Origin of the sequence: Carboxylicivirga longa (assembly GCF_050589825.1) — a bacterium.
In the GTDB taxonomy this organism is placed as follows: Bacteria; Bacteroidota; Bacteroidia; order Bacteroidales; family Marinilabiliaceae; genus Carboxylicivirga; species Carboxylicivirga longa.
The window spans coordinates 1-56459 of the sequence record NZ_JBNGOZ010000011.1; the positions used below are offsets into that span (position 1 = coordinate 1).

Genomic DNA, 56459 nt, shown 5'->3' on the forward strand with positions numbered 1-56459 from the left:
TTTTGTTATACTTTTAAGATAGTAATAATTATCTAGATATCAAAGATATAAGTCAACTTATGAATATCCCTAAATAATAGGGATCTGCCGACTCTCAGTAACGGAGAGTATAGCGTCTTTTTACAGCCTTGCGCGATATGTTATGCGTGCTTTGATAGGGGTTACCCTCGATGAGTAACAAGCAATTGTATTCACTGTTTTTAATCTTGCGGCATTGAGCGAATAAGCGGTTTTTAATGATTGATAATGTAAAGTCATCTTTGGTTTTGCGTTGAATCAAAAGATGTTCACCGATCAGGTAGTCGCCCTTTGATAGCGTTTGTAATTTCAACAAACGCCCCGAGTTCTTTTAGTATTTCTAGTATGCCCGATGGAACTTCCCTGTGATCGTTAATAATATGCGGACTCGAGTGTTATGTCATTTAACGGCTTTTGAATAAGTTAACGAAATAGATAGAAAGAGTGAAGAGCGAGTAGAGCTTATTTTTGGCAAGACCGTATTAGACGTATATTAATTGGATCTTCAGTGAGAAAAAATTTTGATTGCTTAAAAGATTTCAGTGGTCGAACTTGAATTTTAACCTTATGCTTTCATGAATGGCATTGTTAATCAATAGATACTGAATAAAGAAACTTAATAATTGGAAGAGTATTTTATTCATTGATAACAGATTTTACAAACTGTGATTTGTTAGTTAGAGAATCAGTGGTAAATATTGGGGTTTTAAGCTGTTCTTGCTCTTTTTAAAGCAAAAAGGTACAGTAAAAGCTTTATTTCGCATTATCTTAACGAGATGATCTTAGATAGCTTCATTATGAAAAATGGTAAATGGACAATTGATTGTATTAAGGAGGAAGCATTAAAGTATACTTCTAGAAAAGAATTTGCAATAAGTTCTTGTGGAGCCTATAATGCAGCTAGACGACTTGGAATTATAGATCAAGTTTGCTGTCATATGGACGAAAAGATTAAAAAAAGGGGGTATTGGACCAAAGAGCGCATTTTGAAAGTAGCCTTAAAGTACTCTTCAAAAAAAACGTTTGAAAAAGAGTCAAGTGGAGCTTATAATGCAGCAAGAAGATATGGAATATTACAAGAGGTAACTGATCATATGCATAAGAAAAGAATGCCAAATAACTATTGGACTCCTCAGCGAATACAAGAGGAAGCTAGAAGATATACCTGTAAAAAAGATTTTAGGGAAAAATCACCTAAAGCCTCACGTTATGCAAATGAGTTAGGTATTATGGATACAGTTTCTACTCATTTTATTGAAAGCAGGAAACCTAATGGGTATTGGACTCCTCAGCGAATACAAGAGGAAGCAAAAAATCATGAAACTCGATCCGAATTTGAAAAGGCACCCAATGGGGCATATGCTAAAGCAAGACAACTTGGAATTATAGATCAAGTTTGTAGTCATATGTTCATATCAAAAAACCTATCTAAGAGATGTATTTATGTGTGTATATTTCCAGATAAACATGCCTATATTGGTTTGACATGGAGCTTAAAGAGTAGGAATAAATTCAGACAAAGACAAGAAAGGGATGCCGTTACTATGTATCACGTTAAATCTGGCCTCGACTACCAAACACATCAACTTACAGATTTTGTTGATGTTAAGCAAGCTAAGAAGATAGAACAGTATTATATAGATCTATACGAATCTTATGGATGGAAAATGTTGAATCGAGCAAAGGCTGGTGCTCTTGGTTCATATCCTGCTAAATGGACTAAGCGAAATATACAATTAGAAGCATTAAAGTTTTCATCTAGAAGAAAATTTTTTCAAAACAGTAAGTCTGCATATAATCGAGCTTGTGAACTCGGTATTTTAGATGAAGTTTGTTCGCACATGAAAACCTTACGAAAACCAAATGGATATTGGTCTCTTGAGAAATTAAAATATATTGCTTTAAGGTTCAACTCGCGAACAGAGTTTTTAAAAACTGAAGCTTGTGCATATACCGCTGCACGAACACTGGGTGTTTTGGAAGAAATTACACGCCATATGGAATACATAAATAAACCTTTAGGCTATTGGTCTAAGATTACTATCAATGAAGTAGCAAAAAAATATTCTACAAGAACAATGTTTGCTAAAAATGCCAATGATGCGTATTGTGCTGCGAGAAGACAAGGGATTCTGGAAGAGGTATGTCAACATATGGATTATGTAATTAAGCCAAGAGGTTATTGGACTAAAGATAAAGTTATTGACGAAGCACTAAAATATAGAACACAAAAGGAATTTAGAGATAATAATAGAGGGGCTCATGAAGCAGCATATAGATTGGGTATTTTTGAGGAAGCAACTAAACATTTGAAAAAAAGAAAACCTTCTGGATATTGGAATAAACAGAACATTAAAAAGGAAGCAATGAAGTACCATTCTAAGCGAGAGTTTCAAACATCCAATAAAAGTGCTTATAATGCTGCAGTTCGACAATCGTTTCTTAATGAGTTGTATATACTTCTGGGGTGGTAATATTCTCACATTATCTTGTGCTTTTTGATCGGGCTATTAGCTTGTATGTAAGCAAATTAACATCCGTTTAGAAGCGATAAATTTCTTTGCGAAAGAAGTAGGATATTGCTTAAATCTAAAGTGTTTTGTCAGTCAGTTGGTAAGTAGAGTGCATCTTAAAATTGATCAAGAAAATTATGCTATAAACTTTAAGTGTGTCATTTTTTTGATGTTGTTATTTTGTGTTGAAGCATTGGCAGAGTCATCTGTTGATATTATTCCCGACCCGTTTCCTTGAAGGAGCAGCCCTGCACTTTAGAGATTACTTCAAACACAAGTATTCATTTTGATTCCCATGAGGATGAAGTAAAAGAAGCAGCTGACTTTTTTACTCCATTCATCCGTGTCGTTTCTGGTTAGGAATTGCATTTTAATGAATCAGGTGAGTCATATATCAGTCTTGAACTAGAAAAATCGAGCCTGATTGGTGACGGATTGTCTGTTATAAGTTAAGCCCGAATATGCAGTAATAACTGCTAATTCGAGAGCAGAATTGCTGTATGGTATTCAGTCGCTTCTGCGCTGCAGCCGGCTGCACGTACTAATGCTAAACTAGTTGCGACGAGTGCATTAGCGTGGTTGCCGTATCTTCCCTGTCGTGCGTAAAAATAATAGGAATGTGCCACGCTGTACAAACCGCCAGTAAGGCACCTTTAATGGCGGATCGTTTTATATTATGAGCTGTTTGATAGGGGTTGCCTTCGATGATCAGCAGCGGGTGATATTGGCTTTGTGCTATTTTGAGGCACTGGGTAAACAAGCGACCCCCAATTATTGAAACAACAAAATCATTCTTAGTTTTTCGCTCCACAAGAAAGTGTTTTGCGACCAGGTAATCGCCTTTGCGAAGACTTTTAATTTCTACAGTAGCTCCTGCCTCCTTCAATAAATCGGGTACGCCTGAGGGTAGCTCGCGATGATCAATGATAATTAGCGGTTCATTTGTCGGATTCATAATATCTGCAATAAGCGCGTTTTGAGTTGGTTTGTTCAAGTTAGGCATTTTTATTTGCTCATGTTTTCTCTTAAAAATGACATATATGTGTCATTGCCTTGGTAGGTACTCCGCATATATCTTTGTAAAAAAAGCTTAAGAGGTACCCAATAGCTTAATTGAAAGTAAGGTGTTTAATTTAAATAGGATGATCATGAAAACGATATGTGGATTTGCAGCAATGATAATGATGGTTTGGACAGTAAATAGCCAGAATTCTCCTGTGCCAGTTTTTAAAGGAAACCATGCTGGACAAAGTATTTACGCGTTTATTAACGACTATATTGCGGCCAACGAGTTGTATTTCGATGAGGTAAGTGTGGTTGGTGTTTCCTTTGTTGTAGGAAATCAGGGGCAGGTGAAGTCGATTAAGTTATTGGATGAGGTGGATAAAGAAAAAGAACGCTTAGTGAAGCGTCTTATCTCGGCTACGTCCGGTTATTGGGAACAAGCTTATGGCCCTGATGGAAGAACCGATTTTACCTTCGATATGTCCCTTCGTATCATGCCTCCCGAAAATAATATGCAGTATGCAATCTATCAATTTAAAAGGGGCATTCGATTTTTGAATAACAAAGAGTTTGATAAGGCTAAAAAGTGCTTTGATCGAAGCGAGAGCATCCTGGCTGACCATCCCGGTGTTAACTATGTTCAAATTATTACTGATTACCAGAATGGGCATCAGGATAAGGCCTTGGCCCGATACGTGAAGCTTCAAAAACAGGATCGCTTCCTGGTGAGTTCATTGCAGGGTATGGGTGAACAATATGCTGATTTGACAGAGTAGATGTTTTGTTTTTTAAACAAATATCAGGGTAATCGCGTTAGTTTAGGGCTGACAGAAAATGCATTTAACAGCTTCATCCTTTCCTTGTTACGCGATACTCATTGTTTAAAGAGAGGAGGGGTGCCGATAGGCGGGGAGGTTTAATAATGTTAAGATGTGTTTGCTATTAGTATGAGCTTAATGAGAGGATATTTTATAAATCAATACAACCCTATGAAACGAGTCATGAGTGAACCTTGCTTTCACGGAAGGGTGTTCATTCCTGGCGAGTTCCATGTGACCAATGAAAACAAAAATCAAACACATGAAAAAAATCGTTTTAGCAGCCATGATTCTTCTGGCTACAATAGCCACCCATGCCCAATCGGAAGGGATGATTGGCGAAATCCGGATGTTTGCTGGTAATTTTGCCCCGCGTGGCTGGGCTTTGTGTGATGGTCAGTTATTATCCATTGCTCAAAATTCAGCCTTGTTTTCAATTTTAGGAACAACCTATGGCGGTGATGGACGCACCACCTTTGCCTTACCCGATTTAAGAGGACGCGTTCCTGTTCATGCCGGCAGTGGCCCGGGTTTATCGCCTTATGCCTTAGGGCAAAAAGGAGGTGCCGAAACAACCACCCTAAGTGTAGGTAACCTGCCTGCACACAGCCACAATGCAAGTGTTGTCAATAAGGTTAACAATGATGAAGCTACTTCGGATGATCCCAGTGGTAAGTATCCGGCCGTATCGGGTGAAAACATGTACCATGAGCTGAGCAATGCCGAGAGTGCAGTATCGACGGTGATGGTAGAAAACACCGGCGAAGGGCAGGCTTTTGATCAGCGTCAGCCTTATGCCACTATTAATTACATTATCTGTCTTCAGGGGATTTATCCATCGCGTAACTAGAAAAGATGCATCGATCTATTTTAATATTATTAGTGGGGATGCTGGTTTTTAATCTCAAAGCTCAGCACACCTTGAAAAAGGGCGACATCGCTTTTGTCGCGATCAATAGTGATGAATCCGATGATGTGTTCTCATTTCTTCTGCTGGCGGATGTAATGGCCGGAACAGAAATCCATTTCACAGATAATGGATGGACGGCAGCCGGAAGTTTTAATACTATTTATCCTGAAAGCCATTTCACCTGGCAGGCAACAGCTGATCTTAAGGCCGGTACCCTTGTGCATGTTACTACCTATAATGGCAATGCTGTGGCTACGGCTTCGCAAGGGAGTGTTACCGGTGAAAAGATGACGGTATCGGTGGCAGGTGATCAAATACTGGCGTATCAGGGCGACAAGCTGAACCCTGTTTTTATAGCTGCCATTAGTTTTAATCAGAATAAACCAACTGAACCGGCGTCAAATTTTGACGGTGATTCTTTTAGTAACTCAACAACTGCTCTACCAACAGGTTTAGATATAGGACAATCAGCAGTTCATGTTTACCATCCTGATAATTTTTCAGAGCAGGATAATGCCCGTTTTAATTGCAGTGTTACGGCCGGTACTAAAGCTGAATTATTGCAGGCGCTATGTGATAAAAATAATTGGACAACAGACAATGAAACGCCTTTTCAGGTGGATCCGTTCCCATGTAATTTTGAGGTTAGCCTTCCCACAGCTATTGGATCAGAAGAAGTGGATGGCGATGATTTTCGCATTTTTGTAAAAGAGCGTCATGTGGTTATTAGCCTGGCTAATTCTGAAGCTTCAGAGTTGAAACTTTTCAATGCCGGTGGGGTAATGGTCAAAAGTTTAAGAAAACCACAGGGAGTAAGAGAAGCGGAAATGGCAACCGATAACTTACCAAAGGGCTTATATATCTTAACACTAAGCATTGATCAGCAGATGGTAAGCCGAAAAGTGATTCTTTAAAATAGCTGAAAAATAATGGTAAGAGAAAGCGGTTACATCACTATTTGATGTAGCCGCTTTTTTCACTTATTTTGTTCCTGTTGCCCCGATGGTCTATGAGCCTAAACTTCAAAACTATGAATAAAAGCATCGAACAATTATCGCTTCAGAATTTATATAACCGTAAACGGACCGACCGAGACATTTTTCAGGAACTCATGTCGTTTAAGGTACGCGAGGTCTTGCTTATTGCTAATCATTACGATGCCTATAGTATTGTGCGCGAAGGACGTTTTTTCGATAAGATATTTGGTGAGTATCTGCAGCTGAATCTGTTTACCGCCCCACGTATAACCAGTGTGGCCACCTGCAGCGAGGCCGAAGAGCTGATGCAGGAACGCGATTTTGAGATGATCATCCTTATGGCAGGGCTCGATAAGCAATTGCCCCAACAAATGAGTGCCCGCCTTAAGCAAATCAACCCTGAAGTACCCATCTTATTGATGGTGAATAATAATGCCGATCTGAAGTTTTTCGACGAAGCCAGTGATAACCACGAGTATATCGAGCGTGTCTTTGTATGGAATGGCGATTCGCGCGTGTTTTTGGCCATGATAAAGTATGTGGAGGACAAAATGAATGTGCAGAACGATGTGGAGGTGGGCGATGTGCGCGTTATCCTGCTGGTGGAAGACTCGCAAAAGTACTATACACGTTACCTACCCTTGCTCTATTCCATAATTATGCGGCAAACACAAGCCATACTGGAAGAAGAATCCAGCGATCAGCTGCATAAGATTATGAAGATGCGCGTGCGACCCAAAATTTTGTTGGTGAGCACCTATGAGGAAGCCGTTGAGGTGGTGGATAAATATCTGGATAATCTGATTTGTGTTATTTCCGATGTGAAATATGCGCGCGGTGGTAAGGAGGATGAGGATGCCGGTGTTGAGCTAATTAAGTATGTAAAGTCAAAGACCATTATACCCACGCTTTTACAGTCGTCTGATCCGGCCAATGCAGCGCGCGCTGAGGTTGTCAACTCTGATTTTATCGATAAGAATTCCGATAGCCTGAGTCTCGATATCTATAATTTCATTCATCGCAAGCTGGGCTTTGGCGATTTCGTATTTAAGAACACTCGGGGTGCCAAAGTGGCGGTGGCTCGTAATATGAAGGAGTTTGTGGCTTGCATCGAAGAGGTAACGCCCGAATCATTGCTGTATCATGCCCGCCGAAACGGTATCTCTACCTGGTTGATGGCGCGCGGAGAAATCACCATTGCCAAGCGCCTGCGTCCCTATCGCATCGAAGATTTTGAGAGTTCCACCAAATTGCGACAAGCTATTTTGGATGTGTTTGAAGATGTGCGTCTGAAACGTTTGCGTGGTAAAGTGGTGATGTTTGACAAAGCCATGGTAAAGAGCTGTCGTTACATCGTCCGCATTGGCGAGGGATCCTTCGGGGGTAAAGGGCGGGGTGTAGCCTTTCTGAGTAATTTTATTGAGAACATCAATTTCGATCAAATCATCGATGACATCAACATACGCATACCGGCAACCACCATTATTGGTGCCGGAGAGTTCACCCACTTTATCGAGAAGAATAACCTTTATAACCTGGCTTTTGTAGAAAAGAATTATGACGAGATTAAACAGCTGTTTCTGAAGGCTGAGCTGAGCGATGAGGTAAATGAAAAGCTGATGCAGTATGTTGAGGTGATGGATCAGCCACTTGCTATCCGTTCGTCGGGTCTGTTTGAAGACAGTTTGTTACAGCCCTTTGCCGGTGTGTATGCCACCTATATGGTACCCAATAACCATCCGGATATTCAGGAGCGCTTTCGTCAATTGTGTACGGCTGTTAAGCTGGTATATGCCTCCATGTTCAGCGATCCGGCCAAGGCCTATTTCGATGCCGTTAACTATAAGATTGAAGAAGAAAAAATGGCCGTCATCATACAAGAGGTGGTAGGCGGTAAAGTGGGCGATCGCTTTTATCCCAACATAAGTGGTGTGGCACAGTCCTACAATTACTACCCTTTCTCTTACATGAAGCCTGAAGATGGCTTTGCTGTGCTGGCAGTGGGACTGGGTAAGTATGTGGTGGGGGGCGAAAAGGCCTATCGTTTCTGCCCCAAGCATCCGAAACTGGAGCTTAACTCGCTGCAGGATCAAATAAAAGATTCGCAGGCTTATTTCTACGCGCTTGATCTGGAGAAAGATGATTTTTGCCTTGAAAAGGGAGGGGAGGATGCCGCCATTGTTAAGCTCAATATCAAGGAAGCGGAGGAGGATGGGAATCTGAAACATTGTGCATCGGTGTATGATTATAACTACGATCGCCTCACTAACGACTTTACCAAGCGGGGGCCTCGTGTGGTTAATTTTGCCAATATTCTTAAGTATGATTGCATGCCGTTGTCCTCGACCCTGAATATGCTTCTGCGCTTTTTTAAAGAAGCCATGGGGGCACCTGTGGAAATTGAGTTCGCAGTGGATTTGGAGCCGGGAAGAAGAGGTTTGCCCACCCTTTATCTTCTTCAGATTAAACCTCTCATCAGGGTAGAAAACAATGTTAGTATCGACTTTGATAGTGTTGATCGCGACAAGGTGGTGTTGCAATCTGTCAAAGGAATGGGCAACGGACGCCTGCATCATATAAAAGATGTGGTGTATATGAATATTGATGTGTTCGACCGCACGCAAACGGCCGAGATGGGCGCCGAGATGGCCAAAATAAACAAGTACTTTGAGGAGCAGGATAAGGAGTATATTCTGATTGGTCCGGGTCGATGGGGTACGCGCGACCGCTTTACCGGTATTCCGGTTTTCTGGTCGCAAATATCGCATGCTCGTGTGATTGTGGAGATGGGCTTGCCCAATTTCCCACTCGACGCCTCTCTGGGCTCTCATTTCTTTCACAATGTTACCTCCATGAATGTGGGCTATTTCAGCGTGCACCACAACAGTGACGAGCAGTTTGTAAATATGGAGGAGCTAAAAAAGCAGAAGCTGATAAGGGAGACACAATACTTCCGGCATGTTGAGTTTCAGCAGCCCCTCACAATACTCATGGATGGTAAGCAACAAAAGGCCGCCATTGTGAGCAACGACGAATAATTGACAGGCGTCCCCTAAAGGATAAGTCTAACCTTCTAGCCTAAGGGCTATTTATAAAAACGGACGAAAGCATCTGAAACTATTGAAAAACTAAATTTCAATTTATATCTTGATGGTTATCATGTAATTAAATAGTGATGTAAATTGAAGTTTTATGAAAGATACAGGAGATTTTGTTTATCCCCCACAGGATGTGGTCGACCAGGCTATTGTTCAGTCTTACGACGATTTGTACAAAGCATCTATTGATAATCCCGAACAGTTTTGGGCCAGAGAGGCCGGGCGGCTGGAGTGGTATAAACCCTGGGACAAGGTGCTGGATGATGCTAATCACCCCTTCTACAAGTGGTTTGTGGGTGGGAAGACGAATATTATTCACAATGCCATTGACCGGCATTTAAAAACCGCTACCCGCAATAAGTTGGCGCTGATTTGGGAGGGTGAGCCCGGTGATGTTAAGACCTACTCTTACCACGCCCTTAACCGTGAAGTAGCTGAGTTCGCCAATATATTAAAGGCCATGGGCGTCCACAAGGGCGATATTGTTACCATTTACATGCCTCAAATACCGGAGCAGATATTTGCCATGCTGGCCTGTGCCAAGATAGGGGCAGCACACAGCGTCGTTTATGGCGGCTTTAGTCATGAATCATTGGCCGATCGTATCAATGCAGCCAATAGCCGGGTGGTTATTACGGCCGATGGGGGTTTCAGACGGGGTAAGGCCACGCGCCTGAAAGACATTGTTAACAAAGCTATGGAACTATCGCCCACCATGGAGGTGTGCATCACCGTAAAGCGAACGGGCGAGGAGGTTTATATGGAGAATGACCGTGATTATTGGTACCACGATTTAAAGGCATTGCCCATCGCCAGCCATAAATGCGAAACAGCTCCCATGGATGCCGAAGATATGCTGTTCCTGCTTTACACATCGGGATCAACGGGTAAACCCAAAGGGCTTGTTCACACCCATGGTGGTTATAGTGTTTATACCTCGGCCACCCATCGTATGGTGTTTGATATCAAACCCGAAGACCGCTGGTGGTGCGCTGCTGACCCCGGATGGATCACCGGGCATAGCTACATGGTTTACGGTCCCCTGATTAATGGTTCCACTATTTTCATGTACGAAGGAGCGCCCAATCATCCCTATCCTGATCGCTGGTGGCGCATGATTGATAAATATGGCATCACTGTGTTATATACCTCACCAACTGCCATACGTGGTTTAATGCGTTATGGCGAATCATGGGTGAACCGACATGATATTAGTTCCCTGCGTTTACTGGGTTCCGTTGGCGAACCCATTAATCCGGAGGCCTGGCGTTGGTATCACGAGGTGGTGGGTAACAATAAATGTCCCATTATGGATACCTGGTGGCAAACCGAAACCGGTGGTTTTGTCATTACCCCTTTACCCATTACCCCGCTTAAGCCGGGTTCGGCCACCAAGCCATTCTTTGGGCATCAGGTGGCGGTGGTGGACGAAGCGGGCGATGAAGTAGCCCCTAACGAAGTGGGGGCTCTGGTGATAAAAACACCCTGGCCGGGTATGGCACGCACTATTATGGGTGACGATGCCCGTTATGAGGAAACCTACTGGGCGAAATTTAAAGAACAAAAATATTATCATGCTGGCGATTCAGCCCGTAAAGATGAGGATGGATACTTTTGGATTATTGGTCGCAGCGATGACGTGATTAAGGTGAGTGGTTATCGTTTGGGAACCGCCGAGATTGAAAGTGCAGCGGTGAGCCATCAGGCAGTGGCTGAGGCGGCTGCCATTTCTTTGCCCCATGAGTTGAAGGGCAGTGGTATTCATCTGTATGTGATTTTGAAGGAGGGAGTAGGTGCAACGCGCGAGTTGGCTAAAGATGTGTTAGAGCATGTGGCCAAGGTAATGGGCCCCATCGCCCGACCCGAAGAGGTGGTTTTTGTCGATAGCCTGCCCAAGACCAGAAGTGGTAAAATAATGCGACGCGTGTTAAAGGCCCGCGCACTGGGCGAGGATGAAGGAGATTTGAGTACCCTGGATGATTAAGCCAAAACAAAAGGCAAGCCGAAGAAGCTTGCCTTTGTTTTTACTATTGGCTAAAAGCGCGTGGCTGTCAGCTTTATTATCCTTGATAAGTTGAGAAACCGTTTGTCGCCATTTTACGATCCACCTTCTTAACCAGGCCTTGTAATACTTTACCAGGACCTACTTCGGTAAATGAAGTCACACCATCGGCAATCATATTTTGTACAGTCTGAGTCCAGCGTACCGGAGCCGTCAGCTGGGCCACCAGATTTTCTTTGATGGTGGCCGGGTCGGTCACTGCCTGGGCATTCACATTCTGATAAACAGGGCACACGGGAGCACTGAACTCAGTGGCTTCGATGGCTGCTGCCAACTCGGCACGTGCAGGCTCCATCAGAGGAGAGTGGAAAGCACCGCCCACAGGTAATTTAATGGCACGCTTGGCACCTTTCTCCGTGAGGGCTTCGCAGGCCTTGTCAATACCGGCAATGGATCCGGAAATAACCAATTGGCCGGGGCAGTTGTAGTTGGCTGCCACCACCACTTCTTCAATGCTGTTGCACACTTCTTCCACCACTGCATCTTCAAGACCAACGATAGCCGCCATCGTTGAAGGCTCAATTTCGCAGGCTTTCTGCATGGCTTGGGCACGCTGTGATACCAGCTTCAGACCGTCTTCAAAATTCATGGCACCGGCAGCTACTAAGGCAGAAAACTCACCCAAGGAATGACCGGCAGTCATTTCTGGTTTGAAATCATCGCCCAATGTTTTGGCCAGAATAACCGAGTGTAAGAAGATGGCAGGCTGTGTTACTTTAGTTTGTTTCAGGTCTTCGTCGGTACCTTCAAACATAAGGTCGGTAATGCGAAATCCTAAAATTTCATTTGCCTTTTCAAATAGTTCCTTTGCCAGCGGTGAGTTTTCGTATAAGTCTTTACCCATCCCAACGTATTGGGCTCCCTGGCCCGGAAATACAAATGCTTTCATATCTGTTTTTTTAAGAAGGCAGGTCACAAATGTTGTTAAGAACGTTAATTGTTTGTTGTTTATGTGACCTGCGTAATAATTTAAAATTTTAATGATTCCCCTCCCGGTATTAGGTGCCTTTTGTTGCAAACAACAAAGGCTCACGGTTGACGAGAGCCATTAATTTGTTAAATTTATCAGGGCAAAGATAAAGCATAAATTACCGATACTCCTAATTTTGACCTTGCTTTTAGGTATTCGACTATTCGTTGGCTAAGTTCCAAAGTGTCAGAAAGCTTGTTTTTACAATGGCTTCAAATTTTTGCCAGTCAATGCGCTCAACGTGGTCACTGGGTTGATGGTAAGATTCGTGCCCTCCGGTGTGAAACCACATGATGGGAATGCCTTCTTTGGCAAAAGGAGCGTTGTCGCTTCCGCTGGTGGGATTATCCCATGCACTGTAATTTATTTTCAGCCCTAAGTCGTAGTCTTTATTATAATGTTTGCAAAGTGTCTCGGCCTGTTGCCAAGTCTTCGTGTAAAGCAAGGATACTGATGAATCGGGTTTCTCATAATCATAACTACGACCAATCATGTCGTAATTGTGGTAGTATTTTACCTTAGCCATGTGCGGGTAGGTGTTAACAAAGTAGCGCGATCCCAATAGGCCTCGCTCTTCTGCAGTCCAGTTGGCAAAGATGACGGTTCGTTTGGGCTGAACGCCTGTTGCCATAAATGCCCGGGCAATGGCTACTACACCAATAGCACCCGAGCCATTATCGTCGGCTCCGTTCCATATATAACCGTTGTAGTGTCCCAGGTGGTCGTAATGGGCGCCTACCACTATCACCTCCTCAGGCTTCTCAGATCCTTTGATCATGGCCAGTACGTTGCGGCATTTTTTTGCCTCAACATTGGCTGTTGTGTTCAGTTTTGCCATGCCAAAGGACAAAGTGGGCGCCTGCTTTGTAGATAAGTTTTGTAATTCGTTATGGTAGTGAGTCAGGGCATCATCAAAATTTGGAATAAGCTGCTGCATAATGCGTTTTGATACCTTGTAAACAACGGGGCTCTTTTGGGTTTCATTAGGAAGATAGAGGTTTTTTTGGTAAATGCCCGATGAACGTTTGCTCAGTGTTTTCTCCGCGGCTGCTTCAATAAAAGGTTCTTTAGCGGTGATTATTCCTGCATCAGAAGCCTGAGGATCGTATTCGAGGACGGCAATCACACCGGCGCTTTCAAGGGTGGTGTGCTTAACTTGTTGCCATTCTTGTGCGTTTTTTGTATTTAGAAGTTTATCCAAAGCGCTTCCTTCCTTGACTTCCGGGAGGCCGGCCAATCGAATTAATATTTTATTCCTGCTTTTTTTGGTATTAATTTCTTTCAGTGATGCAGAATGAATTCCATACCCGCCCCAAATTAATTCGGCTTCCTGGGTGTGAGACTGTGCTACTCTTTCTGCCACAAGATCAGTCGCGGAGGTATAAGTAATGCTTTGGATGCCGTTGGTAAGAGTGATAGAGGCCGCTTTGGGAGGGTGGGCAATAAGTAGGGGAACTTCCTGAAAATACTGTGTATTGTCAAAAGGAGACAGCCCGTATGTTTGATACAGGGAGGCAAGGTAATCGGCCGCCATATAGGCTCCTTCTGTTGTGGCTTCGCGTCCTTGAAACCAGTCAGAGGACAGAAAGGAGAGCTGTGCCTCTAGTGTATTACGGTTGATGGTTTTTAAGGCTTTATCAAGATCGTCTTGTGCGCTTATGCTCTGTGTAAATGTGAGGGTGATGAGCACGGATGCTATAAATGTTTTAATCATGGTTGCATTGTTTTTTTATACTTGCGAAATTACAGCATTCAAATAAATTGTCAGGTACCTTCTTGTTGTTAATGGCGGAATCATGTTCAAGTCCTTGGATGTACCTACTAACAAATTGTTTACTAGTGAGAAAAAAAGAGTAAAATATGAAAAAAATAAATATTGCATTGCTCTTTTTCCATTGAAAATTAGTACTTTTGCAGCGCTTTTTTGTCTAAAGTTGTCAAAAAGGCTGAATATCAGTGGGGTTTTGTAGGGAATTAGTGTATCTTTGCACCCCGTTTAGAGTAAAAATTGTTTAATACAATATATTTAAATTTTATGCCAACAATTCATCAGTTAGTTAAAAAAGGACGAAACAAGCAGGTGGAGACAAGTAAATCACCAGCTTTGAACGCATGTCCTCAAAGACGAGGCGTGTGTGTGAGGGTGTATACTACTACACCAAAGAAGCCTAACTCAGCCATGAGAAAGGTAGCGAGGGTGCGTTTGACCAACGGAAAAGAGGTGAATGCCTACATTCCGGGTGAAGGACACAATTTGCAGGAGCACTCCATTGTATTAGTACGCGGTGGTCGTGTGAAAGACCTTCCGGGTGTGCGTTATCACTTAGTGCGTGGCGCATTGGATGCATCAGGAGTTGACGGACGTACGCAGCGTCGTTCGAAGTATGGTACTAAGCGACCAAAAGCTGCTAAGAAGTAATTAAAGACATTGTGAAGTGCGTTGTTTACTTGGTTAGTTAACTGGATGAGTAAATACCTGAGTATTGAAGCCCGCGAATTGACAGCCAAGAGATAACAAAGTAAACAAAAGAGAGATGAGAAAAAGTAAACCAAAAAAGAGGATCCTTCTACCGGATCCAAAGTTCAACGATCAAACGGTAACACAGTTTGTGAATAACATGATGTTGGACGGTAAAAAGTCAATCGCTTTCAAAATCTTTTACGATGCTATGGATCGTGTAGCTGAAAAAGCTGAGAAAGAAGGAAAGCCAGTATTGGAGTTTTTCAAAAAAGCACTTGAGAATATTACTCCTTCGGTGGAGGTAAAAAGCCGTCGTGTTGGTGGTGCAACTTTTCAGGTTCCAACTGAAATTCGTCCTGCCCGAAAAGTATCTATCGGCATGAAGCACTTGATTTTGTACGCTCGTAAGCGTAGCGGAAAATCAATGGCAGAAAAATTGTCTGCTGAAATTGTTGCTGCATATAATTTAGAAGGTGCTGCCTTCAAGAAGAAAGAAGACATGCATAAGATGGCGGAAGCCAACCGTGCTTTTGCTCACTTCAGATTTTAATCAAAATATTTAAGAAATTATTGTCATGGGAAAGGCAGATCTTAATAAAACCAGAAACATCGGTATCATGGCGCACATCGATGCCGGTAAAACAACGACTACTGAGCGTATCTTGTTTTACACCGGTATCACGCACAAAATTGGTGAGACGCACGATGGTTCTGCTACAATGGACTGGATGGAGCAAGAGCAGGAGCGTGGTATTACTATTACCTCAGCCGCTGTTACTACCAACTGGATCTACGAAGGTGTAGAAAACAAAATTAACATCATTGACACCCCCGGTCACGTTGACTTTACTGTTGAGGTAGAGCGTTCATTGCGTATTCTGGATGGTGCCGTTGCACTGTTTTGTGCGGTAGGTGGTGTTGAGCCCCAGTCAGAAACTGTTTGGCGTCAGGCCAACAAATATAATGTACCCCGTATCGGTTTCGTGAATAAAATGGACCGTTCAGGTGCCAACTTCTTCGAGGTGGTGCGTCAGGTGCGCGAAATGTTGGGTGCTAACCCGGTGCCAATGGTTATTCCTATTGGTGCTGAAGAAAGTTTCGAAGGGGTTGTAGACCTGATCGAAAACAAAGCCATCATCTGGACCGAAGATGATAAGCTGGGTTCTACTTTCGAATATATTGATATACCTGAGAACCTGAAAGACGAGGCCGAAGAGTGGCGTGGTAAGTTGGTGGAGGCTGTTGCTGAGCACGACGATGCCCTTATGGAGCGTTTCTTCGAGGACCCGGATTCAATTACGCGTGAAGAGCTGTTAGCTGTTATTCGTAAGGCTACCATCGCTCAGACTATTACGCCTATGTTCTGCGGTTCATCATTTAAGAACAAAGGAGTACAGCGTTTGTTGGACGCCGTAATTCAGTTCCTGCCATCGCCAAGTGATATTGGTACTATCGAGGGAATTAACCCAAAGACAGATGAGCCGGTTGTTTACAAGATGGATGAGGACGAGCCTTTATCAGCACTTGCCTTTAAAATCGCAACCGATCCTTTCGTAGGTCGTCTGTGTTTTATGCGTGTGTATTCAGGTAAGATTGATGCCGGTTCGTATGTGCTAAATACACGTACCAACAAAAAAGAGCGTATCTCACGTTTGTATCAGATGAAATCCAACAAGCAGTTGCCCCGCGAGGTGATTGGTGCTGGTGATATCTGTGCTGGTGTTGGTTTCAAAGATATTCGTACGGGTGATACATTGTGTGATGAGAAGCACCCAATCGTATTGGAGTCAATGGAATTCCCTGAGCCTGTAATCGGTGTTGCCGTTGAGCCATTGTCGCAAAAAGACATGGATAAATTAGGTACTGCACTGGGTAAATTGGCCGAAGAGGATCCAACTTTTAAAGTAGCTACTAACGAAGAAACAGGTCAGACTGTAATTTCTGGTATGGGTGAGCTTCACCTGGAAGTACTGATTGATCGTTTGAAGCGTGAGTTTAAAGTAGAGTGTAACCAGGGTCAGCCTCAGGTAACCTACAAAGAAACCATTACGCAAGAAGTTGAGCTGCGCGAAGTATTTAAGAAGCAGTCCGGTGGTCGCGGTAAGTTTGCCGATATTCAGTTCCGTATGGGTCCTGCTGAAGAAGGTAAAACAGGTCTTCAGTTCGAAAGTACTATCAAGGGTGGTAACATTCCAAAAGAATTCATCCCATCTATCGAGAAGGGTTTCAAAGAGGCCATGTTGAATGGTGTACTTTGTGGTAGCGAAGTAGAAGCCTTGAAAGTAGAAGTATTTGATGGTTCATTCCACGCTGTCGATTCAGACCAGTTGTCATTTGAGATTTGTGCCCGTCAGGGATTCAAATCAGCCTCTGCACAAGCTAAGCCTCAGTTATTGGAGCCTATCATGCGTGTAGAAGTGGTTACTCCTGAAGAGTACATGGGTGATATCATCGGTGACTTCAACAAGCGTCGTGGCCAGGTAGAAGGTATGGAATCAAAAGCTGGTGCCCGCGTGGTGAAGGCCAAGGTGCCATTGGCTGAGATGTTCGGTTATGTAACCTCGTTACGTACTATTTCATCGGGTCGCGCTACTTCATCAATGGAGTTCTTAGAGTACGCTGCAGTACCGCGTCAGATCGCCATTGAAGTAGTAAAAGAAGCAAAAGGAAAAGTAGAATTATTATAAGAATTAGTGTTCTCCACTATGAGTCAGAAAATCAGAATAAAACTTAAATCTTACGATCACAACTTGGTTGACAAATCAGCTGAGAAGATTGTAAAGACAGTTAAGAGCACTGGTGCAGTAGTTAGCGGTCCTATACCGCTTCCTACTCACAAGCGTATCTTCACTGTGTTGCGCTCCACATTTGTGAACAAGAAATCACGTGAGCAGTTTCAATTATCATCGTACAAGCGATTGATCGATATCTATAGCTCAACAGCTAAAACGATCGATGCTTTGATGAAGCTTGAATTGCCAAGTGGTGTAGAAGTAGAAATTAAAGTGTGATAATCTTAAATGTTTAAACAATGCCAGGACTAATTGGAAAAAAAATCGGAATGACATCCGTTTTCAGTGCCGATGGAAAAAATGTTCCATGCACTGTTATCGAAGCAGGCCCTTGCGTAGTGACACAGGTTAAAACTGTGGAAACTGATGGCTACGAGGCTGTACAGTTGGCGTTTGACGACAAGAAAGAGAAAAGCACAACGCAACCTGAGGCAGGCCACTTTAAAAAGGCCGGTGCCACACCAAAGCGTAAAGTTGTCGAGTTCCACGAATTCGAAAACGAATTGAAGCTAGGTGAAGAGGTTGATGTTAAGCTTTTCGAAGAAAACTCTTTTGTTGATATTACAGGTATCTCAAAAGGTAAAGGTTTTCAAGGTGTCGTAAAGCGTTACAACTTTAGAGGTGTGGGTGACGCTACCCACGGTCAGCATAACCGCTTACGCGCTCCTGGATCTATTGGTGCTGCATCCTACCCTGCAAGGGTTTTTAAAGGTATGCGCATGGCAGGTCGTACAGGTGGCGATAGGGTGAAAGTTGAAAACCTTAAAGTGATTAAAGTAATTCCTGAGAACAACCTTATTTTGGTTAAAGGTTCTGTTCCGGGAGCAAAAGGCTCATATCTAATTATTGAAAAGTAATGGAACTGAACGTATTAACAATTGAAGGAAAAGAAACCGGCAGAAAGGTAAATCTACCTGAAGCGGTGTTCGGAATTGAGCCCAGCGACCATGCCATTTACTTGGATGTAAAACAATACTTGGCCAATAATCGTCAAGGGACTCATAAGTCGAAAGAACGTGCTGAAATTACGGGTTCAACTCGTAAAATCAAAAAGCAAAAAGGTACTGGTACAGCTCGTGCCGGTAGCATCAAGTCTCCTGTGTTCGTTGGTGGTGGCCGTGCATTCGGTCCTCGTCCACGTAACTACCGTTTTAAGTTGAATAAAAAACTTAAGCAGTTAGCGCGTAAATCTGCATTAGCTTACAAGGCGCAGCAGCAAACGATTACAATTTTGGAAGATTTCAACTTTGAAGCCCCCAAAACAAAAGAGTATGCCGCTATGATTGCCAATCTGAAAATGAACGGTCAGCGTTCATTGTTAGTATTGAAAGAAGCTAATGATAACATCTACCGTTCAGCCCGCAACATTCAGCGTGCAGAGGTAGTAACATTATCTGATCTGAATACTTACGACATCATGAAGGCCAAAAACCTGGTGTTGGTTGAAAGTTCAGTAGAAGAATTCGGAAAACTGTTTAACGCATAAGGAGGCTCGTCATGAAAGTTATTATTAAACCGATTGTAACCGAAAAGATGACAGAACTGGGTGAGAAGTTGAACCGCTTCGCATTCGTCGTTGATAAGGGCGCTAATAAGCTTCAGATCAAAGACGCAGTGGAAGCGTTGTATAACGTAAGCGTAGAGTCTGTCAATACAATGGTATACGCGGGTAAGCAAAAGTCGCGTTACACAAAGAGTGGAGTTATTGTTGGTAGAACAAATTCCTTCAAAAAGGCGGTTGTTACGCTGGCAGAAGGTGATACTATTGATTTTTATAGCAATATCTGATAAAAATGGCAGTAAGAAAACTAAAGCCCACAACACCGGGGCAGAGACACAAAATTATTGGTGCGTTTGATACGATTACATCAGCGACACCAGAAAAGTCACTATTGAGGCCATTAAAGAAGTCCGGAGGTAGAAATAACTCTGGTAAAATGACCGTTAGAAATATCGGTGGTGGTCACAAGAGGAGATACAGGGTAATCGATTTTAAGCGTAATAAAGACGGTGTTAACGCAACAGTTGAGTCAATTCAGTACGATCCAAACCGGAGTGCTCGTATTGCTTTGCTAGCTTACGCTGATGGAGAAAAAAGGTACATTCTTGCACCTAATGGGTTGCAGGTAGGTCAGGCGATTGCATCAGGACCAGGGGTTGCTCCTGAGATTGGTAATAGCTTGCCTTTGAGCGAGATTCCTTTAGGTTCCATTATTCACAACATCGAATTGCGTCCGGGCCAGGGAGGTACAATGGCACGTAGTGCCGGTACGTTCGCACAATTGGCTGCTCGTGAAGGAAAATACGCGGTTGTTAAGTTGCCTTCAGGCGAAACAAGAATGGTATTGGTTACTTGTCGTGCTACCTTAGGGGCCGTAGGTAACTCAGACCACGCTCTTGAGCGTTCAGGAAAAGCTGGACGTAGCCGCTGGTTAGGTCGTCGTCCACGCGTACGTGGTGTGGCCATGAACCCAGTTGATCACCCAATGGGTGGTGGTGAAGGTCGTTCATCAGGAGGACACCCAAGATCTCGTACAGGGGTATTGGCGAAAGGTTATAAGACCCGTCATCCGAAGAAGGCTTCTAATCAATACATCATTGAAAGAAGAAAAAAATAACCGGTTAATTTAAACGAATTATGAGCAGATCATTAAAAAAAGGCCCATTTATCGACTTTAAACTGGAAAAGAAAGTTCTGGCACAGAACGAGTCAGGTAAGAAATCAGTGATAAAAACTTGGGCACGTGCGTCTATGATTTCTCCGGAATTTGTAGGACACACCATTGCTGTACACAACGGCAATAAGTTTATCCCGGTTTATGTTACTGAAAATATGGTAGGACACAAATTAGGCGAATTTGCCCCTACGCGTACTTATCGCGGTCATGGTGGTAACAAGAAAAGGTAATTTGCCTGCCAATATTTAAATTCTTTAAACAGTAAAAAATGGGTGCAAGAAAAAGAATAAGAGCTGAAAAAATAAAGGAAGCCAAGAAGACTGATTGCTTCGCAAAGCTTCGTAATGTACCGACTTCACCGCGGAAGATGCGCCTTGTTGCCGACATGATCCGAGGTAAAGAGGTGAACCTGGCTCTGGATATGCTGAAATTCTCATCGAAAGAAGCTTCCAGACGGGTTGAGAAACTGTTGCTTTCTGCTATCGCTAATTGGAAAGAAAAGAACGAAGGTGTTCGCATCGAAGACGCTAACCTTTATGTGAGTGAGATCGCGGTTGATTCCGGCCGTATCCTGAAACGCTTACGTCCGGCCCCACAGGGTCGTGCGCACCGTATCAGAAAGCGTTCTAACCACGTAACGTTGCGCGTTGCAAGCAAAGTAGTATCAAGTGAAACACAAGAAAACTAATAGCTAGATGGGACAAAAAGTTAATCCAATTAGTAACAGGTTAGGAATCATCAAAGGATGGGATTCTAACTGGTATGGAGGAAAGAACTATGGCGATAAGCTATTAGAAGACTCCAAAATCAGAAAGTACCTCAATGCACGTTTAGCTAAAGCCAGTATTTCTCGTATCATTATCGAGCGTACTTTGAAACTGGTAACCATTACCGTTTTCACTGCACGTCCCGGTATCATCATTGGTAAGGGAGGTTCTGAAGTAGATAAACTCAAAGAGGAGCTGAAGAAAATTACCGACAAAGAGGTGCAAATTAACATCTTTGAGGTAAAACGACCAGAGTTGGACGCTATTATCGTAGCGAAAAACATCGCTCGTCAGGTGGAAGGACGTATCGCATATCGTCGCGCCATTAAAATGGCTATCGCTTCTACCATGCGTATGGGTGCTGAAGGTATTAAAATTCAGATTTCCGGACGTTTGAACGGCGCAGAGATGGCCCGTAGCGAAATGTATAAAGAAGGCCGTACGCCTCTGCATACATTGCGTGCCAATATCGACTACGCACAAGAGGAGGCCCTTACAAAAATGGGTCTGATCGGTATCAAAGTTTGGATCTGTAAAGGTGAAATTTACGGCAAGCCCGATTTGTCACCTGCTTTCAACACCAAAGAAAAAGGTGGTGGAAACCGCGGAGGCGGTAGAGGTCCGAGAAGAAGAAATAATAAGAAGTAATTCTCCTTTCACACTAATTGATTAGGAACGATGTTACAACCAAAGAAAGTAAAATTTAGAAGAAGGCAGAAAGGCCGGATGAAGGGCGAAGCTCAACGTGGGCAAGAACTAGCATTCGGATCTTTCGGAATCAAAGCCTTACAGAGTAAATGGATTACAGGTCGTCAGATTGAAGCTGCCCGTGTTGCGGTGACCCGTTACATGCAGCGTCAGGGACAGATCTGGATTAGAATATTTCCAGACAAACCGATTACTAAGAAGCCAGCCGAAGTACGTATGGGTAAAGGTAAAGGTAGTCCGGAAGGATTTGTGGCCCCTGTTACTCCAGGACGCATCATTTTAGAATGCGAAGGAGTACCTTACGAAGTAGCCAAAGAAGCACTGCGCCTTGCCGCTCAGAAGCTTCCGGTAACTACGAAATTCGTTGTGAGAAGAGACTATGTTGAATCAACAAATGCTTAAGGACATGAAAGTAGAAGAAATCAAAGAATTAAGTGTTAGCGAAATCGCAGAGCGTATTGAAAACGAAACAGCTGCCCTGCAGCAGTTAGAGTTGAACCATGCGACATCGCCATTGGAAAACCCAATGCAGATAAGACATACTCGAAGAAACATTGCGCGCTTGAAGACCCTTTTGAGTCAAAAGCAACAAACTGAAAAATAATTTAGGAGATGGATAGAAATCTTAGAAAAGAGCGTACAGGTGTTGTGGCCAGTAACAAGATGGATAAGTCTATCGTTGTTGCGGTAGAGGTTCGCGAAAAGCACCCCATCTACGGTAAGTTCGTGAAAAAGACCAAAAAGTTTCACGCGCACGATGAAGACAACACATGCAATATTGGGGATACCGTGAAAATCATGGAAACACGCCCCTTGAGCAAGACGAAACGTTGGAGATTAGTTGAAATTCTAGAAAGAGCTAAGTAATCATGATACAACAAGAATCTAGACTTGCAGTTGCTGATAACAGTGGAGCCAAAGAAGTATTATGTATTCGTGTTCTGGGTGGAACGCGGAAACGTTATGCTGGAGTAGGCGATCGTATCGTGGTAACTGTAAAAAGCGCAACGCCGAGCGGGGAACTGAAAAAGGGAACCGTTACCAAGGCCGTAGTAGTGCGCACTAAAAAAGAAGTTAGACGTCAAGATGGTTCCTACATCCGCTTTGATGAAAATGCTTGCGTTCTGTTGAACCAGGCCGGAGAAATGAGAGGAACACGTATTTTTGGCCCCGTAGCACGTGAGGTGCGTGAAGGGTATATGAAGATCGTATCCTTGGCGCCTGAAGTACTTTAATCATCAAAGAGATTAGAACAATGGGTAAATTGCATATTAAAAAAGGCGACATCGTAATTGTAAATGCCGGTGTCAACAAAGGCCAGGAAGGCAAGGTACTGGAAGTATTCCCTGCTAAACAACGTGCCATTGTTGAAGGTGTTAACATGGTGAGCAAGCACACTAAGCCTAATGCTGAAAGTCCGCAAGGAGGTATAGTTAAGAAAGAAGCTCCTATTCACATTTCAAATCTGAATGTGAAAGATCCTTCAACCGGCAAGGCCACACGTATTGGTCGTAAGTTGAATGACGATGGTAAACTGGTTCGAATTGCAAAAAAATCAGGGGAGGAGATCAAGTAATGAGTTATACACCGAGTTTAAGAACACAGTATAAGGAAGAGATTGTACCGAGCCTGATGAAAGAATTTGGGTTCACCTCAATCATGCAGGTTCCTAAGTTAGAGAAGATCGTTATCAATCAGGGTCTGGGTTCGGCTACTGCCGACAAGAAAATGATCGAAAACGCACTAAAGGAACTGACGACGATCACCGGCCAAAAGGCTGTGGCTACTCTTTCGAAGAAAGATATTTCAAACTTTAAGCTTCGTAAGAAAATGCCTATCGGGGTACGTGTAACACTGCGTCGCGAGAACATGTATGAATTTTTGGAGCGTTTGATTCGTGTGGCTTTGCCCCGTATCCGCGACTTCAAAGGTATCAACAGCAAGCTCGACGGCCGTGGAAACTATACCTTAGGTATTGAAGAACAAATCATTTTTCCCGAAATAAATATCGACAATGTGTCTAAGATATTGGGTATGAATATTACCTTTGTGACCTCGGGAAAAACCGATGAGGAGGCTTTTGCGCTGTTAAAAGCGTTTGGCTTACCATTTAAAAACGTGAAAAAGAACTAGTTATATGGCAAAGGAATCAATGAAAGCCCGCGAGGTAAAAAGGGCTAAGCTGGTTGCCAAATACGCTGAAAAACGTGCCAGACTAAAAGAAGAAGGTGATTATGTAGCTTTACAAAAGTTGCCTAAGAACGCTTCACCAGTACGCATGCACAACCGTTGCAAGATAACCGGACGTCCGAAAGGTTATATGCGACAGTTTGGCCTTTCAAGGATTCAGTTCCGCGAAATGGCATCGGCTGGTTTAATACCTGGTGTTAAAAAAGCAAGTTGGTAAGAGTGTTAAATATTGTCCCGGTATTCTAGTAATGCCGGGATCAATTTAATCTTTATAAAATGACAGATCCAATAGCAGATTTCCTGACACGAATCAGGAACGCCATTATGGCGGGTCATAGGGTTGTTGAGGTTCCGGCTTCCAACCTTAAGAGAGAGATGACCAAAATTCTTTTCGAGAAAGGGTACATCTTGAATTACAAATTCATCGATGATGACAAGCAAGGCATCGTGAAGATCGCACTGAAGTACGATCCGCAAACGAAAACGCCCGCCATCAAAGCACTGAAGCGTGTTAGTACACCTGGTTTACGATCGTATGCCGGGTATCGTAGCTTACCACGTGTGCTGAACGGCCTGGGTGTAGCTATCGTGTCAACATCGCGCGGTGTAATGACAGATAAAGAAGCCCGAGTACAGAAGATTGGTGGTGAAGTATTGTGTTACGTTTATTAAAAAGGAAGAATTATGTCAAGAATTGGAAAAGCACCGATTAGCATACCTTCAGGAGTGAACGTAACGGTAAAAGACAATACCGTGACAGTGAAAGGCCCAAAAGGCGAATTGTCGCAAGCGATTCACCCTGAGATGGAAGTGAAAGTAGAGGATGGAGTACTTACTGTAATTCGTCCTAACGAAGAAAAAGAAATTCGTGCCCAACACGGATTGTACCGCTCGTTGATCAACAACATGGTGGTAGGAGTTTCAGAAGGTTACAAGCAACAACTCGAGTTGGTAGGTGTGGGTTACCGTGCCACTAACCAGGGTCAGTTACTGGAGTTAGCATTGGGATATTCACACCCTGTGCACTTTATGTTACCGACTGAAATAAAAGTGGAAGCTGTTACTGACAGAAAAAGCAATCCTATTATTACACTTGAATCAGCAGATAAGCAATTGCTTGGCCAGGTTTGTGCCAAGATTAGGTCGCTACGCAAGCCTGAGCCTTACAAAGGAAAAGGTATTCGCTTTAAGGGTGAAGAAGTTCGTCGTAAGGCCGGTAAATCTGCTAAAGTTTAATCTGAATTAAATTAGGAATTATGGCTTTTTCGAAAATAGAGAGAAGACGGAAAATTAAGATGCGCGTTCGCAAGAATATCAGCGGAACCGCAGAACGTCCAAGAATGTCAGTGTTTAGAAGCAACAAGCAAATTTCTGTGCAGCTAATCGATGATTTGACCGGTAAAACACTGGCCGCTTCATCATCTTTAATCAAAGATATTGCTGAGCAGAAAGGTACCAAGTCAGAAGTGGCTGCACTGGTAGGTAAGAACATTGCCGAAGCAGCACAGAAAGCAGGTATCAGCACAGTTGTGTTCGATAGAAATGGATACCTTTATCATGGTAGAGTTAAACAATTAGCCGACGCTGCACGTGAAGCAGGGCTTAAATTCTAACAAACAATGGCTGGAAATAACAAAAGAATCAGAAACAATAACGATCTGGAATTAAAAGATCGTTTGGTTGCTATCAACAGGGTAACTAAAGTAACCAAGGGTGGTAGAACCTTTAGTTTTTCTGCCATTGTAGTGGTTGGAAACGAGAACGGCGTTGTTGGCTGGGGCCTTGGTAAAGCAGGCGAAGTAACAACAGCGATTGCCAAAGGTGTTGAAGCTGCCAAAAAGAATCTAGTTAAAGTACCTGTTATCAACGGTACTATTCCTCATGAGCAATATGCACGTTATGGCGGTGCCAGCGTGTTTATGAAGCCTGCCTCACACGGTACCGGAGTGGTAGCGGGTGGTGCGATGCGTGCCGTAATGGATAGTGTTGGTGTGACCGACGTTTTGGCGAAGTCAAAAGGTTCATCAAACCCACACAACCTTGTGAAGGCAACCATCACAGCGCTTACTGAATTGCGTGATGCAGCAACTATTGCTGCACAGCGAGGCGTTACAATGGATAAAGTTTTTAACGGATAAATAAGGACAACATGGCTAAGATAAAAGTAACTCAGGTTAAGAGTAAAATCGGGGCCACTGCAAGGCAAAAAAACACCTTGGCTGCCCTTGGGCTGAAGAAGCTTCAGCAAACCGTTGAACATGAAGCCACACCTCAAATTGAAGGAATGGTTCAAAAAGTACTGCACCTGGTGTCAGTAGAAAGATAATTTGGTCGAACGAATTAGAGGAAATTAATATGAATTTAAATAACTTAAGACCTGCAAAAGGTTCGGTAAAGACCTCAAAACGTATCGGTCGTGGACAAGGATCCGGTCGCGGTGGAACTGCTACTCGCGGACATAAAGGAGCTAAGTCACGTTCGGGTTACTCACGTAAATTCGGTTTTGAGGGCGGACAGATGCCTTTGCAGCGACGTGTTCCTAAATTCGGATTCAAAAACATTAACCGCGTTGAGTACAAGGCTGTAAACATTGAAATGTTGCAGGCTATCGTCGACAAAAATGAGGTGACTGTTATTGATCCTGAAGTTTTAAGACAAGCCGGTTTAGTTAGCAAGAATGACTTGGTAAAGATTTTAGGTAATGGTGAGCTGAAAGCCAAATTGGAAGTAAAAGCCCACGCATTTTCTGCATCTGCCACTAAAGCTATTGAAGCTGCTGAAGGAACCGTAGTAAAACTGTAATTGAATGAAACTATTCGAAACCATCCGCAACATCTGGAAAATTGAGGATCTGAAATCCAGAATTACAACAACCCTGGGCCTGTTATTGATTTATCGATTGGGCTCTTTTGTCGTACTCCCTGGTATTGATCCTACGCAACTAAGCGCGCTTAAAAGTCAAACAAGGGACGGGGTATTGGGCCTGCTCGATATGTTCTCAGGAGGAGCGTTTTCTAACGCATCCATCTTTGCATTGGGTATTATGCCTTACATCTCTGCCTCCATCGTTATTCAATTGATGGGCATTGCCGTACCTTATTTTCAACGTCTTCAAAGGGAAGGTGAAAGTGGACGTAGAAAAATCAATCAGATAACTCGTTATCTGACCGTATTGATTTTGGTGGTACAAGCGCCGGGTTACTTAACAAACCTATTTAATCAGTTGCCAGACGCGGCTTTTGTAGCTACTGGTTGGTCGTTTACTGTTACTAGCACAATCATTCTTACCGCAGGAACAATGTTCGTAATGTGGTTGGGTGAGCGTATTACCGATAAAGGTATTGGTAACGGTATTTCGCTAATCATCATGATTGGTATTATAGCTCGCTTACCGCAATCGTTGTTTGCCGAGTTTATATCACGCATGGAAGCTGCTAGTGGAAGCGGTGGTTTGGTAATGTTGCTAATTGAGTTTGTTGTGTTGTTCTTCGTATTTGCCGGAACAATCGCTTTGGTACAGGGTACCCGTCGTATTCCTGTGCAGTATGCCAAGCGAATTGTGGGTAACAAGCAATACGGAGGTGTTCGCCAATACATTCCCTTAAAAGTGAATGCAGCGGGTGTGATGCCAATCATTTTTGCCCAGGCTATTATGTTCATACCTGTAACATTTGCAGGTTTTGTCGATAGCGAAACGGCAACAGGATTTGCTAGCATATTTGCTAACTTTACGGGTGTATGGTACAATGTTATTTTCGCCTTGATGATTATCGCTTTCACCTATTTTTATACTGCTATTACCATTAATCCAACGCAAATGGCGGAGGATATGAAGCGTAATGGTGGATTTATTCCGGGTGTTAAGCCGGGCAAGAAAACGGTAGAATTCTTAGACTCTGTGATGTCGAAAATTACTCTGCCGGGTTCTGTATTTCTTGCATTGGTTGCTATTTTGCCTGCCTTTGCAATGATGGCCGGTGTTGACCAGGGATTTGCTCAGTTCTATGGAGGTACTTCGTTACTGATTTTGGTAGGTGTGGTACTCGATACGCTGCAGCAAGTTGAAAGTCACTTGTTGATGCGTCATTACGATGGATTAACAAAGTCCGGGCGCATAATGGGCAGATCCGGAGGTGGAGCTGCGATATATTAATTGAGGAACGATCATAAGTATGATTTATTTAAAGACTGACGAAGAGATTGAGTTGATGCGTATTAGTAACCTTTTGGTTGCAAAAACGCTGGGTGAAGTTGCGAAGGCTATTAAGCCCGGAGTTTCTACGTTAGAGCTGGACAAAATAGCGGAGGCCTTCATTAGAGATAATGGAGGTACTCCTGCCTTTTTAAACTATCAGGGCTTCCCGAATAGTTTATGCACCTCTGTTAATGAGCAGGTGGTTCATGGAATCCCTAACGATACGCCTTTGCAGGAAGGCGATGTAGTATCGGTAGATTGTGGTGTTTTATTAAACGATTTCTATGGTGACTCGGCCTACACTTTCCCGATTGGTGAAGTAGCCCCCGAGGTAAAGGCCTTGTTGGAGGCCACCAAGGCATCGTTGTACAAAGGCATTGAACAAGCCATCGATAATAATCGTTTGGGTGATGTAGGGCATGCCATTCAGAGCTACACCGAAGAGCGTGGCTACTCAGTAGTGCGCGAAATGGTGGGACATGGAATCGGTAGAAACCTACATGAGGCACCCGAAGTGGCCAATTACGGACGCCGCGGGAATGGTACCAAATTAAAGTCGGGCATGGTAATTGCCATCGAGCCAATGATCAATCTTGGCAAACGGCAAATCGTGCAGGAAGACGATGGCTGGACCATCAGAACCATCGACAAAAAGGTATCGGCTCATTATGAACACACTGTAGCAGTAAGAAAAGGCGAAGCTGATATACTTTCTAGTTTTAAATTTGTAGAAGAAGTGTTACATTTGCAGTCTGAAAAATAAAAAGTTACAAGAATTATGGCGAAACAAGCCTCGATAGAACAAGACGGAACAATCATTGAAGCCTTATCCAATGCCATGTTTAGAGTGGAATTGGAAAACGGACACATCATTACTGCACATATCTCGGGTAAGATGCGTATGCACTATATCAAGATTTTACCGGGAGATAGGGTGAAGGTAGAGATGTCGCCGTATGATTTGACAAAGGGAAGAATTTCCTATAGATACAAATAATAAAGTGACCGATCATGAAGGTTAGAGCATCTGTAAAGAAAAGAAGTGCCGAATGCAAAATCGTAAAACGCAAAGGGCGCTTGTACGTGATTAATAAAAAGAATCCAAAGTTTAAACAACGTCAAGGATAAATTATAAGATTATGGCAAGGATTGCTGGAGTTGATATACCCTCGAACAAACGAGGAGAAATCGCTTTAACTTATATCTTCGGAATAGGTAGAAGCAGAGCACAAGAGATTCTTCAGAATGTTGGCGTTGACGCTAATATCAAAGTATCAGACTGGACCGACGAGCAGATTAAAGCGGTACGTGATAATATTTCTGACAATTTTAAGATTGAAGGAGAGTTACGTTCTGAAGTTCAATTGAACATCAAACGCTTGATGGACATCGGTTGTTACCGTGGTATTCGTCACCGTATTGGTTTACCCCTACGCGGACAGTGCACCAAGAACAACGCTCGTACACGTAAAGGTAAGAAGAAGACTGTTGCAAATAAAAAGAAAGCCACTAAATAATAAGTAAGATATGGCAAAGAAGTCAGGATCTCAAAAAAAGAGAGTTGTTAAGGTGGAGGCTGTTGGACAGGCTAATATCCATTCGTCTTTCAATAACATTATCGTATCGTTGGCCAATCAGAATGGCCAGGTGATTTCTTGGTCTAGTGCAGGTAAAATGGGTTTCCGTGGTTCTAAAAAGAACACGCCTTACGCTGCGCAGATGGCTGCTACTGATTGTTCAAAAGTAGCCTTCGATCTAGGACTGAGAAAGGTAAAAGTGTATGTGAAAGGACCGGGTAATGGTCGTGAGTCGGCTATTCGATCAATCCACGCTGCGGGTATTGAGGTAACTGAAATTGTTGACGTTACACCACTACCACACAATGGTTGTCGTCCTCCAAAAAGAAGACGAGTTTAATTACTCGACTAGTTATTAACCATAGATTTTTGATGGCAAATTTTGAATACGAATTGGTTATATGATTATTTCTCCTCTCTATAATCTAGCGGCTGCCATATTCAATATTTAAAATCAAAAATTTAAAGTCAAAAATTTAGAAGAATGGCTAGATATATTGGTCCAAAAACACGAATCGCCCGTAAATTCGGTGAGGCGATTTATGGTCCGGATAAGAATTTCGAAAGAAGAAATTTCCCTCCCGGACAACATGGTAATAACCGCAGACGTAAGACTAGTGAATACGGTTTGCAGTTAAAAGAAAAGCAAAAAGCTAAGTACACTTACGGAGTGTTGGAAAAGCAGTTCCGTAACCTGTTTAAGAAAGCTTCACGAAGCAAAGGTATTACAGGTGAGGTGTTACTTGGTCTTCTGGAATCTCGTTTGGATAACGTTGTTTATCGTATGGGAATTGCTCCAACAAGAGCAGCTGCAAGACAGCTTGTATCGCACCGTCACATTACAGTGGATGGGCAAATCGTAAACATTGCTTCCTATCAGGTGAAAGCCGATCAGGTAGTAGCTGTTCGCGAAAAGTCAAAATCGCTTGAAGTTATTTCAACTGCATTGGCTAATACAGGTGTGCATAAATATTCCTGGATAGAATGGGACCAAGATTCATTTGCAGGTAAATTCTTAAATGTACCTGAAAGAAGTGATATTCCTGAAAATATTAAAGAGCAGTTGATAGTTGAATTGTATTCTAAATAATTAATTCTTATGGCAATATTAGCATTCCAAAAACCAGATAAAGTAATTATGCTGGAGGCCGACGAAAAATTCGGCAAATTTGAATTTCGTCCGCTTGAACCAGGGTATGGTATTACCGTTGGAAATGCCTTAAGAAGAATATTGTTGTCCTCGTTAGAGGGATACGCAATTACCACTGTCAAGATCGAAGGTGTAGATCATGAATTCACCAGCATCCCTGGTGTGCTTAATGATGTCACCGAAATCGTTCTTAATCTTAAGCAGGTACGCTTCAAAAACCTGGTAGAAGACACTGATCAGGAAACTGTGACGGTTAGTATATCGGGTAAAGAAGAATTTACAGCCGGCGATTTGAACCAGTTTATGACCGGTTTTGAGGTGCTAAACCCTGAATTGGTTATTGCTAAGATGAACGCGGAAGTAAATCTGCAAATGGTGTTGACCATTGAGAAAGGAAGAGGTTATGTTCCTTCCGAGGAAAATAAACCAGCTGAGGCAGAATTTGGGTTAATTGCTATCGATTCAATCTTTACACCTATTCGCAACGTTAAGTATGCGATCGAAAACTATCGTGTTGAGCAAAAAACCGACTACGAAAAGTTAGTATTAGAAATTGAATCGGATGGTTCAATCCATCCTAAAGATGCATTGAAAGAAGCTGCTAAAATATTGATTTATCACTTTATGCTGTTCTCTGATGAGAAGATTACACTCGACTCAGATGAGAAGTTCGGTAATGAAGAATTTGATGAAGAAGTATTGCATATGCGTCAGCTTCTGAAGACAAAGCTGGTTGACATGGACTTATCAGTACGTGCGCTTAACTGTTTGAAAGCTGCCGATGTGGAAACATTGGGTGAGCTGGTTACTTTTAATCGTAACGATCTGTTGAAGTTCCGTAACTTCGGTAAGAAGTCACTGACTGAGCTGGATGATCTCCTGCTTAACATGGGACTTACTTTCGGAATGGATACCGCAAAGTATAAATTAGACAAGGAATAATAGCGATGAGACATAGAAAGAAATTTAATCATTTAGGTCGTAAGAGCGCCCATCGCAAAGCGATGTTGGCGAACATGGCTTCCTCATTGATTCTTCACAAACGAATCAAGACAACGGTGGCCAAGGCCAAAGCGCTGCGTATGTACGTTGAGCCGCTTATCACAAAAACTAAAGGTCTGGATACTGTGGAGGCTAAAATGCACGCTCACAGAACCGTATTTTCAGTTCTTAAAGATAAGTACGCCGTTAAGGAGTTGTTCGAAGAGGTAGCCGGAAAGGTTGCTGACCGTCCGGGAGGATACACACGTATTTTGAAGTTAGGTAACCGTATTGGTGATAACGCTGAGATGTGTTTGATCGAATTGGTGGACTATAACGAAAATATGCTGGAAACCAAGAAGTCCTCTTCAGCTGGTAAAAGAACACGACGCGGACGTAGAAAATCAACTGCTGAAAAGGCCGTTGCAGAAACACCTGCTCAGGAGCAGGCTTCTGAAACTACGGATGCTGACTCAAAAGAATAAATCATGGATAAAAAAGGAAAGACTTTCGTTTTTCCTTTTTTTTCTTGAAATTGCTTTGAAAGGGGATAATGAGTTAGGTGCATTATCCTTTTTTTTTGATTAATAATCAATACAATAAACAAATATTATTATGGGACAAATTGCAAACATTCATGCTCGTGAGATCCTTGATTCGCGCGGCAATCCAACCGTTGAAGTTGAAGTAACATTAGAATGCGGCGTGATCGGTCGTGCTGCTGTACCATCAGGTGCTTCTACCGGCGAGCACGAAGCTTTGGAATTACGCGATGGCGACAAAGGACGTTACTTAGGTAAAGGTGTATTGGGCGCTGTTAAAAACGTTAACGAGGTGATTGCTCCCGAACTAATCGGAATGAGCGTTCTTGAGCAAGTTGCGATCGATAATAAAATGTTGGAATTGGACGGTACTAAAACAAAAAGCAAGTTAGGTGCCAATGCCATACTTGGTGTTTCATTGGCTACTGCAAAAGCTGCTGCTGAGTATCTTGATATGCCATTGTATCGTTACATCGGAGGAACGAATGCTGTAACACTTCCTGTTCCTATGATGAACATTATCAACGGTGGATCTCACTCTGATGCTACTATCGCTTTTCAGGAGTTTATGATTCGTCCTGTTGGTGCTAAGTCTTTCCGCGAAGGTCTGCGTATGGGTGCTGAGGTATTCCATGCTCTTGCTAAAGTGCTGAAAGGTAAAAAACTATCGACTGCAGTAGGTGATGAAGGTGGTTTTGCTCCTATGTTAGGGGGTACTGAAGAGGCTATCGACTGCATCTTAACCGCTATCCAAAACGCTGGTTATAAGCCTGGCCGTAAGGAAGAAGGTGGTGATGTGTCTATCGCTATGGACTGTGCTTCTTCTGAGTTCTTCAAAGATGGCGTGTATGACTATAGCATCTTCGAGCCAAACGGCGTGAAGCGTAACTCACAAGAGCAAGCTGCTTACCTGGCTGAATTGGTTGCTAAATACCCAATTGACTCTATCGAAGACGGTATGGATGAGAACGACTGGGACGGATGGGTTGCCTTAAATACTGCCATTGGCGATAAGTGTCAGTTGGTAGGTGACGACTTATTTGTTACTAACGTTGATTACCTGAAGAAAGGTATTGAGCTGGGTGCTGCCAACTCTATCCTGATTAAAGTAAACCAGATTGGTACATTAACCGAAACATTAAACGCCATTGAAATGGCTCACCGTGCAGGTTATACTTCTGTTACTTCTCACCGTTCAGGTGAAACTGAAGATGCTACTATTGCTGATATTGCTGTAGCTACCAACTCAGGTCAGATTAAGACGGGTTCGTTGAGCCGTTCTGACCGTATGGCTAAGTACAACCAGTTGCTTCGCATTGAGGAGGAATTGGGTGAGCGCGCCGTTTATGGTTATGCTAAAGTTCAGAAGAAATAAGCTCTTCTGCTTGTAATGATATAAAAGGCTGGCCGCATAGGTCAGCCTTTTTTGGCTTGATACCCCGGCGAAAACAATTCGGCATTTTGTGTGTTTTAAAATTGCCTTATCCGCAGCGCAAGGCATTGTATTAATTCAATCAGCTAACTCACTATGGATTATATTAAAGAACGCATTATTGAGATTGGCCGGCCCAAAGCCGAGATGGTTAGAGATCTCATTAAAAAGCATGGCGATGAAGTTATTCAGGAAGTTACTCTGGGGCAGGTCCTATCTGGCATGAAAGGGGTGGTCTCTCTGTTAACCTGTACCTCAAAGTTAGATCCCGAAGAAGGCATTCGTTTCCGGGGTTATACCATTCCGCAGTTGCAGCAACTATTGCCTAAAATGAACCCTAAAGGGGAGCCACTCCCCGAAGGATTGTTTTACCTTATGCTGACCGGTGAATTGCCCACCAAGGATGATGTGAACCATATTAGTGAGCAGTGGGCGCAAAGGGCACAAGGCATCCCTCCTCATGTGTTTGATGTGATCAATGCCTTACCTAAGGATGCGCACCCCATGATTCAGTTTAATAACGCTATTCTGGCCATGTCAACGGAGTCGCAGTTTCGCAAAGCTTACCTTACGGGTATGGATAAAAAAGACTATTGGGGGCCGACCTATGAAGGTGTTATGGATCTTATTTCGCGACTGCCCGTGATAGCTGCCTACATCTATCGCAGAGTGTTTCATAATGAGGAATATATTGATATCGATCCTAACCACGACTGGGCGGCTAACCTTGCTCATATGATGGGACACGACACCACAGAGGTACATCGCCTGATGCGCCTTTACATGGTAATACATGCCGATCATGAAGGAGGTAATGTATCGGCCCATGCCACTCATCTTGTGGGTTCGGCATTATCCAACCCCTATTATAGTTTCTCGGCGGGCATGAATGGACTCGCAGGACCTTTGCATGGCATGGCTAACCAAAATGTGATGCATTGGATTCATAAGATGCTGCGCGAGATAGGAGATGAAAATCCCAGTGAGTCGCAGATACGTGATTATGCCGAGATGACTTTAAAAAATGGGCAGGTGATTCCCGGATATGGTCATGCTGTATTGCGAAAAACAGATCCGCGTTTTACCGTACAGCTTGAGTTTGCCAAGAAATATGCGCCCGATGCACACCTTATTCAGCTCGTAGATAGAATATATAAAGTAGTGCCCGATGTATTGGCCAAGACGGGTAAGGTAAAGAATCCGTGGCCTAATGTGGATGCCATCAGCGGCTCTTTACTGACTTCGTTTGGCATTACCGAATATCCTATCTATACCGTTCTTTTTGGTGTATCACGTGCCTTGGGGGTACTCACGCAATTGATATGGGATCGACTATACGGATTACCCATTGAACGGCCAAAATCCGAAAATCTCCAATGGTTTATTGATCGGGTTAACTATAAATAGTAAAGAAGGGAGGCAGCGCCTCTCTTTTTTGTAAGCAATAAGTGAGTTTCAAATGAAAATTCGAACTTAGCGTAATTCTTCATCAGTATTTAGGGAGTATACTTACGTTTCTTTCCAGCAATACAATTGTTATAAGATCGTATGTTTTTATTACTTTTATCAGCAATGAGTGCATTAATAGAAAGGGTATTCCGCAGGGTTGCTATCAATGGAGCTGCACTGCGTTTTTGTTTTGCTATTGTTCTGATAGTGAGTGGGAGTGGTGCTGCTTGGTCACAGCGTGGGCACCTTTCGGTGGAGCAGTTTACCATTAGCGAAGGGCTTTCAAATAGTCATATCACTGCGCTTTTTCAGGATAGCCGTGGTTATTTATGGGTGGGAACGACTGATGGCTTAAACCGTTACGATGGTTATAATTTTGTCGTTTTCAGGCATCATCCTCTTGAGGATAGCACCCTGATAGGTAATTATGTACAGACTATTGCCGAAACGCCCGATGGTAATATATGGGTGGGCACGCGCAACAACGGTATTGCTATCTGGAAAAGGCAGAGTGGCAAGTTTATTAATCTGGGTAAAGGATCGGAGCTTTTTAAATCCTTGCATGAGTATGGGGTTTATGGTATGCACTGCGAAGGGGAAAATATTTGGGTGAAGACGCGCAATGCCATCGCAAAAGTTAACTACCGGACCCATGCATTTACTAATTATGATCATTATTCCTCGGTGCTGAAGAGAGGAAATAGTGCGCGTTACCCGGTAATAGGTGACGAGGCCAGAGTGTGGTTTGGCTCAAAAGATGGTATTCAGTATATCGAGGCTGGCCATAAGGCCATTCAGCGAGTGGAGGCCGCTGATAAGCACGAGCAAAATGAAGTTAGCAGCTTGCTTGGGCTCCGCGATAGTATATTACTGGCTGGCTCTTCGAAGGGGCTCACTAAGTATAATATTGTTGATGGCACCATGACAAACCTTCATAAAGCCGATAGCCCCTATTCTGCAGATGGTATTTATTCAATGGTGTGTGTTAAAGGCGGTGATGTGTGGCTGGCAACAGCGCAGGGGCTTATGTATATGCACGCTCCCTATGAGCATTATGCAGTCTTCCCGATTCCTAACCATCTTCGAAAATCATTTACGCATATAAGCACTATCATGGAAGATGCCAGTGGCTTATTATGGGTGGGTACTCAGCAGAATGGCTTGTTTAAAATAGATCGTAAGCCCACCAAATTCTCAACTATCGGATTACACGATGATGTGGAGTATCCCATGGATTGCTACGATTTTACAGCGGTGTTTGTCGATGAGCACAGCAACCTGTGGCTCGGTAGTGCACAGCAGGGGTTGTACTGGATTAACAGGGCTAACAGGCAGTTCAGGCAATATACAATTTACCCACCTTTTGTGTCACGGAACGATCCCTCAGTAAATACCATTTACAAAGACTCAAAGGATAAAATATGGCTGGGCACTGAAGAAGGAATTTTTATTTTGCACAAGGGAAGTAAACGCGTGCAGGAGTTTGATTATGGCAATAATAGCGATTTCCGTTATTTATTGAAAAGTAATACTATCAACGATATTATAGAAGATCGCCTGGGGGATATGTGGTTTGCCACACAGTTTGGTTTGTATCGTTATGATGGACAGAAAATGATGAGTTATTGGGCCGACGATGATGACGAATATGGCCTGTGCGATGATGAGATTAATGTGCTTTTCCAAGATGTTGATGGTTTGTTATGGATTGGCACCAATAATGGGGTGAACACTTATAATGTCGTGTCAAAAACTTTTCAGCGTATTCAAAATCAAAAAGGAGAACCCCGAGTGTTGAGCAATAATATCATTTCAGCTTTCGCTGAGGATCATGATAAGATTGTCATCGGCACGCATTCGGGTCTTTCCTATTTCGATAAAAATCGCCATTCCAGTGGCTTTTGGGAGTATGATGATTTGGTGAATGCCAAAATATATGGGCTTGAGATAGATGCCTATAACCGAATTTGGATAAGCACCGGCAATGGTATCTCTTCGATTATTCCGGGGACGCCGCCTTTCAAATATAATCGTAACGATGGTGTGCCTGACTATAATTTTAATGTTGGTGCATCCTTTCGTCATGGAAATAGTGAGTTGCTCTTTGGCGGCGATAAAGGGCTTACCATCATCAACACCGAAGAGGTGCCCATCAATAATAATAAGCCCAAGATGGTTATTAATGGTGTAAAGGTATTTCATAAGGGCAAAGTGGTAAATCAATTTCAAGGTGAGCATGCCGGCATTGATGTATTGTATCGTCGTAATACCATGGTGCAGGTGTCGTTTGCCGCTCTTGAATATACCTATCCTAAGGCCAATACCTATCGGGTTAAGTTAGAGGGGCATGATGAGGATTGGCGCGATGTTACGCTTCAGAATTTTGTTAACTTCTCAAATTTGTCACCCGGCAGCTACACCCTTAAAGTCATAGGCTCTAACAATGATGGTGTGCCCTGCGATAAGCCTGCTGAGCTTCTCATTTCTGTTAATCCGCCCTTATGGATGTCGGGCTATGCCTATGCCTTTTATATTATTTTTGGCATTCTGCTGATTCAGACTTTGATCAACTACCGTATTCGCAACTACCGCAAAGCCTATCAGGCACTTAACGAGAAGGCCGGTGATAAGCAAAAAATTGAAGAGCAGAAGGAGCGGCTGTCGCGCATTCATCAGAGCCTGACTGATAGTATCAGCTATGCCAAGCGCATACAGGAGGCCATGATACCCTCGGAGGATATGGTGAAAGAGATTATCCCTGACTCCTTTATTTATTTTCGACCTAAAGACATTGTTAGTGGTGACTTTTATTGGGTATACCGGCGTGAGCAGAAAGTATTTTTAGCCGCTGTTGATTGCACCGGGCATGGCGTACCGGGTGCTTTTATGTCGATCATTGGCTACGACCTGTTGAAGAAAATTGTGGAAATACAGGAAGTATCGTGTACGGCACGTATCCTTAATCGCCTGAGTGAGGAGGTGGCTCAAACCTTTAAAGCCAATAGTAAGGAAATTGGGATGTCATCAAGGCGTGTTGACGATGGCATGGACATTGCCCTGGTGATGATTGATGAGGAGCAGCAGGTATTACATTTTGCCGGAGCAATGAATCCCCTTTATATTGTGCGCGATAATGAGATTATGACCTTTAAGGGCGATCGCTTTGCCATTGGGTATCGCGACGAGGAAAAGCAACTTTCCTACTCAAGACATGAGATAAAAGTATATCCTGGTGATGTTATTTATCTTTTCTCCGATGGTTTTGCCGATCAGTTTGGCGGCCCCGAAGGTAAAAAATTTAAGTATCGCCGTTTCCGCCATCTGCTGTTGAATATTCATAAGCTGCCCATTGACGATCAAAAGGCCATACTGCACCAAAAAATGGAGGATTGGATGGGAACTGAGTACGAACAGGTGGATGATATCCTTTTAATGGGATTCAGGCTGTAACGGGATAAGATGATGAATTGGGGGATCGGTAAATTGGTAGGCTGAAGAACTGGTGAATTGAAGAATCGCTGTTTGAAGAGCCAATCATTGGCTAAATTTCAAACTCCAAAGACATAAATAAAATCAAAAGCCCGACAATTGCCGGGCTTCTTAATTTCTATTTTCTCACTTCTATAAGCGAATAAATGCGCGTTCTATTGTTTATTAAACATTGAAGCGGAAGTGCATAATATCACCATCCTGCACTACATATTCTTTTCCTTCAACACTCATCTTACCGGCCTCTTTACAAGCCTGCTCTGAGCCCAGTTCGATAAAAGTTTCGTATTTGATTACTTCGGCGCGGATAAATCCTTTTTCAAAGTCGGAGTGTATAACACCGGCGGCCTGCGGTGCCACGTAACCCTTGTGGAAAGTCCAGGCGCGCACCTCTTTTACACCGGCAGTAAAATAAGTTTGCAAATTAAGCAGCTGATAGGCCGAGCGGATAAGCTTTGCTACGCCGGATTCTTTCAGTCCCAGGTCTTCCAGAAATTCCTGACGCTCCTCAAAAGTCTCTAGTTCGGCAATCTCCGACTCTGTTTTGGCAGCAATCAGTAATATTTCGGCATGCTCATCTTTCACGGCTTCACGTACCGCATCTACGTGTTTGTTACCGTCAATAACCGAGTCTTCGTCCACATTACACACATACATTACCGGTTTGTTAGTAAGTAGGTATAAATCTTTGGTTACTTTCTCTTCGTGCTCTGTAAGTTCTACCGTACGGGCCGATTTGCCATTTTCAAAGGCTTCCTTGTAACGATACAGTACCTCTACAAGCTTCTTGGCATCCACATCCTTCGATGATTTAGCCGCTTTTTCAGTTTTTTGTAGTCGCGCTTCAACGGTTTCTAAATCCTTGAATTGAAGCTCCAGGTCGATGATTTCCTTATCGCGAACAGGATCGATGCTCCCATCCACATGGGTTACATTATCATCATCGAAGCAGCGCAATACATGAATGATGGCATCGGTTTCTCTGATATTCGCCAGAAATTTGTTGCCCAGTCCTTCGCCCTTACTGGCGCCTTTTACCAAGCCGGCAATGTCCACAATTTCAACGGTGGTGGGTACCACACGCTGTGGTTTAATCAGTTCCTCCAGTTTTACCAAACGATCGTCGGGTACGGTGATAACCCCCACGTTGGGCTCGATGGTACAAAATGGGAAATTGGCCGATTGCGCTTTGGCATTCGACAAACAATTGAATAGGGTTGATTTTCCAACGTTGGGCAGCCCAACGATTCCGCACTGTAATGCCATTATACTATATCTTAGTTATTTACTTTTTTATTTGAAGCTGCAAAAGTAGTGGTTTTTTACCTAAAAGTATCAAGAAGTGAGTATCAAGTATTAAGATGATTAGCATGCTGTAAAAAAAGGGATCGCATCCTCATTCCCTTAAGGGTTTTAAAGATGCGATCCTTTTAAACAAAGCCCATGCGTTCAATTCTTAGTAGACCTCTCTGCCTATCGGCACCCTGCTAAAATTCAGGAGGGTAAGGGGTTGTGATCATCACCTCCATTTAAAGGAGGAGTACCCCCTAGTGGAGAGGATAATGATGTTGTCAAATGCGATTATCGTGTTGTTTAAGCAGGGGTATCCGCAAAATTTTAATCGCCAAACTCACCAAATTTACCGTGTTGCAAGAAGTGAACACTCTTCTCGATCTCTTTGTACATGATCTTATCTTCTTTTACAAAGCCCACGTATTGGCGGTATTGAGCCAGAAAATCTTCCAGGAAGGGGGAGGTTTTGGCCGGCCTGCGGAAGTCTATGGCCTGCGATGCGTTAAAGAGCTCAATGGCCAGCACACGCTCCACATTTTGGGCTATTTTAAGTGCTTTAGTGGCGGCATTTCCGCCCATGCTAACATGGTCTTCCTGCTCGTTCGACGAAGGAATGCTATCAACCGATGAAGGGGTAGCCATCTGTTTGTTAAGGCTCACAATGGAAGCGGCTGAATATTGGGGTATCATAAAACCGCTGTTGAGGCCGGGGTTGGCCACGAGGAACTCGGGGAGACCCCGCTCGCCTGCAATGAGTCGGTAGGTGCGTCGCTCTGAGATACTGCCTATCTCACTCATGGCAATTGACAGAAAGTCGAGTGCCAGTGCCAGGGGTTCACCGTGGAAATTACCGCCTGAAACGATCATGTCATCCTCGGGAAATACCATGGGATTATCGGTTACTGAATTAATTTCGGTTAGCACCACATTGGCAACATAGTTAATAGCATCCTTGATGGCTCCATGCACCTGGGGCACGCAGCGGAAGGAGTAGGGATCTTGCACGTGTTTTTTCTCGCGGTTCATCAGTTCACTGCCTTCCAGTATGGCTTTGATATTGCGGGCAGTCTCAATCTGACCGGGATGCGGACGCACAGCATGCAGCTGCGGAAAGAAAGGCTCTATGCGGCCATCGAAAGCATCCAGAGAAGCAGCGGCAATGATATCTGCATACTTCGACAGGCGGAAGGCTTTTAGCAAAGTGTAAACAGCATGGGAGCTCATGAATTGTGTGCCATTCAAAAGGGCCAGTCCCTCTTTAGCACCCAGTTTAATGGGTTCCCAGTTGTTTTCGGCCAATACATCGGCTGCCTTGCGCAGTTCTCCTTTGTAATGCACTTCACCTTCACCAATGAGGGGTAAGAATAAGTGCGCTAAAGGTGCCAGGTCGCCCGATGCACCCAGTGAGCCTTGCTCAAATACGATGGGGTACACCCCGTTGTTAAAGAAATCGCACAGGCGTTGAACCGTCTGTACCTGCACACCTGAGTTACCAATGCTTAAGGCATGTATCTTCAGCATCAGCATGAGTTTCACTACATCGCGTGGCACTTCACGACCAATGCCACAAGCGTGACTCTTCACCAGGTTCTCCTGCAGTTTGCTTAGATCGGCAGACGAAATGGAGATATTGCATAAGGAGCCAAAACCTGTGTTGATACCGTAAACGGGGCCGTCATGCTGGGCTATTTTATTATCGAGATACTGCTTGCAATGCTTAATACGGGCGATTGATTCTTCCGACAGTTTTAGTTGATACCCCTCAGTAAGAATGGTTTCAATGATTTCAAAAGAGAGGGGAGCGGGGGAGATTTCAAATATTTTTTTCATGGATTTTAAAAATAGTGCAAAGTGCTTAGCGCGCGGTGCATATTTAAACTGGATTATTCTGGATGGCGAGGATTTTAACTGTGCCATTATTTCAATTAGCTGCAGATTACAGTTCGCTAGTTATCAGGTCTGAGTCAGCATTAGATTCGTATGGAGCTATATCACCTATTAACAATGCGATATTGTATTATTGCAAAGGTATCAGCTACACTCAGGGGCAGCGGATATCGCCACCAAAGGAGATAAAAATGTGGGTTCTATTTTTTAGAATTCTACCCATAAAAAAGCGGGGTAAGCAATAAGATGCCTACCCCGCAAACATATATAATTTCTTATTTATATACTGATGACTTTAATCAATTCTGGAACGCTTACTTTGCTTTGCTCGCCACTTTCCATATTCTTAAGCGTTACTACCTTTGCTTGTCTTTCTTCCTCGCCTGCCAGCAATACATAAGGTATTCCTTTTTTGTTGGCATAGTTCATTTGCTTCTTCATCTTAACGGCATCGGGGAAGAGCTCGGCATTAATGCCCGCTTTGCGTACCTCATTAAGAACACCCAATGCATAAAGTTCATCCTCGCCACCAAAATTAACAAACATAGCGCGTGTCTTTGCACCATCGGCTTCCGGAAATAGTTCGAGCTGGTTCATCACATCATAGATGCGGTCGGCACCAAAAGAAATACCTACACCTGATACATCTTTCAGTCCGAATATGCCTGTTAGGTCATCGTAGCGTCCACCTCCGGTGATGCTGCCTATGGCCACATCTTTGGCTTTTACCTCGAATATGGCTCCGGTATAATAGTTTAATCCGCGGGCAAGCGTCAGGTCCAGCTCCACCTCTAAATCCAGTTTCAGGGTGTCCAGGTAATTAAGCACAACCTCAATCTCATCTACACCTTTCATTCCTATTTCTGAGGCGGCTAAAACATCACGCAGCTGTGCTACCTTATCACGGTTAGAACCGCTTAGCATGATAATGGGTTGTATAGTGTCAATCGCCTCTTGCGATAAGCCTTTTGAGGCCAGCTCTTCGTTAACCTTTTCTAAGCCTATCTTATCCAGTTTATCGATGGCCACAGTGATGTCCACAATCTTATCCGATGCATCGATGATTTCAGCAATGCCCGAGAGAATCTTGCGGTTGTTAAGTTTCAGCACCACGTTAATATTCAGCAAACGATACACTTCATCAACAATTTGTATCAGCTCCACCTCGTTAAGGAGTGAATTGCTGCCCACCACATCTACATCGCATTGGAAAAACTCGCGGTAACGTCCTTTCTGGGGGCGATCGGCGCGCCATACAGGCTGTATCTGGTAGCGTTTAAAGGGAAAGCTAATTTCGTTTTGGTGCTGCACCACAAAGCGGGCAAAGGGCACTGTTAAATCGTAGCGCAGGCCTTTTTCACTTATTTGTGATATTACTTTGTTGGAGGCTTTTTCAGCCAGCAGACCGGTATCTGCCTTCTTTAAATAATCGCCCGAATTAAGAATTTTGAATAAGAGCTTATCACCTTCTTCACCGTATTTTCCAAGCAGCGTGCTCAGGTTTTCCATGGCTGGTGTTTCAATGGGCAGGTAGCCATACTTTTGAAATACGCTTTTAACCGTATCGAAAATGTAATTACGTTTCACCATCTCTACCGGTGAAAAATCCCTGGTTCCCTTTGGAATGCTTGGTTTTTGAGCCATATCTAACTATTGTTTTGCTATTCGTATTAAGTAGGTTTGAATAAACCGGGGCAAAGATACGAAAATGCATAAAAAAGATGCCATTAACGATAAACACTCATGGTAAAACCAAAGCGCTGACAGGTTTGAGCCCATATTTAAAGTTTGGGAGAGGTAGGTTATAATACCTCTCTATCCCCAAATATACTTTACTTTTCTGCGAGCGTAAAAAACGAGATTCTTTCCAATAGTTGCCCGGCTTGCTCGGATAATTCTTCTGCACTTGCAGCTAATTCTTCGCTGGAAGAAGCGGTTTGCTGGGTAAGGCTATTTAACTCTTGAATGGCGAAATTTACCTGTCCTACCCCTTTGCTTTGTTCCATGCTGGCAGCAGAAATTTCTTGCACCATTTTTCGGGTATTTTCAATTTCAGGGATGGTATCATTCATCACGATGCCCATTTCCTGAGAAAGTTGTAACCCTTCAGATACGATGGTGTTTATCTTTTCAGCCGCGATATGACTATTATTGGCCAATTTTTTCACCTCTGCAGCTACCACAGCAAAACCTTTACCATATTCACCGGCTCTGGCTGCTTCAACCGCGGCATTTAAAGCCAAAATATTAGTCTGAACCGAAATTTCTGATATGATTGATATGTTTTTTGCAATATTTGTATTGGCTTCTATGGTTAAGTTCGATTTATCGGCTACTCCGCGAATACTTTCATTCGCCTTTCGTGATATTTGCTCTGTTTGTTGAGAATTATTTGTATTATTTTCAATATTGGAAGTTATTTCTTCCATTGTTGCCGAAACTTCTTCCAATGAGCTGGCCTGCTCATTTGCCCCTTGCGAAAGTTGCTGCGAAGAGCTGCTCATTTTATGACTGGACTGCTCTAATATTTGAGCTGTTTGATGAACGTTTGTAATTACAGTGTTTAATTGTTCTATCAACGATTCCAATGAGTTATTAATGCTGGCAATCTCATTATCTTTGTTAGTATGATTAATTCTGATATCTAATCGACCCGTCGATATTATTTTGATTTTTTTTACAATATCGGTCAGTGGCCTTTTTAATTCCCTATTTATTAAAAACATAGCTAGCGATGCTAATAATAAAACTATTAATGGTTCAATAGCCGGATGGGCGTTAAGTGTTATAGTGACCTGCACAGTTACGGCAATGAAAATAACTAGGCATATCACAACAACGCCTACGTTCATTACAATCGATCCCTTAAAAAGGAATCGGATTACCAATAGTAAGATAGGAGTGCCAACTAGAATTTTGACAAGCATCTGTAACAGTAATTCTTCCATAATTTAAATTGTTTTTATCTTTCCTGATTGCGTACAAAACTAAGCCAATAGAATAGTATTAAAAATGCCCTTTTAGTTAAATAATGTAATTGTTAATTATTAGATGCAGTATAAATTGTGTGGTTTCAACTTCATCACATATTATGACATTCGCATCACGCACAATACCGATGAATTACTTTATTGCAAATTATCTAACTTTGCATTGCAACCGTTTCAGAGCTGATGATAGAATTAAAAGATTTAATAGTTTTTTGTGGGATACAAACCCTTGGGTTGATATTTATCTTATTGCAAAAAAAATACAGATCGCTACCTAATTTCTTGTTGGTAATGGTGTTGGTTAACTTATTTGTTCATTACACCTATTATTTCTTTTTTTACAATAAGGTATTTTCAGCAACCTCAAATTGGGCTTATTCTATTATTCTGCCCGGTATAATAGCTCCGCCTATCATTTATTTTTATACCTTATCGATATTACACGGAAAAATACGATTCACGAGAAAAAGTTGGCTGCACCTAATACCTCTTGCTTTAATTTCTATTGTTTATTGGATTTATACAAAATGTTCGGATTATGAAAGAGAGATACTTTTGTATTGGGTAAAAAATTGCAGCATTGCCCTGTATCTGTTTTACCCCATTATTAGTTTTATATCCATATCAAAGTTTTATCGATTAAAAGGTGTTGGTTTTAAATTGTTCCAGTTTGATAAAGGAAGGGTATCTATGGTGAAGCTACTTCTAGGTATGATGGTCCTTCATTTTTTGATATTGATTATCAAAAACAACATCCATTTTTTCGTCAGCAATGCGCAATTGTTAATGAATACCATTAACCTTTGGTTTTTTATTGCTTTAAGTTATGCCATTAGTTATACGGTTATAAGTGAACCCAAAACCATCAACCATAAGCCAACTGAAGCAGGGCTAAAAAGTTTTAAGAAATATAAGAACTCCAAATTGAGTCACGATAGGGCCCTGCATGAGTTGACCCGCTTAAATCAATTGATGACTTCTCAAAAGCCTTTTCTTAATCCGGATTTTGATCTGGCCAAACTCGCCGAGTTAAGCGGGATGCCAGCCGCCAATATTTCCGAAATATTAAATGGTCTTGTCAAGCAAACCTTCAATGACTATACTAATAATTACCGGATAGAAGAATTTAAGAAATTGGCTTCAGATATTAACAAGCGGAACTTAACAATTTTAGCTTTGGCTTTCGAATCCGGGTTTAATTCTAAATCTACTTTTAATGCTGCTTTTAAAAAGTTTACGGGCACTACGCCTTCTGAATATATTAAGACCTTAAAGGCGGTGTAATTGAAAGGGGATTTTACTGTTTTAGGTGTTGGTTCTGCTATTTATACTGGTTTTCCTGTTTTTTGGTAGTTGATTTATAGTGTGAGGGTTATACGTGCTAAAATATTACCGGACGTCCTGATTCTGTAAATAAGCGCATAAGAATTTCCATCCGTATTTCTTTGGGATCAATACGTATAACTACAATCAGAGAATTATGGATAGTAATAAAACAAACCGGCGAAACTTTCTGAAGCTAGGTGGTGTTTCGGCAGCAGTTGGTATCACAGCAATAAGTGCTATTCCGCAAAAAGTGGCAGCCAATAAATTGGATAAAAAAATCACCGGTGATTTAGTGAAGGTTCACGATGATTTTCCGGTGGAGGTGAGGGCTGATTATAAACCTCCACGCAACTGGGATCATGTGCAGGCACGGTCTATGTTTGTTGATGCCGTAAAGGCCATTGGCGAGGATGTAGAGGACGAAATTGTGGCCGATGGTCAAGCCTTTATTAAAAAGATGAATTATGCCTATGATAACAGTAAGGTTGGCTATAATCAGGCTGACAAAGCATTGTTGGCAGGCGCCTGGGCTATGAATAACTATGCGGCAGGACCAAGCCCGGCAACCATTGGTGATTTTGGTGTAAATAGCTGGGAACAACGTTCCGAAAAAGCCCATTATGCTCTGTTTGACAATGATTATGTAGTAAAGAAAAAATATAAGTTCGACAATAAGCAGCAGGCAGCTGACTATATTAAGCGGGCAGCTCGTCTTTTTGGTGCCGACTTGGTGGGTATAACCCGACGTGATAAGCGTTGGGACTATAGTAAATTTTTAAACCCTATTCCGCCCCTCTTGCGTAAGCCATTGCTAGGGCCTCCTTCTCCGGAGCAACTCGAAGAATTAAAATTTTGGGGACCTGATAAATTTATAAGCGACTGGAGCGATTTTCCTTTTGAGCCTAAAACAGTGATTGTATTGGCTTTCGAAATGGACTATGAAGGTATTTCGGCATCGCCATCGTATGTTGGTAGTGCTGCTGCCGGAGCTGGTTATTCGGCTATGGCGAAAGTTCCTTATCAGTTGGCCGTGTACCTAAAGAATCTTGGTTATAACGCAGTATCGGCTGGCAACGATATGGGCTTAAGTGTGCCCTACGCTATTGCTGCCGGTCTTGGAGAGAATTCACGTCTCGGGCAGGTGGTAACCTATAAATACGGACCACGTGTTCGTTTGGCAAAGGTATATACTGACTTTGAGTTTGTTGAATATGATAAACCTAAGTCGTTTGGTGTAATGGATTTTTGTAAGAGCTGTATGCGTTGTGCGGATGCTTGTCCTACCAAAGCGATATCGCACGATAAAGAACCGTCGTTTGATCCCACTCACGATAATAAGGATAATGCCTGGTACAATGTGAAAGGGGTTAAGAAATACCATGTAGATGCGAAGAAATGCTTCAAATTATGGGGTGAATTAGGTGATGACTGTGGTATGTGTATGGCCTCTTGTCCCTATAATAAGCCAGATTTCTGGCATCACCGTCTTGTGGATAGTATTACGGCTGCAATGCCTGGTCCTGTGCATGATTTTATGCGCGAAATGGACAAGATGTTTGGTTACGGTAATGTAGAAGATCCTTCAGCCATTAAAAAGTTTTATAGTCCCAAAGGTAAAAGCTACAACGGACACTAATCAGATAGAATGTAGTAGTTAGAATTACTGAATTTACAATGCATTAAAAGATTAAAAACTATGATATTCACAGGTATTGAGATGCTATTTTTTTCACTGGGAATGCTTACAGCGACCAGTATAATGGGGGCCTATTATTATAACCGCCAATATAGGTTTAAGGCTGCTACCTGGTTAGCCTTGGCTTTGGGCTTGTTTCTGATGCTATTCTGCATTGCTTGGTCGGTTAGCTCCGTATTAGAGGGAGAGCCGCGGGCTGCCAGTATGGGCATGCTGATTTTTGGTATTCCTTCGGTATTGCTACTCATTTTGGCGCGACGACTGGCGCTTAAAAATGTACAAAAGGACACCAAATAATTTCTTTTAATTATACTATTGGCAGTGGGCAGCTTTGGCTGTCCACTTCGCATTTAAGAAATGACGATTAACCATGAAGAAAATAATTAATGGACTGGCTTACTTTAGTCTGCTGATTGCCTTTATTATTGGCCTTTGGGCCGATAAAACCAAAAATGAGTTGAATGGACTGGCTTATTTATCAACACATAAGCTTAGCCTCGGGGAGGCGCATGATGGTGTTTATCCCTTACTAAAAAAGGGTGAACTAGCTGGTTATTTAGCTCTTGGTGAGGCGCAGGGGTATGGGGGCCCCTTGCAAATTGTAGTGATTACCGATACGACTGCCTTGGTTAAAGAAACTATTGTTTATCAGGCTTTTGAAACTCCTTCCTTTTTAGCTAAGCTGCACAGTAATAAATTCTTCCAACAGTTTACCGACAAACCGGCCTCGGCATCGTTCGTATTTGGTGAGGATATACAAGGTGTAACAGGCGCTACGATCAGTTCAAGAGCGATTAATGAGGCCACCCGTAAGGCGGCTCATATCATTGCTTCAGAGCAGTTTAAAATAGAAGTAGCGCCGGTTGTTAAACAATGGTCGCTCTCTTATTTAGATGGCATTATTGCCTTGATACTTATTACAGGTATTTTTTTATCGTACAAGCGCATTCGAAAAATCAGAACAATCAACCTGGGGTTGGGCATTGTTTTTATAGGCTTTGTGTTAAATGCCTCGCTGTCTTTAACACATTTTGGTCGTTTATTTTTAGGCTACTTTCCGGATATACATACACACCTGTCGTGGTGGCTGCTGTTACTGGGGACCATAAGTATCCTTGTTATCAATGGTAAAAACATTTACTGCAATTCCATATGTCCGTTTGGAGCCACTCAGATGCTGCTCCACCAGATATCGGGTATTAATCTTAAGCTAAAGCCACAAGTGATGAAAAGGTTATCACAAACGCCTTATATCTTGCTTTGGCTGGCGCTTATGCTTACTTTCTTGTCGCGCAATCCGTCCATTGCCTCCTACGAGCCATTTGCCATGTTGTTTTCGCTTGATGGAGTAGGTATACAATGGTATATATTACCGGCTGCTCTCCTCGGAGCCTTGTTTGTATCTAATTTTTTCTGTCGTTTCTTTTGTCCTGTAGGTGGCATGTTTCGATGGATTAATAAAACACGCACTTTCTTTATAGGCTTAATACCCGGTAAGTAATGCTTTGGGCATTTTGCCGCATGTTAATGGAAATAAGAATATGATGACTGTAATAATCATGTAAATAAAGATAACCCTCAATAATCTGCAATTAGATGACAACTAAAAAAGCAAAATCAGGATCAATAGCTGCCATAGCGCTGTATGTAGTATGTTTGGCGTTTATACTAATGTTTATAGTAGGTAAAGCTCAGGATTTAGTTAAAGGAATAGATTTGCTCCTGTTAGGATTCGCTACTTAGTGCCTGTGTCTAAAACAATACGTCATTGATTTTTGTCTATGATAGGGAAATGTGTAATTACTAATGATAAAAACAGAAGACCAATGTCAGACACAACTGTAGTATTAGAAGCCATGAAAAAAGCGGGTAAGCCCGTTCGTACCGGTGATATAGTCGATCTTTGCGGCCTTGAGCGTAAAGCCGTTGAAAAAGCCATGAAAGAGCTAAAGGCTGAGGCAAAGATTGTGTCGCCCAAGCGTTGCTTCTGGGAGCCCGGAAAATGATGAGGCAAGATGTCGGTGGTTTTTAGTGATGCCCCCTTATCTCAGAATGCTTATGGAGTAGTTTTTGTAAACTTAGCGTTTGCTATTATGCACCAAAAAATAAGGCTTTGGCAGTGCGCCAGGGCCTTATGGATTTAATAAGGAATGCTTTATCACTTTAATCAACGGCCTCAACAAGTGCCTTCAGCAAATCATCGTCCGGCGAAAGATTCATTTTTTTACGGATGCGTTTTCGTGCCGCAAAAACACCGCCTTTAGTGATATTTAATTCGTCGGCGATGCGTTTGGTGCTGTAGTTGATCATAAGCAAATGGCACAACTTAAGATCATTGGGACTTAATGAAGGATAGCTCTTGGCTAAATGGTGGCTGATGTGCTGGAAACTGCCCTGCTTGTTTTTCTTTCGTTCGGCTTCCAATTCCCGCTCCAATACAAGAATGTTTTGTTGCAAACATAGTTTTTCAATATCCACGTTTTCTTTCACTTCAATCACGTGTCCAATCAGGTATTTGCTGCCGTTTATAATTTGATAATGAGTATATAACCTGGAGGCAAACAGCTCGCCATCGAGTCGTCGGGATACATGTAGCTTAAAGCCACCTAAATTCAGATGCTCCGGTGTCATTACCACCGGGTGAAAGGGTTTGAAGTCATCGGGCATCAGATCACTAACATTATGTTCTCTAAATACCTTAATAGATGCACACCTGTATAAGTCAAGCGCTTCCTTATTGCAGGACAGTATCTTACCGTCAAGTTTGGCAATGATGATGGCCTCACCTTCCTTGATTGTTCTGATTGTGGTATTTAAGTATTCCATATGATCAATAATCGTTGCTAACAAATCTAATGGAAAAAGACGGAAAGTGCCACTAATATACCCATGCTTTTTTTCCTCACAAGCCCAAAGCGCCTTACTTTTGCAACAGATCCTTTATGGTTTCCCGATTCAAACAAGTTAAGCTGTGCCTTCGTTCCCCAATTGAAAGGCACAGCTTTTTTTTGTATAAGAAGGATGTTCTTAACCTAACACCACACCCGACCATTAAGTCGAAGCAGTCACATCCATATGTTTACTTTTATCCTTTTTTGATTTTCTCTTTTAGGCAACCTTTGTTGTATAGCTCACTATCATTGGCTGCTTAAAACGACCGGTTGGTCAATGTTCACCTATTCTTGGTCACTTCGATATTAACTTTCTGCTGCATCTCCGTAGAATCAATTATTGAACACTAGCCACTAGAATAAAGCATGGGTAATACTATACTAATTGTTGATGATTCACCATTGGAGATTGAATTGCTTGCCGTAATGTTGAGCAAAAGTCATCCTTTCCGAAATATTGTCACCGCCAGCCATGGCGAAGAGGCCTGTTTACAAGCTGTACGTCATCAGCCCGATTTGATATTGCTGGACTGGGAAATGCCGGGTATGAATGGTTATGAAGTGTTGCAGGTGCTTAAAAAGAATGAATTGACCAAAGATTTGCCAGTTATTTTGATTTCGGGAGTGGACTTTAGTGAAAAGATAAAAAGTGCTTTTGCTGGTGGAGCCATCGATTTTATTGGCAAACCACTTAATGAGGATGAGCTCGCAGCTCGTGTAGAGGCCGCCTTGAATAATTATAGCAACTTTAAGGCCTTAAAGGATCAGGCCGATCAGCTGATCTTAGCCAATCACGAAAATGAGCGTATTTTAAAGTCCATATTACCCTTGCCTATTTTGATGCAGATAAAAGAGTACGGGTCAATTCCTCCGAAGCGTTATAAGGATTGTGTGGCTATTTTTGTTGACATGGTTGACTTTACGCCAAAAACTGGTAAGATGTCACCCTCGACCTTGCTACGGGAGCTCAACGAGTTATTTGATGGATTTGATCGGGTGATAAATCAGCATTTTTGTACCCGTATAAAAACAGTGGGAGATGCCTACATCGCCGTATGTGGTATGTTTTATACACCGGGCAATATTGAGGTTGAGGCAGCATCGGCAGCCGTTAAAATTCGCGAGTATGTGATGGAGCGCAATGCCCAAAAGAATGTTCAGTGGGAGGTTAAGATTGGTCTTTACAGTGGAGATATAATCGGCAGCTCGGTGAGCACGAGTAATTTGAATTTTGATATTTTTGGCGAGACGGTGAATATGGCATCCCGCTTTCAGGCCATGTGCGAGCCCATGCAGATTAATGTCTCAGAGAGTTTGAGCAAACCCCTGTCGGTAGCTTATAAGCTCATTGCCCGTGTTCCCCGGAAGGTCAAGGGAAAGGGTGTGATGCCTATGTATTACATTCATAAGCCTCTGGAGAAGATAAAAAAAGAGGAGGATGATCTGCAGCCATCCCCCTCTTTACAGCAATAACCTGATTTCGGCTTTTAGCTTAAAATGCAGGTCAATTATTTAATTAGTTTCTTGTAGCGGATGCGCTTTGGAGTGGTATCTCCCAGGCGACGCTTTTTGTTTTCTTCGTATTCAGAATAAGAGCCTTCGAAGAAGTAAACATTCGACTCTCCTTCAAACGCGAGTATATGTGTAGCCACCCGATCGAGGAACCAGCGGTCGTGAGAGATAACAACGGCACAGCCCGCAAAATCCTCCAAGCCCTCTTCCAAAGCACGCAGGGTGTTAACATCAATATCGTTGGTAGGCTCATCTAACAGCAATACGTTACCTTCTTCCTTTAGTGCCATGGCCAGGTGAAGTCGGTTGCGCTCACCACCCGACAGTACTTCACATTTTTTCTGTTGGTCGTTACCCGCAAAGTTAAAACGCGACAGGTAGGCACGGGCATTTATTTCTTTGTTGCCCATGCGCAGCAGTTCATCGCCTTGTGAAATTACTTCGTAAACAGTTTTTCCGGGTACGATGTCATCATGCGATTGGTCCACATAGGCAACCTTTACTGTTTCGCCTACTTCAAAGGTGCCGGCATCGGCCTTTTCCAATCCCATAATGAGCCTGAAAAGCGTTGTTTTACCGGCACCGTTAGGACCGATCACTCCCACAATGCCATTTTTGGGAAGCATAAACTCCAGGTTTTCAAAAAGTAGCTTTTCGTCGTATCCTTTAGCTACGCCGTGGGCTTCAATAACCTTATCGCCCAGGCGGGGACCGTTGGGAATAAAGATCTCCAGCTTTTCTTCTTTTTCCTTTACATCTTCCTTCATCAGGCTGTCATAAGCATTGAGTCGTGCCTTGTTTTTGGCATGACGGGCCTTGGGCGCCATGCGCACCCACTCCAGCTCTCGCTCCAGCGTCTTACGGCGCTTTGATGCCTGTTTTTCCTCATTGGCCATGCGTTTGGTCTTCTGATCAAGCCACGATGAGTAATTGCCCTCCCAGGGAATCCCTTCGCCGCGATCCAGCTCCAGTATCCATCCGGCTACGTTATCGAGGAAGTAACGGTCGTGGGTAATGCCAATAACGGTACCTTTATATTGTTGCAGGTGTTGCTCCAGCCACTGTACTGATTCGGCGTCAAGGTGGTTGGTGGGCTCATCCAGCAGCAGGATGTCGGGTTCTTGCAGTAGGAGGCGGCACAGGGCTACGCGTCGTCGCTCACCACCCGATAGTACTTTGATGGGCTGGTCTTCAGGCGGGCAGCGCAAGGCATCCATGGCACGGTTAAGTTTGGTATCCAGGTTCCAGGCATCGTGCTGGTCAATGAGTTCCTGTAGCTTGGCCTGCTCATCCATCACCGCCTGCATCTTATCCGGATCTTCCAGTACCGCAGGGTCGCCAAATTTTTCGTTGCAGGCCTCGTAAGCTTTCAGGGTGTCAACAACTTCCTGAACGCCTTCCTCAACCACCTGACGAACGGTCTTATTTTCATCTAATTGAGGTTCCTGCTCGAGGTAACCCACTGAATAACCGGGTGAGAATACCACATCGCCCTGATAGTTCTTTTCAACGCCGGCAATGATCTTAAGAAGCGTTGATTTACCCGATCCGTTCAATCCGATGATACCAATTTTGGCACCGTAGAAAAACGACAGGTAAATATTATTTAATACTTTTTTTTGGGGTGGAAACGTCTTGCTGACGCCCACCATGCTGAATATGATTTTTTTATCGTCAGACATGTTATTGTTATTTGTGTTTTTGCAAAAGTAGTGAATACAAAACGATTTGTATGCTTCTTTGTCGTTAGTGTCTTGCCTGGCCCTGATGGTGATGGCAATAACCGTTGGTATTACTGGTTTTATTGCGGCATCGTTGACCCGTTGATTGGGTGGTGCCACGACATTGTCCGCTTAAAGAGCTCGTTGTTTTTTGGTGTGTGGGTGCTTTGCTGTGTGGTGTAAATTTCCAGGCCGAAATATCGGAATGTGCTTCCAGCCGTGCCTCTTTATCATCATTCATCGAGGCAAAAAAATCAATGCCTGTGAGCGATTCTACCTTGTCAACACTCACCACGTAGTTTTGTAAAGGTTCTTTGCAGGCTTCATTCGGCAGAATCAGGGCGATCATCTTTTCTGCGCCCGTGGGGTCGTACACTATTTTGTAATAATGGCCGGGTACGCTTACTTTATTGGCACCTATGCTCGCTTTTTTAGTATTTAGGATGGGACCTGTAACAACGTGTATCTCCTCGGAGTTTCGGGCCCAGTCGCGGACCAGTGACTCCAGGTTTTTCCAGATGCCCCGGTTAAAAGCGGGTAGTTGTGGCGACATATTGGATAGGTAGAACGATTCGGACATGGCTGTTCTGCTGTGCTTCATGGAACCGGCAGGTGCGAGATGGCCGCGATCGAAGCCCGACCCTTTGTAGTCCGATAGGGTAGCCGAACCGCTTGTTACCTTTGGGTCGGGACGGAAGTTATCCGTACGGGCTTCACTGCCTGCCAGGCTTGCCTTGCTAATGGTGTAATAAACCCACTCAGGCTGTTCATCGGCCTCAGAATAGGAAAGGGAGTAATAGTTGTGTTTAATTACCTGTCCGGTGGTGGAGCTGGGGGCAAGTCCTTCGCCATGAGATGTCGCAGCAAAGAGCACAAAGGCGATTGTGAGAATGAATTTTATCGGATGCATTTTTAATAGAGGTTTGTAAATAAATAGGAAGAGGCAAAAGTAATATTTATCTGTTTCTCCGGAATTGATGGCACTCACAAACGACTCCATCTACAAAATATTTGCATTCACGTTCGTATGTTGTTCTTTGATCACTGTTAAGGTCCTTTCTGCCAATTAGCTGTTTTGTGAGCTTTAAAAATGGGTAGATGCCATTGACAGTACTTAGGTCTGCGTGTAAATTAAGTTGTCATCCCGCCTGAGAATTTACATTTATGAATATGATAAATGATAGCACAAATACTCAGCAAAATGAAAAAGATCTTTACTCTAGTCGTTTTTTTAATGGGCTTGACGATGGGTTTGTTTGCTCAAACTCTGGTGTCGGGCTTTATTTCAACAGATTCAACGTGGACTGTTGATGGATCTCCTTACGAGGTTATTTCAAACCTGCAGATTACTTCTTCCGGATCATTAACGATTGACCCCGGCGTAGAGGTATGGATTGAGTCGAATACAAGCATAATAGTAGATGGTGATTTGATCGCCAACGGGACATTGGGTAATCGTGTCCTTATCACGTCGCGGAAGTCGCCCGGTAGTCGAGCTAAAGGCGACTGGAATGAAATTAATGTGCGCACCGGTGGCTCAGCGTCCTTCAATGCTACCACGATTGAATATGGAGGGTATAGTTCTTCCTATAACATTGCGTACAGTTGTTTGAGTAGCAGTGGGGGGCTAATTACTGTTGCTGATAATTGTATAATTAAAGATTCTAACAATAGTGGTTTGGAAATTGGGAATGACGGTGTTGTACAAATCGAAGGTGCCCAAATTACGGCCTGTCGCTGGCCTGTTGTATATGGTAGTGTGGCCAGTTTAATTTGCAACCTTGCTGCGGTAGATATTTTGGGCAATACTTTTAACGGGGCCTATGTGAATTTTGCTTCTGTGGACAGCGATATGACTTTAGATACACTACCTGTGCCTTATGTTTTTAATGAAGAACTAACGATTCAGTCAGGATCAACATTGACTGTAAGAGCGGGTAATATCATTAAAATCAATGGCCCGAGTGTAAACGTAAATGGAACCTTTATTACTGAAGGTTCACTTTCGGAAAGGGTTTATATTACTTCCTATCAAAATGATGGAAGGGGTGGTGATACCAATAATGATGGTACATCTACGATTGCTGCCCCGGGTAATTGGGACGATATTTATGTTCCGGCAGGAGGCGTGGCTGTGTTCAATGCCACCACCATTGAATATGGTGGATATAGCTCTACTTATAACATTAATTACAGCAGCCTTTATAATAACGGAGGCTCTATTACCCTTGCCGATGATTGTGTAATAAGGGAATCGACTAATGTTGGTTTGCGCTTAAATAATGGAGGTAATACGCATTTTGAAAGTGGACAAATAAACGATTGTCGCTGGCCGATTGTTTATCACAGCGCATCCGATTT

The 56459-nt window shown here is 43.0% G+C and carries 60 protein-coding genes (1 of these 60 running past the window's edge); 49 read left to right on the forward strand and 11 right to left on the reverse strand.

Annotation, left to right across the window (positions count from 1 at the left end):
- Positions 1-94: 94 nt before the first annotated feature.
- Positions 95-334, reverse strand: a complete 240-nt coding sequence (locus ACRD7A_RS10775; protein WP_430812428.1) for an ERCC4 domain-containing protein — start codon at positions 332-334, stop codon at positions 95-97.
- A gap of 481 nt (positions 335-815) precedes the next feature.
- Between ACRD7A_RS10775 and ACRD7A_RS10780 the strand changes: the two genes are divergently transcribed.
- A complete protein-coding gene (locus tag ACRD7A_RS10780; RefSeq protein ID WP_430812429.1) occupies positions 816-2492 on the forward strand; it encodes a hypothetical protein in 1677 nt (558 codons plus the stop codon).
- 586 nt (positions 2493-3078) lie between these two features.
- Here the strand turns inward: ACRD7A_RS10780 and ACRD7A_RS10785 are convergent.
- Complete coding sequence (locus ACRD7A_RS10785; protein ID WP_430812430.1) at positions 3079-3486, reverse strand: ERCC4 domain-containing protein; 408 nt, start codon at positions 3484-3486, stop codon at positions 3079-3081.
- Positions 3487-3679: 193 nt separating this feature from the next.
- Here ACRD7A_RS10785 and ACRD7A_RS10790 point away from each other — a divergent pair, with 193 nt between their 5' ends.
- The 5 genes from ACRD7A_RS10790 to acs all read left to right on the forward strand — a co-directional run bounded on the left by ACRD7A_RS10790 (position 3680) and on the right by acs (position 11323).
- Positions 3680-4312: a hypothetical protein gene (locus ACRD7A_RS10790; protein ID WP_430812431.1), complete on the forward strand. Its 633-nt coding sequence runs from the start codon at positions 3680-3682 to the stop codon at positions 4310-4312.
- Positions 4313-4616: 304 nt separating this feature from the next.
- Positions 4617-5204, forward strand: a complete 588-nt coding sequence (locus ACRD7A_RS10795) for a phage tail protein (protein ID WP_430812432.1) — start codon at positions 4617-4619, stop codon at positions 5202-5204.
- 5 nt (positions 5205-5209) lie between these two features.
- Positions 5210-6178 (forward strand): T9SS type A sorting domain-containing protein, encoded by a 969-nt coding sequence (locus tag ACRD7A_RS10800; protein ID WP_430812433.1) that lies wholly within the window; start codon positions 5210-5212, stop codon positions 6176-6178.
- 116 nt (positions 6179-6294) lie between these two features.
- Positions 6295-9279: a PEP/pyruvate-binding domain-containing protein gene (locus ACRD7A_RS10805; protein ID WP_430812434.1), complete on the forward strand. Its 2985-nt coding sequence runs from the start codon at positions 6295-6297 to the stop codon at positions 9277-9279.
- A 154-nt stretch (positions 9280-9433) separates the two neighbouring features.
- Positions 9434-11323 carry an acetate--CoA ligase gene (gene acs / locus ACRD7A_RS10810; protein ID WP_430812435.1) on the forward strand — a complete coding sequence of 630 codons (1890 nt, stop codon included), beginning with the start codon at positions 9434-9436 and terminating at the stop codon, positions 11321-11323.
- A gap of 76 nt (positions 11324-11399) precedes the next feature.
- On the opposite strand, the gene fabD is transcribed toward acs, so the two are convergent.
- Both fabD and ACRD7A_RS10820 read right to left on the reverse strand, forming a co-directional pair.
- Positions 11400-12290, reverse strand: a complete 891-nt coding sequence (gene fabD / locus ACRD7A_RS10815) for an ACP S-malonyltransferase (RefSeq protein ID WP_430812436.1) — start codon at positions 12288-12290, stop codon at positions 11400-11402.
- Between the two features lie 241 nt (positions 12291-12531).
- Positions 12532-14085, reverse strand: a complete 1554-nt coding sequence (locus ACRD7A_RS10820; RefSeq protein WP_430812437.1) for a M28 family metallopeptidase — start codon at positions 14083-14085, stop codon at positions 12532-12534.
- Positions 14086-14406: 321 nt separating this feature from the next.
- On the opposite strand from ACRD7A_RS10820, the gene rpsL reads away from it, so the two are divergent.
- The 36 genes from rpsL to ACRD7A_RS11000 all read left to right on the forward strand — a co-directional run bounded on the left by rpsL (position 14407) and on the right by ACRD7A_RS11000 (position 38743).
- The gene (rpsL, locus tag ACRD7A_RS10825; protein WP_430812438.1) at positions 14407-14790 is read left to right on the forward strand and encodes a 30S ribosomal protein S12; all 384 of its coding nucleotides are present in this window, start codon (positions 14407-14409) and stop codon (positions 14788-14790) included.
- Positions 14791-14905: 115 nt separating this feature from the next.
- On the forward strand, positions 14906-15382 hold the full coding sequence (rpsG, locus tag ACRD7A_RS10830; RefSeq protein ID WP_430812439.1) for a 30S ribosomal protein S7: 477 nt from the start codon (positions 14906-14908) through the stop codon (positions 15380-15382).
- A 25-nt stretch (positions 15383-15407) separates the two neighbouring features.
- Positions 15408-17519, forward strand: a complete 2112-nt coding sequence (gene fusA, locus ACRD7A_RS10835; protein WP_430812440.1) for an elongation factor G — start codon at positions 15408-15410, stop codon at positions 17517-17519.
- A gap of 18 nt (positions 17520-17537) precedes the next feature.
- On the forward strand, positions 17538-17843 hold the full coding sequence (gene rpsJ, locus ACRD7A_RS10840) for a 30S ribosomal protein S10 (RefSeq protein ID WP_130642659.1): 306 nt from the start codon (positions 17538-17540) through the stop codon (positions 17841-17843).
- Between the two features lie 20 nt (positions 17844-17863).
- On the forward strand, positions 17864-18481 hold the full coding sequence (rplC, locus tag ACRD7A_RS10845) for a 50S ribosomal protein L3 (protein WP_430812441.1): 618 nt from the start codon (positions 17864-17866) through the stop codon (positions 18479-18481).
- Positions 18481-19110: a 50S ribosomal protein L4 gene (gene rplD / locus ACRD7A_RS10850; protein WP_430812442.1), complete on the forward strand. Its 630-nt coding sequence runs from the start codon at positions 18481-18483 to the stop codon at positions 19108-19110. The genes rplC and rplD overlap by 1 nt, the downstream gene beginning before the upstream one ends.
- Positions 19111-19121: 11 nt before the next feature.
- Positions 19122-19412 (forward strand): 50S ribosomal protein L23, encoded by a 291-nt coding sequence (gene rplW, locus ACRD7A_RS10855; protein WP_430812443.1) that lies wholly within the window; start codon positions 19122-19124, stop codon positions 19410-19412.
- Between the two features lie 5 nt (positions 19413-19417).
- Positions 19418-20242 carry a 50S ribosomal protein L2 gene (gene rplB, locus ACRD7A_RS10860; protein ID WP_430812444.1) on the forward strand — a complete coding sequence of 275 codons (825 nt, stop codon included), beginning with the start codon at positions 19418-19420 and terminating at the stop codon, positions 20240-20242.
- A 20-nt stretch (positions 20243-20262) separates the two neighbouring features.
- Entirely contained in the window at positions 20263-20532 is a 270-nt protein-coding gene (gene rpsS, locus ACRD7A_RS10865) for a 30S ribosomal protein S19 (RefSeq protein WP_212191482.1), read from the forward strand.
- A gap of 38 nt (positions 20533-20570) precedes the next feature.
- On the forward strand, positions 20571-20990 hold the full coding sequence (gene rplV / locus ACRD7A_RS10870; protein ID WP_430812445.1) for a 50S ribosomal protein L22: 420 nt from the start codon (positions 20571-20573) through the stop codon (positions 20988-20990).
- Positions 20991-20997: 7 nt separating this feature from the next.
- Entirely contained in the window at positions 20998-21717 is a 720-nt protein-coding gene (gene rpsC / locus ACRD7A_RS10875; protein ID WP_200465994.1) for a 30S ribosomal protein S3, read from the forward strand.
- A 30-nt stretch (positions 21718-21747) separates the two neighbouring features.
- Positions 21748-22179 carry a 50S ribosomal protein L16 gene (gene rplP, locus ACRD7A_RS10880; protein WP_430812446.1) on the forward strand — a complete coding sequence of 144 codons (432 nt, stop codon included), beginning with the start codon at positions 21748-21750 and terminating at the stop codon, positions 22177-22179.
- Between the two features lie 4 nt (positions 22180-22183).
- Positions 22184-22381 (forward strand): 50S ribosomal protein L29, encoded by a 198-nt coding sequence (rpmC, locus tag ACRD7A_RS10885; protein ID WP_430812447.1) that lies wholly within the window; start codon positions 22184-22186, stop codon positions 22379-22381.
- An 8-nt stretch (positions 22382-22389) separates the two neighbouring features.
- A complete protein-coding gene (gene rpsQ, locus ACRD7A_RS10890) occupies positions 22390-22644 on the forward strand; it encodes a 30S ribosomal protein S17 (protein ID WP_430812448.1) in 255 nt (84 codons plus the stop codon).
- Between the two features lie 2 nt (positions 22645-22646).
- A complete protein-coding gene (gene rplN / locus ACRD7A_RS10895) occupies positions 22647-23012 on the forward strand; it encodes a 50S ribosomal protein L14 (RefSeq protein ID WP_430812449.1) in 366 nt (121 codons plus the stop codon).
- Between the two features lie 20 nt (positions 23013-23032).
- On the forward strand, positions 23033-23353 hold the full coding sequence (gene rplX / locus ACRD7A_RS10900) for a 50S ribosomal protein L24 (protein ID WP_430812450.1): 321 nt from the start codon (positions 23033-23035) through the stop codon (positions 23351-23353).
- Complete coding sequence (gene rplE / locus ACRD7A_RS10905; RefSeq protein WP_430812451.1) at positions 23353-23910, forward strand: 50S ribosomal protein L5; 558 nt, start codon at positions 23353-23355, stop codon at positions 23908-23910. Before rplX ends, rplE begins: the two co-directional genes overlap by 1 nt.
- Before the next feature lie 4 nt (positions 23911-23914).
- Positions 23915-24184, forward strand: coding sequence for a 30S ribosomal protein S14 (rpsN, locus tag ACRD7A_RS10910; RefSeq protein WP_430812452.1), 270 nt, complete (start codon positions 23915-23917; stop codon positions 24182-24184).
- A 59-nt stretch (positions 24185-24243) separates the two neighbouring features.
- Positions 24244-24639 (forward strand): 30S ribosomal protein S8, encoded by a 396-nt coding sequence (rpsH, locus tag ACRD7A_RS10915; protein ID WP_430812453.1) that lies wholly within the window; start codon positions 24244-24246, stop codon positions 24637-24639.
- A 12-nt stretch (positions 24640-24651) separates the two neighbouring features.
- A complete protein-coding gene (rplF, locus tag ACRD7A_RS10920) occupies positions 24652-25203 on the forward strand; it encodes a 50S ribosomal protein L6 (RefSeq protein WP_430812454.1) in 552 nt (183 codons plus the stop codon).
- Positions 25204-25223: 20 nt separating this feature from the next.
- Complete coding sequence (rplR, locus tag ACRD7A_RS10925) at positions 25224-25580, forward strand: 50S ribosomal protein L18 (RefSeq protein ID WP_430812455.1); 357 nt, start codon at positions 25224-25226, stop codon at positions 25578-25580.
- Between the two features lie 6 nt (positions 25581-25586).
- Positions 25587-26105, forward strand: a complete 519-nt coding sequence (rpsE, locus tag ACRD7A_RS10930) for a 30S ribosomal protein S5 (protein ID WP_430812456.1) — start codon at positions 25587-25589, stop codon at positions 26103-26105.
- A gap of 11 nt (positions 26106-26116) precedes the next feature.
- Complete coding sequence (gene rpmD / locus ACRD7A_RS10935) at positions 26117-26293, forward strand: 50S ribosomal protein L30 (protein WP_262325237.1); 177 nt, start codon at positions 26117-26119, stop codon at positions 26291-26293.
- 29 nt (positions 26294-26322) lie between these two features.
- A complete protein-coding gene (rplO, locus tag ACRD7A_RS10940) occupies positions 26323-26769 on the forward strand; it encodes a 50S ribosomal protein L15 (protein ID WP_430812457.1) in 447 nt (148 codons plus the stop codon).
- Between the two features lie 4 nt (positions 26770-26773).
- Entirely contained in the window at positions 26774-28120 is a 1347-nt protein-coding gene (gene secY, locus ACRD7A_RS10945; protein ID WP_430812458.1) for a preprotein translocase subunit SecY, read from the forward strand.
- Positions 28121-28139: 19 nt separating this feature from the next.
- Complete coding sequence (gene map, locus ACRD7A_RS10950) at positions 28140-28925, forward strand: type I methionyl aminopeptidase (protein ID WP_430812459.1); 786 nt, start codon at positions 28140-28142, stop codon at positions 28923-28925.
- 15 nt (positions 28926-28940) lie between these two features.
- Positions 28941-29159, forward strand: coding sequence for a translation initiation factor IF-1 (gene infA, locus ACRD7A_RS10955; RefSeq protein WP_010416614.1), 219 nt, complete (start codon positions 28941-28943; stop codon positions 29157-29159).
- A 14-nt stretch (positions 29160-29173) separates the two neighbouring features.
- Complete coding sequence (gene ykgO, locus ACRD7A_RS10960) at positions 29174-29290, forward strand: type B 50S ribosomal protein L36 (RefSeq protein WP_212191465.1); 117 nt, start codon at positions 29174-29176, stop codon at positions 29288-29290.
- Between the two features lie 11 nt (positions 29291-29301).
- The gene (rpsM, locus tag ACRD7A_RS10965; protein ID WP_430812460.1) at positions 29302-29679 is read left to right on the forward strand and encodes a 30S ribosomal protein S13; all 378 of its coding nucleotides are present in this window, start codon (positions 29302-29304) and stop codon (positions 29677-29679) included.
- A gap of 10 nt (positions 29680-29689) precedes the next feature.
- Positions 29690-30079, forward strand: a complete 390-nt coding sequence (rpsK, locus tag ACRD7A_RS10970; protein ID WP_430812461.1) for a 30S ribosomal protein S11 — start codon at positions 29690-29692, stop codon at positions 30077-30079.
- Positions 30080-30223: 144 nt separating this feature from the next.
- Positions 30224-30829, forward strand: coding sequence for a 30S ribosomal protein S4 (gene rpsD, locus ACRD7A_RS10975; protein WP_430812462.1), 606 nt, complete (start codon positions 30224-30226; stop codon positions 30827-30829).
- A gap of 9 nt (positions 30830-30838) precedes the next feature.
- On the forward strand, positions 30839-31831 hold the full coding sequence (locus ACRD7A_RS10980) for a DNA-directed RNA polymerase subunit alpha (RefSeq protein WP_430812463.1): 993 nt from the start codon (positions 30839-30841) through the stop codon (positions 31829-31831).
- 5 nt (positions 31832-31836) lie between these two features.
- A complete protein-coding gene (rplQ, locus tag ACRD7A_RS10985) occupies positions 31837-32355 on the forward strand; it encodes a 50S ribosomal protein L17 (RefSeq protein WP_430812464.1) in 519 nt (172 codons plus the stop codon).
- 130 nt (positions 32356-32485) lie between these two features.
- On the forward strand, positions 32486-33787 hold the full coding sequence (gene eno / locus ACRD7A_RS10990) for a phosphopyruvate hydratase (protein WP_430812465.1): 1302 nt from the start codon (positions 32486-32488) through the stop codon (positions 33785-33787).
- 153 nt (positions 33788-33940) lie between these two features.
- Positions 33941-35251, forward strand: coding sequence for a citrate (Si)-synthase (locus tag ACRD7A_RS10995; RefSeq protein WP_430812466.1), 1311 nt, complete (start codon positions 33941-33943; stop codon positions 35249-35251).
- Between the two features lie 165 nt (positions 35252-35416).
- Complete coding sequence (locus ACRD7A_RS11000) at positions 35417-38743, forward strand: ligand-binding sensor domain-containing protein (RefSeq protein ID WP_430812467.1); 3327 nt, start codon at positions 35417-35419, stop codon at positions 38741-38743.
- A gap of 204 nt (positions 38744-38947) precedes the next feature.
- Here the strand turns inward: ACRD7A_RS11000 and ychF are convergent, their stop codons facing one another.
- From ychF to ACRD7A_RS11020, 4 genes are all read right to left on the reverse strand, one after another.
- Positions 38948-40048, reverse strand: a complete 1101-nt coding sequence (gene ychF, locus ACRD7A_RS11005; RefSeq protein ID WP_430812468.1) for a redox-regulated ATPase YchF — start codon at positions 40046-40048, stop codon at positions 38948-38950.
- A gap of 351 nt (positions 40049-40399) precedes the next feature.
- Entirely contained in the window at positions 40400-41905 is a 1506-nt protein-coding gene (gene hutH, locus ACRD7A_RS11010; protein WP_430812469.1) for a histidine ammonia-lyase, read from the reverse strand.
- 336 nt (positions 41906-42241) lie between these two features.
- A complete protein-coding gene (hisS, locus tag ACRD7A_RS11015) occupies positions 42242-43606 on the reverse strand; it encodes a histidine--tRNA ligase (protein ID WP_430812470.1) in 1365 nt (454 codons plus the stop codon).
- 188 nt (positions 43607-43794) lie between these two features.
- A complete protein-coding gene (locus ACRD7A_RS11020) occupies positions 43795-44910 on the reverse strand; it encodes a methyl-accepting chemotaxis protein (RefSeq protein ID WP_430812471.1) in 1116 nt (371 codons plus the stop codon).
- A gap of 225 nt (positions 44911-45135) precedes the next feature.
- On the opposite strand from ACRD7A_RS11020, the gene ACRD7A_RS11025 reads away from it, so the two are divergent.
- The 5 genes from ACRD7A_RS11025 (at position 45136) to ACRD7A_RS11045 (ending at position 49980) form a co-directional block, all read left to right on the forward strand.
- Positions 45136-46236 (forward strand): helix-turn-helix domain-containing protein, encoded by a 1101-nt coding sequence (locus ACRD7A_RS11025; protein WP_430812472.1) that lies wholly within the window; start codon positions 45136-45138, stop codon positions 46234-46236.
- Between the two features lie 196 nt (positions 46237-46432).
- Positions 46433-47914: a reductive dehalogenase gene (locus ACRD7A_RS11030; RefSeq protein ID WP_430812473.1), complete on the forward strand. Its 1482-nt coding sequence runs from the start codon at positions 46433-46435 to the stop codon at positions 47912-47914.
- Between the two features lie 60 nt (positions 47915-47974).
- Positions 47975-48271 carry a hypothetical protein gene (locus ACRD7A_RS11035; protein WP_430812474.1) on the forward strand — a complete coding sequence of 99 codons (297 nt, stop codon included), beginning with the start codon at positions 47975-47977 and terminating at the stop codon, positions 48269-48271.
- A 73-nt stretch (positions 48272-48344) separates the two neighbouring features.
- Complete coding sequence (locus ACRD7A_RS11040; RefSeq protein ID WP_430812475.1) at positions 48345-49475, forward strand: FMN-binding protein; 1131 nt, start codon at positions 48345-48347, stop codon at positions 49473-49475.
- A 325-nt stretch (positions 49476-49800) separates the two neighbouring features.
- Positions 49801-49980 carry a hypothetical protein gene (locus tag ACRD7A_RS11045; protein WP_430812476.1) on the forward strand — a complete coding sequence of 60 codons (180 nt, stop codon included), beginning with the start codon at positions 49801-49803 and terminating at the stop codon, positions 49978-49980.
- A gap of 157 nt (positions 49981-50137) precedes the next feature.
- On the opposite strand, the gene ACRD7A_RS11050 is transcribed toward ACRD7A_RS11045, so the two are convergent.
- Positions 50138-50800, reverse strand: a complete 663-nt coding sequence (locus ACRD7A_RS11050; RefSeq protein ID WP_430812477.1) for a helix-turn-helix transcriptional regulator — start codon at positions 50798-50800, stop codon at positions 50138-50140.
- 431 nt (positions 50801-51231) lie between these two features.
- On the opposite strand from ACRD7A_RS11050, the gene ACRD7A_RS11055 reads away from it, so the two are divergent.
- Positions 51232-52338 (forward strand): adenylate/guanylate cyclase domain-containing protein, encoded by a 1107-nt coding sequence (locus ACRD7A_RS11055; RefSeq protein ID WP_430812478.1) that lies wholly within the window; start codon positions 51232-51234, stop codon positions 52336-52338.
- A gap of 35 nt (positions 52339-52373) precedes the next feature.
- On the opposite strand, the gene ettA is transcribed toward ACRD7A_RS11055, so the two are convergent.
- Both ettA and ACRD7A_RS11065 read right to left on the reverse strand, forming a co-directional pair.
- Positions 52374-54059, reverse strand: coding sequence for an energy-dependent translational throttle protein EttA (ettA, locus tag ACRD7A_RS11060; protein ID WP_430812479.1), 1686 nt, complete (start codon positions 54057-54059; stop codon positions 52374-52376).
- Between the two features lie 64 nt (positions 54060-54123).
- Positions 54124-55008, reverse strand: a complete 885-nt coding sequence (locus ACRD7A_RS11065) for a DNA/RNA non-specific endonuclease (protein ID WP_430812480.1) — start codon at positions 55006-55008, stop codon at positions 54124-54126.
- Between the two features lie 291 nt (positions 55009-55299).
- On the opposite strand from ACRD7A_RS11065, the gene ACRD7A_RS11070 reads away from it, so the two are divergent.
- Positions 55300-56459, forward strand: the start of a protein-coding gene (locus ACRD7A_RS11070) for a right-handed parallel beta-helix repeat-containing protein (RefSeq protein ID WP_430812481.1). 4705 nt of this gene lie beyond the right edge of the window; 1160 of the gene's 5865 nt are visible here — the first part of the coding sequence; the start codon lies at positions 55300-55302; its stop codon lies off the right edge, out of view.

Excerpts from the sequence above, each read along its gene's own strand:
- ACRD7A_RS10780 (WP_430812429.1), top strand. The coding sequence starts at position 816 with ATGAAAAATGGTAAATGGACAATTGATTGTATTAAGGAGGAAGCATTA.
- ACRD7A_RS10785 (WP_430812430.1), bottom strand. The coding sequence starts at position 3,486 with ATGAATCCGACAAATGAACCGCTAATTATCATTGATCATCGCGAGCTA.
- ACRD7A_RS10790 (WP_430812431.1), top strand. The coding sequence starts at position 3,680 with ATGAAAACGATATGTGGATTTGCAGCAATGATAATGATGGTTTGGACA.
- ACRD7A_RS10795 (WP_430812432.1), top strand. The coding sequence starts at position 4,617 with ATGAAAAAAATCGTTTTAGCAGCCATGATTCTTCTGGCTACAATAGCC.
- ACRD7A_RS10800 (WP_430812433.1), top strand. The coding sequence starts at position 5,210 with ATGCATCGATCTATTTTAATATTATTAGTGGGGATGCTGGTTTTTAAT.
- ACRD7A_RS10805 (WP_430812434.1), top strand. The coding sequence starts at position 6,295 with ATGAATAAAAGCATCGAACAATTATCGCTTCAGAATTTATATAACCGT.
- acs (WP_430812435.1), top strand. The coding sequence starts at position 9,434 with ATGAAAGATACAGGAGATTTTGTTTATCCCCCACAGGATGTGGTCGAC.
- fabD (WP_430812436.1), bottom strand. The coding sequence starts at position 12,290 with ATGAAAGCATTTGTATTTCCGGGCCAGGGAGCCCAATACGTTGGGATG.
- ACRD7A_RS10820 (WP_430812437.1), bottom strand. The coding sequence starts at position 14,085 with ATGATTAAAACATTTATAGCATCCGTGCTCATCACCCTCACATTTACA.
- rpsL (WP_430812438.1), top strand. The coding sequence starts at position 14,407 with ATGCCAACAATTCATCAGTTAGTTAAAAAAGGACGAAACAAGCAGGTG.
- rpsG (WP_430812439.1), top strand. The coding sequence starts at position 14,906 with ATGAGAAAAAGTAAACCAAAAAAGAGGATCCTTCTACCGGATCCAAAG.
- fusA (WP_430812440.1), top strand. The coding sequence starts at position 15,408 with ATGGGAAAGGCAGATCTTAATAAAACCAGAAACATCGGTATCATGGCG.
- rpsJ (WP_130642659.1), top strand. The coding sequence starts at position 17,538 with ATGAGTCAGAAAATCAGAATAAAACTTAAATCTTACGATCACAACTTG.
- rplC (WP_430812441.1), top strand. The coding sequence starts at position 17,864 with ATGCCAGGACTAATTGGAAAAAAAATCGGAATGACATCCGTTTTCAGT.
- rplD (WP_430812442.1), top strand. The coding sequence starts at position 18,481 with ATGGAACTGAACGTATTAACAATTGAAGGAAAAGAAACCGGCAGAAAG.
- rplW (WP_430812443.1), top strand. The coding sequence starts at position 19,122 with ATGAAAGTTATTATTAAACCGATTGTAACCGAAAAGATGACAGAACTG.
- rplB (WP_430812444.1), top strand. The coding sequence starts at position 19,418 with ATGGCAGTAAGAAAACTAAAGCCCACAACACCGGGGCAGAGACACAAA.
- rpsS (WP_212191482.1), top strand. The coding sequence starts at position 20,263 with ATGAGCAGATCATTAAAAAAAGGCCCATTTATCGACTTTAAACTGGAA.
- rplV (WP_430812445.1), top strand. The coding sequence starts at position 20,571 with ATGGGTGCAAGAAAAAGAATAAGAGCTGAAAAAATAAAGGAAGCCAAG.
- rpsC (WP_200465994.1), top strand. The coding sequence starts at position 20,998 with ATGGGACAAAAAGTTAATCCAATTAGTAACAGGTTAGGAATCATCAAA.
- rplP (WP_430812446.1), top strand. The coding sequence starts at position 21,748 with ATGTTACAACCAAAGAAAGTAAAATTTAGAAGAAGGCAGAAAGGCCGG.
- rpmC (WP_430812447.1), top strand. The coding sequence starts at position 22,184 with ATGAAAGTAGAAGAAATCAAAGAATTAAGTGTTAGCGAAATCGCAGAG.
- rpsQ (WP_430812448.1), top strand. The coding sequence starts at position 22,390 with ATGGATAGAAATCTTAGAAAAGAGCGTACAGGTGTTGTGGCCAGTAAC.
- rplN (WP_430812449.1), top strand. The coding sequence starts at position 22,647 with ATGATACAACAAGAATCTAGACTTGCAGTTGCTGATAACAGTGGAGCC.
- rplX (WP_430812450.1), top strand. The coding sequence starts at position 23,033 with ATGGGTAAATTGCATATTAAAAAAGGCGACATCGTAATTGTAAATGCC.
- rplE (WP_430812451.1), top strand. The coding sequence starts at position 23,353 with ATGAGTTATACACCGAGTTTAAGAACACAGTATAAGGAAGAGATTGTA.
- rpsN (WP_430812452.1), top strand. The coding sequence starts at position 23,915 with ATGGCAAAGGAATCAATGAAAGCCCGCGAGGTAAAAAGGGCTAAGCTG.
- rpsH (WP_430812453.1), top strand. The coding sequence starts at position 24,244 with ATGACAGATCCAATAGCAGATTTCCTGACACGAATCAGGAACGCCATT.
- rplF (WP_430812454.1), top strand. The coding sequence starts at position 24,652 with ATGTCAAGAATTGGAAAAGCACCGATTAGCATACCTTCAGGAGTGAAC.
- rplR (WP_430812455.1), top strand. The coding sequence starts at position 25,224 with ATGGCTTTTTCGAAAATAGAGAGAAGACGGAAAATTAAGATGCGCGTT.
- rpsE (WP_430812456.1), top strand. The coding sequence starts at position 25,587 with ATGGCTGGAAATAACAAAAGAATCAGAAACAATAACGATCTGGAATTA.
- rpmD (WP_262325237.1), top strand. The coding sequence starts at position 26,117 with ATGGCTAAGATAAAAGTAACTCAGGTTAAGAGTAAAATCGGGGCCACT.
- rplO (WP_430812457.1), top strand. The coding sequence starts at position 26,323 with ATGAATTTAAATAACTTAAGACCTGCAAAAGGTTCGGTAAAGACCTCA.
- secY (WP_430812458.1), top strand. The coding sequence starts at position 26,774 with ATGAAACTATTCGAAACCATCCGCAACATCTGGAAAATTGAGGATCTG.
- map (WP_430812459.1), top strand. The coding sequence starts at position 28,140 with ATGATTTATTTAAAGACTGACGAAGAGATTGAGTTGATGCGTATTAGT.
- infA (WP_010416614.1), top strand. The coding sequence starts at position 28,941 with ATGGCGAAACAAGCCTCGATAGAACAAGACGGAACAATCATTGAAGCC.
- ykgO (WP_212191465.1), top strand. The coding sequence starts at position 29,174 with ATGAAGGTTAGAGCATCTGTAAAGAAAAGAAGTGCCGAATGCAAAATC.
- rpsM (WP_430812460.1), top strand. The coding sequence starts at position 29,302 with ATGGCAAGGATTGCTGGAGTTGATATACCCTCGAACAAACGAGGAGAA.
- rpsK (WP_430812461.1), top strand. The coding sequence starts at position 29,690 with ATGGCAAAGAAGTCAGGATCTCAAAAAAAGAGAGTTGTTAAGGTGGAG.
- rpsD (WP_430812462.1), top strand. The coding sequence starts at position 30,224 with ATGGCTAGATATATTGGTCCAAAAACACGAATCGCCCGTAAATTCGGT.
- ACRD7A_RS10980 (WP_430812463.1), top strand. The coding sequence starts at position 30,839 with ATGGCAATATTAGCATTCCAAAAACCAGATAAAGTAATTATGCTGGAG.
- rplQ (WP_430812464.1), top strand. The coding sequence starts at position 31,837 with ATGAGACATAGAAAGAAATTTAATCATTTAGGTCGTAAGAGCGCCCAT.
- eno (WP_430812465.1), top strand. The coding sequence starts at position 32,486 with ATGGGACAAATTGCAAACATTCATGCTCGTGAGATCCTTGATTCGCGC.
- ACRD7A_RS10995 (WP_430812466.1), top strand. The coding sequence starts at position 33,941 with ATGGATTATATTAAAGAACGCATTATTGAGATTGGCCGGCCCAAAGCC.
- ACRD7A_RS11000 (WP_430812467.1), top strand. The coding sequence starts at position 35,417 with ATGAGTGCATTAATAGAAAGGGTATTCCGCAGGGTTGCTATCAATGGA.
- ychF (WP_430812468.1), bottom strand. The coding sequence starts at position 40,048 with ATGGCATTACAGTGCGGAATCGTTGGGCTGCCCAACGTTGGAAAATCA.
- hutH (WP_430812469.1), bottom strand. The coding sequence starts at position 41,905 with ATGAAAAAAATATTTGAAATCTCCCCCGCTCCCCTCTCTTTTGAAATC.
- hisS (WP_430812470.1), bottom strand. The coding sequence starts at position 43,606 with ATGGCTCAAAAACCAAGCATTCCAAAGGGAACCAGGGATTTTTCACCG.
- ACRD7A_RS11020 (WP_430812471.1), bottom strand. The coding sequence starts at position 44,910 with ATGGAAGAATTACTGTTACAGATGCTTGTCAAAATTCTAGTTGGCACT.
- ACRD7A_RS11025 (WP_430812472.1), top strand. The coding sequence starts at position 45,136 with ATGATAGAATTAAAAGATTTAATAGTTTTTTGTGGGATACAAACCCTT.
- ACRD7A_RS11030 (WP_430812473.1), top strand. The coding sequence starts at position 46,433 with ATGGATAGTAATAAAACAAACCGGCGAAACTTTCTGAAGCTAGGTGGT.
- ACRD7A_RS11035 (WP_430812474.1), top strand. The coding sequence starts at position 47,975 with ATGATATTCACAGGTATTGAGATGCTATTTTTTTCACTGGGAATGCTT.
- ACRD7A_RS11040 (WP_430812475.1), top strand. The coding sequence starts at position 48,345 with ATGAAGAAAATAATTAATGGACTGGCTTACTTTAGTCTGCTGATTGCC.
- ACRD7A_RS11045 (WP_430812476.1), top strand. The coding sequence starts at position 49,801 with ATGTCAGACACAACTGTAGTATTAGAAGCCATGAAAAAAGCGGGTAAG.
- ACRD7A_RS11050 (WP_430812477.1), bottom strand. The coding sequence starts at position 50,800 with ATGGAATACTTAAATACCACAATCAGAACAATCAAGGAAGGTGAGGCC.
- ACRD7A_RS11055 (WP_430812478.1), top strand. The coding sequence starts at position 51,232 with ATGGGTAATACTATACTAATTGTTGATGATTCACCATTGGAGATTGAA.
- ettA (WP_430812479.1), bottom strand. The coding sequence starts at position 54,059 with ATGTCTGACGATAAAAAAATCATATTCAGCATGGTGGGCGTCAGCAAG.
- ACRD7A_RS11065 (WP_430812480.1), bottom strand. The coding sequence starts at position 55,008 with ATGCATCCGATAAAATTCATTCTCACAATCGCCTTTGTGCTCTTTGCT.